Origin of the sequence: Nostoc sp. (genome assembly GCF_036916735.1) — a bacterium.
In the GTDB taxonomy this organism is placed as follows: domain Bacteria; phylum Cyanobacteriota; class Cyanobacteriia; order Cyanobacteriales; family Nostocaceae; genus Nostoc.
Genome location: NZ_JBALFV010000024.1, coordinates 1 through 44,131 on the forward strand (window position 1 = coordinate 1; position 44,131 = coordinate 44,131).

General features: G+C 42.0%; 37 protein-coding genes. 13 read left to right on the forward strand and 24 right to left on the reverse strand.

The annotated features are described in order from the left end of the window. Positions 1–280: hypothetical protein (locus V7L20_RS05750; RefSeq protein ID WP_334743131.1), on the forward strand; the 280-nt coding region annotated here is incomplete at its 5' end. Positions 281–752: 472 nt separating this feature from the next. On the opposite strand, the gene V7L20_RS05755 is transcribed toward V7L20_RS05750, so the two are convergent. After that, complete coding sequence (locus V7L20_RS05755) at positions 753–1,589, reverse strand: Rpn family recombination-promoting nuclease/putative transposase (protein WP_334743132.1); 837 nt, start codon at positions 1,587–1,589, stop codon at positions 753–755. 205 nt (positions 1,590–1,794) lie between these two features. Here V7L20_RS05755 and V7L20_RS05760 point away from each other — a divergent pair, with 205 nt between their 5' ends. The 4 genes from V7L20_RS05760 (at position 1,795) to V7L20_RS05775 (ending at position 3,332) form a co-directional block, all read left to right on the forward strand. Further along, positions 1,795–2,043: a type II toxin-antitoxin system Phd/YefM family antitoxin gene (locus V7L20_RS05760; protein ID WP_334743133.1), complete on the forward strand. Its 249-nt coding sequence runs from the start codon at positions 1,795–1,797 to the stop codon at positions 2,041–2,043. A gap of 2 nt (positions 2,044–2,045) precedes the next feature. Then, positions 2,046–2,432, forward strand: coding sequence for a type II toxin-antitoxin system VapC family toxin (locus V7L20_RS05765; RefSeq protein ID WP_334743134.1), 387 nt, complete (start codon positions 2,046–2,048; stop codon positions 2,430–2,432). Between the two features lie 139 nt (positions 2,433–2,571). Next, positions 2,572–2,844 carry a hypothetical protein gene (locus tag V7L20_RS05770; protein ID WP_334743135.1) on the forward strand — a complete coding sequence of 91 codons (273 nt, stop codon included), beginning with the start codon at positions 2,572–2,574 and terminating at the stop codon, positions 2,842–2,844. Positions 2,845–2,936: 92 nt separating this feature from the next. Continuing rightward, positions 2,937–3,332: a hypothetical protein gene (locus V7L20_RS05775; RefSeq protein WP_334743136.1), complete on the forward strand. Its 396-nt coding sequence runs from the start codon at positions 2,937–2,939 to the stop codon at positions 3,330–3,332. On the opposite strand, the gene V7L20_RS05780 is transcribed toward V7L20_RS05775, so the two are convergent. From V7L20_RS05780 to V7L20_RS05815, 8 genes are all read right to left on the reverse strand, one after another. Then, positions 3,245–3,541: a type II toxin-antitoxin system RelE family toxin gene (locus V7L20_RS05780; protein WP_334743137.1), complete on the reverse strand. Its 297-nt coding sequence runs from the start codon at positions 3,539–3,541 to the stop codon at positions 3,245–3,247. The two genes, V7L20_RS05775 and V7L20_RS05780, sit on opposite strands and share 88 nt — an antisense overlap. Next, on the reverse strand, positions 3,541–3,786 hold the full coding sequence (locus V7L20_RS05785; protein ID WP_334743138.1) for a hypothetical protein: 246 nt from the start codon (positions 3,784–3,786) through the stop codon (positions 3,541–3,543). The genes V7L20_RS05780 and V7L20_RS05785 overlap by 1 nt, the downstream gene beginning before the upstream one ends. 951 nt (positions 3,787–4,737) lie before the next feature. Next, positions 4,738–5,826, reverse strand: coding sequence for a sensor histidine kinase (locus tag V7L20_RS05790; RefSeq protein ID WP_334743139.1), 1,089 nt, complete (start codon positions 5,824–5,826; stop codon positions 4,738–4,740). Positions 5,827–5,831: 5 nt separating this feature from the next. After that, the gene (locus tag V7L20_RS05795) at positions 5,832–6,542 is read right to left on the reverse strand and encodes a response regulator transcription factor (RefSeq protein ID WP_334743140.1); all 711 of its coding nucleotides are present in this window, start codon (positions 6,540–6,542) and stop codon (positions 5,832–5,834) included. Between the two features lie 204 nt (positions 6,543–6,746). Continuing rightward, a complete protein-coding gene (locus V7L20_RS05800) occupies positions 6,747–7,442 on the reverse strand; it encodes a LabA-like NYN domain-containing protein (protein ID WP_334743141.1) in 696 nt (231 codons plus the stop codon). 534 nt (positions 7,443–7,976) lie between these two features. Next, the gene (locus V7L20_RS05805) at positions 7,977–9,056 is read right to left on the reverse strand and encodes a fatty acid desaturase (RefSeq protein ID WP_334743142.1); all 1,080 of its coding nucleotides are present in this window, start codon (positions 9,054–9,056) and stop codon (positions 7,977–7,979) included. Between the two features lie 218 nt (positions 9,057–9,274). Further along, positions 9,275–10,327 carry a fatty acid desaturase gene (locus V7L20_RS05810; RefSeq protein ID WP_334743143.1) on the reverse strand — a complete coding sequence of 351 codons (1,053 nt, stop codon included), beginning with the start codon at positions 10,325–10,327 and terminating at the stop codon, positions 9,275–9,277. A 211-nt stretch (positions 10,328–10,538) separates the two neighbouring features. Next, positions 10,539–11,366: an acyl-CoA desaturase gene (locus V7L20_RS05815; RefSeq protein ID WP_334743144.1), complete on the reverse strand. Its 828-nt coding sequence runs from the start codon at positions 11,364–11,366 to the stop codon at positions 10,539–10,541. Between the two features lie 89 nt (positions 11,367–11,455). Here V7L20_RS05815 and V7L20_RS05820 point away from each other — a divergent pair, with 89 nt between their 5' ends. Then, positions 11,456–12,697, forward strand: a complete 1,242-nt coding sequence (locus V7L20_RS05820; RefSeq protein WP_334743145.1) for a methionine gamma-lyase family protein — start codon at positions 11,456–11,458, stop codon at positions 12,695–12,697. Between the two features lie 134 nt (positions 12,698–12,831). Here V7L20_RS05820 and V7L20_RS05825 read toward each other — a convergent pair whose 3' ends face one another. The 9 genes from V7L20_RS05825 to V7L20_RS05865 all read right to left on the reverse strand — a co-directional run bounded on the left by V7L20_RS05825 (position 12,832) and on the right by V7L20_RS05865 (position 21,764). After that, the gene (locus V7L20_RS05825; RefSeq protein ID WP_334743146.1) at positions 12,832–13,998 is read right to left on the reverse strand and encodes a tetratricopeptide repeat protein; all 1,167 of its coding nucleotides are present in this window, start codon (positions 13,996–13,998) and stop codon (positions 12,832–12,834) included. A gap of 48 nt (positions 13,999–14,046) precedes the next feature. Beyond that, the gene (locus tag V7L20_RS05830) at positions 14,047–15,171 is read right to left on the reverse strand and encodes a TIR domain-containing protein (protein ID WP_334743147.1); all 1,125 of its coding nucleotides are present in this window, start codon (positions 15,169–15,171) and stop codon (positions 14,047–14,049) included. A 550-nt stretch (positions 15,172–15,721) separates the two neighbouring features. Further along, positions 15,722–16,072, reverse strand: a complete 351-nt coding sequence (locus V7L20_RS05835) for a cupin domain-containing protein (RefSeq protein ID WP_334743148.1) — start codon at positions 16,070–16,072, stop codon at positions 15,722–15,724. Between the two features lie 204 nt (positions 16,073–16,276). Further along, positions 16,277–17,446, reverse strand: coding sequence for a zinc-dependent alcohol dehydrogenase (locus V7L20_RS05840; protein ID WP_334743149.1), 1,170 nt, complete (start codon positions 17,444–17,446; stop codon positions 16,277–16,279). 178 nt (positions 17,447–17,624) lie between these two features. After that, entirely contained in the window at positions 17,625–18,008 is a 384-nt protein-coding gene (locus V7L20_RS05845; RefSeq protein WP_334743150.1) for a hypothetical protein, read from the reverse strand. Between the two features lie 62 nt (positions 18,009–18,070). Next, on the reverse strand, positions 18,071–19,240 hold the full coding sequence (locus V7L20_RS05850; RefSeq protein WP_334743151.1) for a zinc-dependent alcohol dehydrogenase: 1,170 nt from the start codon (positions 19,238–19,240) through the stop codon (positions 18,071–18,073). Positions 19,241–19,350: 110 nt separating this feature from the next. Continuing rightward, complete coding sequence (locus V7L20_RS05855) at positions 19,351–20,049, reverse strand: SRPBCC family protein (RefSeq protein WP_334743152.1); 699 nt, start codon at positions 20,047–20,049, stop codon at positions 19,351–19,353. A gap of 107 nt (positions 20,050–20,156) precedes the next feature. Further along, positions 20,157–21,254 (reverse strand): DJ-1/PfpI/YhbO family deglycase/protease, encoded by a 1,098-nt coding sequence (locus V7L20_RS05860; RefSeq protein ID WP_334743153.1) that lies wholly within the window; start codon positions 21,252–21,254, stop codon positions 20,157–20,159. A gap of 132 nt (positions 21,255–21,386) precedes the next feature. Further along, the gene (locus tag V7L20_RS05865; RefSeq protein WP_334743154.1) at positions 21,387–21,764 is read right to left on the reverse strand and encodes a DUF2267 domain-containing protein; all 378 of its coding nucleotides are present in this window, start codon (positions 21,762–21,764) and stop codon (positions 21,387–21,389) included. Positions 21,765–22,102: 338 nt separating this feature from the next. Here V7L20_RS05865 and V7L20_RS05870 point away from each other — a divergent pair, with 338 nt between their 5' ends. From V7L20_RS05870 to V7L20_RS05880, 3 genes are all read left to right on the forward strand, one after another. After that, positions 22,103–22,501, forward strand: a complete 399-nt coding sequence (locus V7L20_RS05870) for a DUF6335 family protein (protein WP_334743155.1) — start codon at positions 22,103–22,105, stop codon at positions 22,499–22,501. 376 nt (positions 22,502–22,877) lie between these two features. Beyond that, positions 22,878–23,369, forward strand: coding sequence for an orange carotenoid protein N-terminal domain-containing protein (locus V7L20_RS05875; RefSeq protein WP_334743156.1), 492 nt, complete (start codon positions 22,878–22,880; stop codon positions 23,367–23,369). 708 nt (positions 23,370–24,077) lie between these two features. Beyond that, the gene (locus V7L20_RS05880) at positions 24,078–24,527 is read left to right on the forward strand and encodes an orange carotenoid protein N-terminal domain-containing protein (protein WP_334743157.1); all 450 of its coding nucleotides are present in this window, start codon (positions 24,078–24,080) and stop codon (positions 24,525–24,527) included. 120 nt (positions 24,528–24,647) lie between these two features. Here V7L20_RS05880 and V7L20_RS05885 read toward each other — a convergent pair whose 3' ends face one another. Both V7L20_RS05885 and shc read right to left on the reverse strand, forming a co-directional pair. Beyond that, positions 24,648–27,119, reverse strand: a complete 2,472-nt coding sequence (locus V7L20_RS05885) for a beta strand repeat-containing protein (protein WP_334743158.1) — start codon at positions 27,117–27,119, stop codon at positions 24,648–24,650. A 513-nt stretch (positions 27,120–27,632) separates the two neighbouring features. Continuing rightward, positions 27,633–29,549, reverse strand: coding sequence for a squalene--hopene cyclase (gene shc / locus V7L20_RS05890; RefSeq protein WP_334743159.1), 1,917 nt, complete (start codon positions 29,547–29,549; stop codon positions 27,633–27,635). A gap of 117 nt (positions 29,550–29,666) precedes the next feature. Between shc and V7L20_RS05895 the strand changes: the two genes are divergently transcribed. Beyond that, positions 29,667–31,217, forward strand: a complete 1,551-nt coding sequence (locus tag V7L20_RS05895; protein WP_334743160.1) for a glycosyltransferase — start codon at positions 29,667–29,669, stop codon at positions 31,215–31,217. A gap of 198 nt (positions 31,218–31,415) precedes the next feature. Here V7L20_RS05895 and V7L20_RS05900 read toward each other — a convergent pair whose 3' ends face one another. Both V7L20_RS05900 and V7L20_RS05905 read right to left on the reverse strand, forming a co-directional pair. Next, positions 31,416–32,015 (reverse strand): LysR family substrate-binding domain-containing protein, encoded by a 600-nt coding sequence (locus tag V7L20_RS05900; RefSeq protein ID WP_334743161.1) that lies wholly within the window; start codon positions 32,013–32,015, stop codon positions 31,416–31,418. A 35-nt stretch (positions 32,016–32,050) separates the two neighbouring features. Beyond that, positions 32,051–32,338, reverse strand: a complete 288-nt coding sequence (locus V7L20_RS05905) for a LysR family transcriptional regulator (protein ID WP_334743162.1) — start codon at positions 32,336–32,338, stop codon at positions 32,051–32,053. 182 nt (positions 32,339–32,520) lie between these two features. On the opposite strand from V7L20_RS05905, the gene V7L20_RS05910 reads away from it, so the two are divergent. Both V7L20_RS05910 and V7L20_RS05915 read left to right on the forward strand, forming a co-directional pair. Beyond that, positions 32,521–33,396, forward strand: coding sequence for an aspartoacylase (locus V7L20_RS05910; protein ID WP_334743167.1), 876 nt, complete (start codon positions 32,521–32,523; stop codon positions 33,394–33,396). 189 nt (positions 33,397–33,585) lie between these two features. Next, positions 33,586–34,470: a M48 family metallopeptidase gene (locus tag V7L20_RS05915; protein WP_334743163.1), complete on the forward strand. Its 885-nt coding sequence runs from the start codon at positions 33,586–33,588 to the stop codon at positions 34,468–34,470. Positions 34,471–35,173: 703 nt separating this feature from the next. Here V7L20_RS05915 and V7L20_RS05920 read toward each other — a convergent pair. Next, positions 35,174–41,788 (reverse strand): HAMP domain-containing protein, encoded by a 6,615-nt coding sequence (locus V7L20_RS05920; protein WP_334743164.1) that lies wholly within the window; start codon positions 41,786–41,788, stop codon positions 35,174–35,176. Between the two features lie 312 nt (positions 41,789–42,100). After that, positions 42,101–43,021 (reverse strand): NADP-dependent oxidoreductase, encoded by a 921-nt coding sequence (locus tag V7L20_RS05925; RefSeq protein WP_334743165.1) that lies wholly within the window; start codon positions 43,019–43,021, stop codon positions 42,101–42,103. A 266-nt stretch (positions 43,022–43,287) separates the two neighbouring features. Here V7L20_RS05925 and V7L20_RS05930 point away from each other — a divergent pair, with 266 nt between their 5' ends. Next, positions 43,288–43,971, forward strand: a complete 684-nt coding sequence (locus tag V7L20_RS05930; RefSeq protein ID WP_334743166.1) for a Uma2 family endonuclease — start codon at positions 43,288–43,290, stop codon at positions 43,969–43,971. Positions 43,972–44,131: the final 160 nt, after the last annotated feature.

Genomic DNA, 44,131 nt, shown 5'->3' on the forward strand with positions numbered 1-44,131 from the left:
AGAAGTTTTGCCAGAAGCCCTTGCTGCTGCCAGGGCAATACAGTCTGAGGATTATCGTGCCGATGCCTTGAGTGCCTTAGCTGAGAAACTGCCACAAATGCCATCTACGGAACTTTTCCCCCTTTGGCGAGATACACTTCATGAGCTATCCCTTCGCACTCGCCCTAATTTGCTGCAAGATATAATGGCATTGTTTCCAGTTATCTTTGCATTAGGGGGTCAAGCAGCAACAGCAGAAATTGCCCGTGCGATTGTGGATGTGGGGCAATGGTGGAAATAATTCGTAATTCATAATTTAAGAGACTTAGATTTAACTTGCATCTGTAGCCTGATTTTGATCAATTGGTATAAGGGGATGCAGGATCTATAGTTTTAAGCGAAGTGCGATCGCCTTTTACAGCTACTCAACCATCAAGCAGGTATCGCATTTACAAACTCTCTCTGGTGTCCATGAGTGGGCGATCGCAATTAGTCATGAAATCATCACAGAAATTGTCTAGACTGTCGATGAGCGATCGCTAGGGGTTATCTTTGGCAATGAGAACAAAAGTGAGACGCAAAGATGGAAAAACACTCTAATGTGGAGATTAATATTTATGTTATGGGCAAAAAGCGATCGCCCTGGCTTTGACAAACTGCAAGCCTAATAATCCATTTCAATGCAATACTTCTCGGATAAAAATGGTAGCGACTATCTAAAAATCAAGCAATGCGATCGCTTCTATCTCAGCAGCACCTACAAAAGAGGGAGCTTATCGCTCTGCTAACCACGACTGTAAATCAGCCACACTGGTAAAATCTAACAGTGCTTCACTCAAGTCTTCCAGAACAGATAAAGGTAAACCAGTGATGGCCGAACGCATTTCTGGAGTCAGTTCACCAAATCGTTTTTTTAGCTGTCGCATAACTAGATTAACTGTTGCTTCCTCGCGCCCTTCTTCTTTAATTTCCCGATAAACTCGCGTTTCCTTAAGTGTGATTCCCAGCATCGACTCTACCTCCCTTCTACTTAATTGCTCAAACTTGTACACCATAATCGTCGTAATCATCTCTATTATGGCGCGACTTGTGGGTGATGATACTTCTTGCCGAGTTCTAGTTAATAAATACCTGGCTTGTTCTGGTGCTTGTTCTTCTGTGACTGTCGTTAATACCATCAGCGCTACCCATAAAGGTAAGGTACGAATATCCCCCAATTCATCTAAATATATTCGATGCACTTGTCCGCCATTGAGCAATGAGCGATGGGGATAAATCTGGCTTTGTTCCAGACTGCGAGATGGGTAAATTATGACTGCTTGCCAATCGCTAAATCTCTCACGGTTGCGGTAAAAATATAGTGAAGACTCAGCAAATACTCTTTCGTAAAGCTGTTCATCTTTCTGGAATTGCACTTCACAAAAATATACTACTCCTGGACCTGCATTTTCTGGTGGAAGGAATACGCCGTCAATTTCAAATTTGGGTTCTTTGACTGCTACTGAGTCAAATCGATAGGCGTTAGCATTTGTTGGCGGATTGGTCAATAATTCAAATAATAATGTGGGAGATTGTTGAAATAGTTTATAAAATATCGAGTCTCGCCGCATGAAGTATTCTTATTTTGCTAAATCGAGTCCACACTACCATATAAATCTTGAGTGATTTTGAAAGTTCTAACTTTGTATGGTAATGGCGATCGCCTTTCTACAAACTGCGATCGCCCTTCTATAAACTGCGTAGTTTACCGCCGTAGGCATCGCCCATGCATTCGGTGTTATTGTAAAGAATATTAGGAATTAATTACTAAGGCAGATGACTATTACTGTCAACGTTGCCCAAGCAACTGCCAAATTTAGCGAACTTCTGAGTCAGGTATTGCTTGGTGAAGAAGTTGTGATTGCTGAACAGGGGATTCCAGTTGCACGTCTAGTCGCCTTTGCGAATATCAGTTCTCCTCGCATTCCAGGTTTAGATAAAGGTAAAGTGTTTATTGCACCAGATTTCAACCAGCCTTTACCAGAAGAAATCTTGAGTGATTTTGAGAATTCTAACCTCCTTTAGTAATGAGAGCTTTGCTGGATACCCATGCATTCATTTGGTGGGTAACAAATGACCCTCAGTTATCTGCTAATGCTCGTAATGTAATTGCTGATTCAGGTAACATCCTATTTTTGAGCGTGGTAAGTGCATGGGAAATTGTCATCAAAAATAAATTAGGGAAACTAACTTTACCTGAACCTGTAGAACAATATATTCCAACTCGTCTGGCAATCAATCGCTTTGAAAGTTTACCTATTCAAATGAGCCATGTTTTACAAGTTGCTAGTTTACCAAATATCCACCGAGATCCATTTGATCGCATTTTGATTGCTCAAAGCCAAGTAGAAAATTTGCCAACTGTGACAATTGATCAGAAAATTACACAATATCTTGTTCAAACGATATGGTAATTGCGATCGCTCCTCCATAAACTGCGTAGTTTACCGCCGTAGGCATCGCCAACAAAAGCTTTGCTTACACACCAATATCCATCAGCAAGCCGCTTTACATTTACGCACTCCCCAACTTACGGGAGCAGCTACATAACTTATGGGAGCAGCTACAGAACTTATGGGAGCAGCTACAGAACTTACGGGAGCAGCTACAGAACTTATGGGAGCAGCTACAGAACTTATGGGAGCAGCTACAGAACTTATGGGAGCAGCTACAGAACTTATGGAAGCAGCTACAGAACTTATGGGAGTAGCTACAGAACTTATGGGAGTAGCTACAGGACTTATGGGACCAGCTACAAGACTTATGGGAGCTTATAAATACCAAAATCTAGTAATTAAGTTACGAAAAATTACTGCTATCAATTAAAAATTTTAGTAAAAAAATTGCGAGTATTACTGAACCGGAACGCAGTTTAATTGAGGCAAGCTAGCTTTAGAAGCATCTTGAAGGAGAATTTTATGTCTCGTAAAAAACGCACATCCCGTATTTTAGAAAAAGCTCAGTTAAGATCGGCTGGACTAAAATCAATTGTTCCAAACATCAAATTTGATCAAGATTATAGTCTAGAAAAATTAGTTGAGTCAATCGACCAGTTACGCAACAAAATTGATGTTTATAATACTGCTCTGTCTGTAGTTGACTCTTCTAAAACTGAAATTGAAGAGATGGAAAAAAATTTGAGTCAGCTTTCAGAGAAGATGTTGATGGTGGTTGGTATCAAATACGGCAAAGACAGCCGCGAATATGAGATGGCGGGTGGTGTTCGCTATAGCGATCGCATCCGCAAAATCAGGTCAAGCCGCTTAAAAAATGTTGCAGAGCAAGCATTAGATGAGAATAGTAAAACTGAATAATAGCACTCATCATCAATCTCATAACGAACTCTATAATCACCAATACGAATACGATACTCGTTATCAGAACCTTTTAACTTGACAATTCCATCGGGACGCGGTTCCGAAACAAGATTTTGGATTTTTTCAATAACACGCTCAGTAACATCATTTGGTAAGTTGTCGATCTGCTTTTGTACTGACTTTGAAATAATGATCGCATAACTCATTATCTCTGCTCTGAGCGGTTAGCAAGATATTCATCTATAGTCACGGACGCACCATCGCTATACTCAGTGCGAACTGCTTGAATTTCTGCCAGTGTTTCTGCATCGTCTTCATATAACGCTTCTTCGGCTTCAAAAATTTGTTGCTCAATTAGTTCTTGAAGTTGACGTTTTTCTGTTAAATCAAGGGAAGATATTGCTTGTGCTAAAGTTTCTAAGGAGAGTTGTAATTTAACAATAGCTGGCATTTTTCTGCTTTTGGGTGTGTTTTTTTCGCATTTTGACACCGTTATGCTGATTTTAACAGTTATATTTTTGTCAAGCCAAAAGTCTTTTGGTTGTGTTTCAGGATAAATGCATCTAAACTTCACACTTGTGGGGTACAACGCAGCAATTGGATTTGCCTAACTTGCGATTGCGATCGCCCTTCCATAACACGCTACTAACTATTCGTCTCATAAACTGCGTAGTTTACTGCCGTAGGCATCGCCTACAAAAGTTTTGCCTACGCAGCCATATCCATAAGCAAACTGGTTTGTTGTTATCAAGCAGGTATCGTATTTACAAACTCTCTCTGGTGTCCATGAGTGGGCGAATTTAGCTTAGATTTTGAGCGTTTTAGACACTGTACAAGTTACAACAGTATATGAATGGGGTATTTTATCTCAGTCTAAGTGGCATGGATTATAGGACTTACGCACTGTACAAAATAACTATCTTGTGCATTAACGTAAATACGTTGTTTCAGGTTTTTATCAATTACCGTTGATTGGGTGTGTAGGCGTAGCCCGCACTTCTCTACGAGACGCTGCGCGAACGGCTGCGCTCAGTGACCACCGCAGGCATCGCCAAAATCTCATTGAAAAACCTAGTTATAAGCCTTGAAAAGTATACGTGTTATTTTGGCTTTTCTGTCAATGCGTAAGTCCTAGATTATCCTCTCGCAGAAGTGATAAAAGAGGATTAAGCTTGAATAGCAAGATATTGTTATTTGCTCAGTCTTGGGAACGATTTTGAGGGAACAGGTAGGCGATCGCAGCATAACCCGAAGCACTAAGTAAACTAACCAAAAAAGCAGCCAAAATAAAAGTAGACATAAAACGAAGACTTTGGATACTTTTAAATTAGCAATTGCGTATGACACAGCAATGACTACCTTATGTCAATCTCTTGTATCTCCAGCCTCCTGCTTCCTGAACTTAAGCCAAAGGCAGAAAAAACCGAAACGTACTGCCAACTCCCAACTCGCTTTCTACCTGAATCTGACCGCCTTGTAGTTCAACCAAACGACGAGAAATAGTTAAGCCAATACCAGTACCTCCTGAATGGCGATCGCGCGACTGATCCGCTCGCCAGAAGCGCTCAAACACATGGGGCAAATTTTCTGGAGCAATACCAATACCTGTATCAATAACCGCAATCCAGAGAAGAGAAGCTTCAGTCCCAACACGAATGGTAATTGAACCTTCATTTGTGTAACGCACTGCATTACCTAGCAAATTAACCAACACCTGTTCTGTGCGGTCAATATCCGCCAATACAGGAGGCAGCACAGATGGACATTGCAATACCAAAACTGGCCCATCTTCCAACAGCTGCTCAGTAAATTTCTCCACTAATGATTCTAACAACGGACGCAGATTTACCCGTTGCATATTAATTGGTAGATAACCAGCCTCTGCCTTAGACAGTTCTTGTAAATCGTTCACCAACCGCTCTAACCGCCTAGTTTCTTTAGCTAAACGCCGATAAATCTCAGGAGACGCTTCAATTTCCCCATCAGCCAGTTCTTCTAAATAACCACGCACCACTGTTAACGGCGTCCGTAATTCATGGGTCATGTCTCCAATCACTTCTCGCCGCCGCGCTTCTACCCCTTCTAAACTGGCTGCCATCCGGTTGAAACTAGCACCCAATCCATTAAGTTCTGGAATGTCAGACATCGGTAGTCGTGCATCCATCTGACCAGCAGCAAATTTTTGGGTGATTTGTTCCATCTCGGTCAACCTCTGCATAATCCGTCTGGACACCCAGTAACTTAATCCTCCGGCCGCAGTAGTGCCAACTAACACTGACCAAATAGTGCTTCGCCGCCAAGCAAGTTCAAATCCTGCAACCAATTCAGTACGGACATCGATTAAGTCAAACCCCTGATTTTCTAATCGTTCCAAATGCAGTACAAACAAGCGAGGGGAAGAGATTTTACTGATGCTCACCAGACTAGCTACCCCCACGATCATTACTACTAAGTGGGAAAGAAATAGGCGCCCTCTCAGCCCTATTTTCATAAAATTTACCCTAACAGAGGATCTTCAAATTTATAGCCCACCCCAACAACAGTTTTAATAAAAGTAGGATTTGCCGAATCCGGCTCAATTTTTTTTCGCAACCGAGCTACATGAGTATCCACCACTCGTTCATCGCCAAAAAAGTTATCTCCCCAAAGTTTATCAATTAGTTGAGTACGGTTCCAAACTCGACCAGGATTGCTAACAAAGGTAGTTAGCAAGTTAAATTCTAGGGTAGTTAAATCCAAAATTTCAACCTCCTGAGAATTCATCTGACGACTAGCAGTGCGCTGGTCTACATCGACAATAAAGTGTTGGGTACGATTGACTTGATGCTGTCCCCCTTGGCGGAGGCTACGCCGCAATAGTGCCCGCACCCTAGCTACCAACTCTCTAGGGCTAAAGGGTTTGACCATGTAATCGTCAGCACCAGTAGACAGACCAATGACGCGATCAATTTCTTCACCCTTAGCAGTGAGCATTAAAATGTAAGGATCTTTTGCACCTGGTTTCTGGCGAATTCTGGCACAAACTTCCAACCCATCTAAACCAGGAATCATTAAATCTAGAATAATTAAATCAGGTGGTTGCTCTTGAAACATCCGCAAAGCATTCATGCCATCGCGGCTAGTGCGACAAAAAAATCCTTCTTTTTCTAAAGAGATTTCGATTAAACGAGCAATTTCTAGTTCATCTTCAACTATTAAAATATCCATTTTAATTAAGACCAAGCAAAATGAGACTAAAGAAGACAAAAGAGAGTTCTTTGAGTGCGTCTGCTACTCTTTGCGTATTTTTGTTTGTATGATGTAAATTTTTCAACCTCACCCCCAACCTTGGTAAGTAGAGGGGAGTGTTTGCTGTCTTCAAATACAGGGTGAGGTGACTACTGTATTGCACCCAAGTGAGAACCGCTATAGTTAAAAGTTTGAATTTGACGCCGTGCGATAACTATACCCAACATTAGAATCTTTTTGAATGTGTGTTTTAATACTATCAAGGTCAATAAAGCAATCAGCAACATCAATCAAGCTTTCACTAGTGGTATTTTGTAAACTCACCACTTCCACCCGAACCCCCATTCTACTGACAGCATTCACAGCATAAGCTAGATCCCCATCGCCACTGACTAAAATCGCAGTATCATAATAAGGAGCTAAAGTTATCATGTCTACAGCAATTTCTACGTTCAAATTTGATTTTTTGAAATTTTCTGCTGGTTGGGTGATATCTTTAGCTACTACACGGTAGCCATTACGACGCATCCACAATAGAAAACCCTGTTGCTTTTCATTTGTGATATCAACCCCAGTATAAAAGAAAGCACGCAACAGTCTAGAACCATTGGTTAAATGACAAAGCAATTTAACGTAGTCAATTTCTATACCGAGTTGTAAAGCTGTATGAAATAGGCTTAGGCCATCAATAAAAATAGCAACTCGACCACGATTCAAGCTATTTAAAATCGAACTATCAGATGCTGTATCTTCCGTCTTGGTATCTTTACTTTTGATAGGAGTATCGCTTAAATTTTGCCCTTGCCAATGTGGTTTAGCTTTGAGTATTTTAGGTTCCTTAAATTCATTTCTTTGTTTGCTAAAATTAGTTATAATCATTGATACCTCTGATTTTAAGGCTGGAAAGAGTTTTCGATAAATTGTCTATACTATATATAGTCTAGTCTGTGCTGATTTATAACCCTAGCAGGTAATGGTCTTAAGTCACTACATCTAGATAAACTTAACTGGTGTCTTCTACACAACCAAGAAAGAGCGTCTAGCACAAAGGTTTAATCTGCCTTAGAATCTGGGGAACGTCATCTATCTATATTTTATTTTACAGCTAGGAAGTTGAAATTTCCGGCAGGCTAAGGATGCTCAAATACTGCCAGAGTTAGAATAACTAATAATGTAATATGCGATGCCTACGATGGTCACTGAGCGCAGCCGTTCGCGCAGCGTCTCGTAGAGAAGTGCGGGCTACGCCAACGCCCCTTAGAAGGTAAGTTTTGGTAAAGTATTTAAGTAATCTTTAATACAACTTTTCTAAAAGTTTATCTAAATCAGGTAGTGCTTAATGGTCAATAATCAAAAAACATTGATAAAAATACAAGATTCCCGACTTCTTTAAAGAAACCGGGAATCTAAATTTTAGTCTTTAGCTAACTTATTGTTGGATGTGTAGTAAATCTTACTACCAGTATCAGGGACAAAATGGCAATTGATACATGAATTCCATAATGATTTCCAAATTGGTTCTTCCGATTTGTGGAAATACTCACCCATCACTGGTTTTATTGCCTCAGTTGCCTTCAGCAAATTGTAATGAGGGATGTTAAGGAATATATGGTGAGCAACATGAGTACCGATATCGTGATGGATATGATTAACCAAACCATAATCACGGTCAATACTAGAAATTGCACCTTTTAAGAAAGTCCAATCTTCTCCACGATACCAGGGAAGCTCTGGCTCAGTGTGGTGCAAAAATGTCACCAAATCTAGCCAAACTATGAACACAAGGTAAGGCACAGCGTAATATTTTAGCAACCATATCCAACCCCATTGATAGGTGAGGAAACCCAGCAAACCTACCATGCTAATCAAAAGTACAGTACTAGTGATGACATCCCATTTTTCCGATGGTTTGAAAAGCGAACTACTGGGCAAAAAGTGGGAGCCTTCTTTATTAGGAGAACGCTTAAATAAATACACAGGATAAGCCAATAGAAAAATATAATATCGGACTATCTTTTCGGCTAAAGGCATCTCTTTGTATTCTGATTCTGTCACAGGATACCAGCTTTCATCGTTATCGAGATTGCCAGTATTTTTATGATGAGTTCTGTGACTAATCCGCCAACCATGATAAGGAACAAGTATTGGTATATGAGAAAGATGTCCAATCAAATCATTAAGCCATTTCTGCTTAGAAAAAGATTGGTGTCCGCAGTCATGCCCGACTACAAACAAAGCCCAAAACATCGTTCCTTGCATTAGCCAGAAAATCGGGAAAAAAAGCCAAGAATCTAGGTAATGAGCAACTGCATAAAGCAGACCAATAATCAGGATGTCACGAAAGAAGTAAAAAAGTGATTTTGTCACATTGGGCTGAAAGCATTGAGCAGGAATTGCAGCTTTTAAATCCTGAAGAGTGAAGGGTAATTTAGTCGTATCCTCAAACGTTTCACTGCTAAGAGGATTGTTGAAACTGATGATATTTGATGGCACTGGATTTTTTTGTTGGATATAAATCGGAACTTTATTTGAGACAAAATTATCTCTCCTCTAGAATGCCCACGAAACGAGCGATCGCTAACACAACAGAGAATAATTTCTGGCAATTTACTTAACAATTTTAGTCATTAAAAAACTGCCAGATTTTATTTAGACACAGCATAATAAACGCTCTTGTCGGTTCAAGAGCGTGAGTCTAGTCACAGCGCTATTTATCGCTCTGTATAATATTCGTTGAAAGTTTTATAGCCAACATCAGTTGTATACAATTGACATTGGTCTGTAATCTGCTTCATTAAAGCCCAAGAAAACTGACACTCATCATGAAGATAAGGCTCCCAATTTTCTTTGATGCTGCTGTAAGCTAGTCGCAAATTATAAGAAGGAATCGCAGTGGAAATATGATGAGGGACATGAACATTGATATCATGGCACAAGATTTCTACCCAGCGCGGATAATCGCAATGAATAGTGCCAGATAACTGTGCTAAAGCTTCGTTCCACTTGTTCGCTGTCGCAAAAGGAACATCTGCGGCAGTGTGGTGAACAATAGTAAAAGTACTCATCCAAAAATGGTAGATCATCCAAGGCACTAGCCAAAACTTGACAAATCCCCAGATACCAGTTGTGGCAATCAGAAGTGGGAAAGCGATCGCTGCAAACACTACTACTACAGCCACAGAAAGCTTGATACTCGATTGGTCTTTAGTTTTGAAGTTCCGCCAATCAAAATGCACTACAGCCCAATGTCCAATGGAACCTACCCACCAGAAGCGTTTACGCATGAACAACTCAAAAGCAGACTGTCGGGTTTTATCCCAATTTTCAAATACTTCCGGTCTGATTGGATGCCAAGCGTTGTCCTCATCCAGCTTGTTGGTATGAGTATGGTGATAATTATGCTTAATGCGCCAACTGTGAAAAGGATAAATTAACGGCATCATGAAGAAATGCCCCACCAAATCATTTACCCAACGACGTTTGGCAAAAGACCTATGACCACAATCATGGCCTATTACAAAAAAACCTGTTAAAGCAGTGCCCGTAAAAATCCAAGCTAGGGGCAAAAGAAACCAAGGAGTGATAATCAGGCTGTAATAGCCCAAGGCGACTGCCAAAACACTCAGCAGTATTTGCGTCCAAGCTTTGCGACCGTTTTGCTGAAAACATTCCCGTGGCAGGGTTTTGACAATATCTTTGAGCCGGAAGTCGGAATTACCAGGCTCGTCACTTCGTTTTTGGCTGTCAATTATTGATGTAGTCATGGACACCTGAAAAACAACAAACTCCTCAACCAAGTCACTAAAAAGCAACTTGCCGTAAAAATCCTTCACATTAGCGTTTCGGATTATAGCAACCTAACCGACACAAGCGCACCCGTAAATAGCTTTTTGAAAAGTAGGAGTTAGAAGTGTTCAGTTAAAAACGTTACACATCCTAACTACTGTACAGATACGATTAATCGTATCTGTACTCCTAACTCTTAACTAACTTTTGTTGGGCCAACTTCACATTAGTTGCCAGACCAACTGCTTGCAGCAATTGAACTGTCATCCAGGTTAAATCAATTTCCCACCATTCCAGCCCATGACGAGCTGAGTATTGAAAAGCGTGATGGTTATTGTGCCAGCCTTCACCGAAAACTAGTACGGCTACCCACCAGCAATTAGTCGATTGATCGCCAGAATCATAGCTTTGATAGCCAAATTTGTGAGTGGCACTGTTCACCAACCAAGTGCAGTGGTAAACCCAGACAATGCGAACAAAAATTCCCCAAATAACAAACGGCCAGCCACCTAGAAGCAAAAGCAATACACCTAGAGCAACCTGGATCAAAATGAAATATTTTTCTAAAAACTGATAAACTGGGTCTTCGGCAATGTCTTTGGTGAAACGAGGAACATCAGCGTGAGCGGGACAGTGGTGAATTAGCCAATCCATGTGGCTCCACCAAAAGCCTTTATTAGAATCATGAGGATCGGCATCGGTATCAGAGTTTAAATGATGAATACGATGTGTCCCGATCCACTCGATTGGGCCTCCTTGACACGAAAGTGTCCCAAAGAAAACCAGGAGATACTCCAGCCACTTGGGAGTTTGAAAACTGCGGTGGGTGACAAGGCGGTGAAATCCCAGAGTAACTCCTAAACCACCTGTTACCCAGTACAGCAAGAAACCCACACCAACTGCCGTCCAGCTAAAGTTACCAGGAACAAAGGCAAATAAAGCGCCGATATGCAGTCCAATGAAAAAAAGGGTATTGACCCAGTTAATTTGAGGTTTTGTTGAGGTAGCAATTGTCATGCAGTAACCTGTATTTGATTTTTCCAGCCTAGTCTGTGCGATCTGAAAATCCGCATATCTATAATTAATTTTTTGTGAACGAGGAACTGATGAACAGCTTGGAACAGCTGCGGCAAGCAGAACAGGCACTATTAGAAATTTTTTCTGGAATTGACGCTCAGGTCAAGCATAATCTTAAACGAGTGCTGGATGCTTTTCGTAATCACCGTGTAGGGGCACACCACTTTGCTGGTGTAAGTGGTTATGGTCATGATGATTTAGGACGAGAAACTTTAGATAAAGTTTTTGCCGAAGTTATGGGTACCGAAGCGGCAACGGTGCGAGTGCAGTTCGTTTCGGGAACTCATGCGATCGCCTGTGCTTTGTTTGGTGTACTCCGTCCTGGAGATGAAATGTTAGCAGTGGTTGGTTCTCCTTACGATACGCTTGAAGAAGTCATTGGTTTACGGGGTCAAGGTCAAGGCTCCCTTATTGAGTTTGGCATAAATTACCGCCAACTGGAGCTAACGCCCAAAAATACGATAGATTGGCAAGCTTTAAGTACTAATGTGGTTGAAAACACCCGTTTAGTCTTAATTCAGCGCTCTTGTGGCTATTCTTGGCGTCCTAGTTTATCAATTGCCGATATTGAAAAAATCGTCCACTTAGTCAAACAGCAAAACCCGAACACCGTTTGCTTTGTGGATAACTGCTACGGCGAATTTATTGAAACTAGGGAACCTACAGCCGTAGGTGCTGATTTAATTGCAGGGTCATTAATTAAAAATCCTGGTGGCACTATTGTCAGTGCTGGCGGTTATGTCGCTGGTCGCGCCGACTTAGTGGAAGCAGCCGCCTGTCGCCTCACTGCTCCTGGTATTGGTAGTTATGGGGGTGCTACTTTTGACCAAAATCGCCTGCTGTTCCAAGGCTTATTTCTGGCGCCGCAGATGGTAGGAGAAGCGATGAAAGGAACTTATCTTACTGGTTATGTATTTGACAAACTCGGTTATCCAGTAAATCCCACTCCTCTGGCTCCCCGTGGAGATGTAATTCAGGCAATTAAATTAGGTTCTGCCAAAAAGCTAATTGCCTTCTGTAAAGCCATACAACAGCATTCTCCTATAGGTTCTTACTTAGACCCTGTTCCAGATGAAATGCCGGGGTACGAGAGCCAGGTAGTCATGGCTGGGGGAACATTTATTGAAGGGAGTACTTTGGAATTATCGGCAGATGGGCCTTTGCGTGAGCCGTATGTAGTTTATTGTCAGGGAGGAACTCATTGGACTCATGTGGCGATCGCATTGCAGGCTGCGATCAATGCAGTAGGAAATGCTGGTGCGATATTATAGCACATATTCTCCAGGGCATGAGGTTTATTGAGAAATTAGTGAAAGGCGATCATATTACTTATCATGTGACCAGTCCAAAGTTATTCTTATTTCTCCTCTTTATCCGACCTGGCAAAGGTTAGGATAAATTTAATTTAATTGGAAGATTGGGGCTTTCTCTGCTGAAGCTTCTGGATTTTGTAAATAGTTTTTTTGTATTTATCTGTTGCTCCTTGTTTTTTGTAAAGAGTAGCTGCTTTTTGATAATTTTTAATTGCTTCTTGTTTATTGTGTAAATTCTTCTCATAAACAAAACCACGACTTTTGTAGGCTCCAGCTGAGTCAGGAGAGAGGTGAATAGCTTTAGTATAGTCGTCGATTGCAGCCTGGTATTTTTTTAGAGAATATTGAGCATCACCACGTTTGATGTACGCAGTAACATTTGTAGGCGCAATTTTAATAGCTTGTGTATAGTCTTTAATTGCTGCCTGATAATCTTTGAGAAAATGGCGGGCATGACCACGTTTTATGTAAGCATTAATATTTGTAGGAGCAATTTTAATAGCTTGGGTGTAGTCTTCAGATGCTCCTTGGTAATCTCGTTTATCAAGTTTATCTTGTCCCTGACTTAATAAGTTCTTGACCTGCATATCTGATAAAGAACTACAAAATCCTAATAATACTGTAATTCCAATAACACTAGTAGCGATACCAACTGAGAAAATCAGTACATTTCTACCTCGAATAATTCGGTTTAAAGAGTGGTTAGAAAGAAAACGGTTGATAGATGCAAAAAACTCAGCTTTTTGTTGATCTTGAATTAGTTGTAGTTGTCGCTGATCTTCTTGTCTTCTCTCGACTTCTTCCCTAATATTTCCAACAATGTCTACAAATGCATCATCCTGCTTTGCCCAAAACCTACTAGTTATAGGTTCACCATTGTAAGGTAAACACTGTAGATGCCCGAATGGTCTAGCTTGCCAATTATCAATTGGGCGGAGTTTAACAGGAATTACAGAGGCTTTTCCAGCGTTGTGCTGTTCCATCGCGCGCCTCGTAATGTTCCTACAATCATCTGCTGCCAAAAAGTCTGGACTAACCAGCAGTACAATCATTTGAGATGTATTTAGGTGTTGGTAACTTTCCTGCTTCCAGTCTCTTCCGGCCAACTTTTGATTTTTCTGCCAGTTTATACTTACTTTTAGTGGTTGCAAACTACTAAGGTGTGATTCTAAGTTTTTCCGTAGTTTTTCATCATAAGGGGAGTTTGAGTGGGCAAAAAAAAGTTTGATAGTTCTGGTAGATGTCAGCAATAAAGACATAAATTACAATTAACGCAACTTTTCTTAGAAAAATTTCAAGTTCTGTATTTAATGTGATTCAGCAGCTATTTGCTGCACTGCTTCTGCAAATTCTTCAGCAATCTGAACGAATGCTTCATTTTGATTTTTCCAAAACCTACTGTCAGTTATAAATTTGCCATTTCTAGGTAAATACTGGAGATCACCAAGCTGAAAATCACCAACCGTTATACTCTGCCAACCAGCAACTGGACTGATAAGTATAGGAATAACGTAAGCTTGTCCGGCTTTTTGTCTTTCCATTGCTTGCTTAACCTCACAGTTGAGGTGGTACTCCGAGTTAAGAAAATGCCGACTAATAAGTAAGAGAATTATACGGGCTGAGTTCAGATTTTTATTAATTTCAATATTTCTATTGTTGCCAACTCTTATTTTGCCATCATGCCAAATACTAATAATACCTTGTTTCTCCAAAGTCCTGAGAGACTCTTCTAGGTCTACTCGCAGTGTTTTATTCTTAGGAGAGTAAGATAAAAAAACTGTAAACTCCCGTGTTGGAAGTTCAACATTAACAGTAGACAATGGAGTAGTTGTAATTACACCTTCTTCTGTCCCTAACTGATTTTTTGTAAGCAATTTAGGAGTTAGATGCTCTGGAATACCTGCTGTACGTATGACTCTACAGCCAAGTTTGTGTGCAAATTCAATAGATTTACCTGCAACTAAAGCATCATAAAAAGCGACAGCAAATTCAATTGCTGCCTGATCTCCAATTGCCTTACTCATGCCAATGACGTAATCTATATGTTGCGCGATCGCTTTAGCTTGGATCTCGGAATAACAAGCGTTGAGTAATACACACTTTACATAATCTGCGAATAACTCAAACAATCCCGCAAGTGCTTCTCCATTTACTAGCTTGACTCCTCCTGTTAAATCCTCAAATACTAAGCCATCCTCTCCTGCTCCATGTCCAGAAAAATGGAGAATCTGCGGCTCGAAGTCCAGAATTTGGCGGTGAATATCTCTATGGCGTACTGCCAATGCTGACTTGATTAAAAATTGCTCCCGTTTCTTTCCCCTTAGCAAACCTTCCTCAATGTCACGCAACTCTTCATCTAAACGCAGTTTACTCATGCCTTGCGGGTTCGCTGCCAAAATCAGGATTTTATTTACTGGAGTTTCACTGTTCATTAAATGATTTTGATGTAGATAGCACTTGCTAAGACAAAGATTTAGTTGAGTTTTGTACTGGCTTGGTAAATACTTTGCCGCGCACATCCACTCAACAGGAGAAATACTGTATTTAATAATTACATATAGTAAATGCGTTCCGTAGAAACGAAACGCACTTAAGACAAAATTTACAGTTGATAAAGAAATCATGAAGCGATCGCAAGCTTATTTACCCTATCGTGTAAGTGCGATCGCGAAAAAATTCGCTTATATCCATGTCTAGAAAAGGATTTCAGAACATCTGGCTTATTTTGATAAAGGTATAACCAAAAGACAGTAGTTTACTATATCGCTTTACTAGGCTAGATAGCGAGTCAAAGCAAGCCTCACGATGGCGCAAGCGCCCGCCGTAGGCGATCGCCTGATATTTTGTGCAATTGTTTCTCAACTGCAAAGCACAGCAAAAAGGGGAACAAAAATGTTGTTCCCCTAGTAAGGGTTCTATATTCCATGCAATTGAAAGCGGCTATAAGTTTTTAGCGATCGCAAAATTCCAGATACCTGCAAATTAGTTTTCGTCTCGCCCGTGAACTTGAGCAGGTGGACTGGTTGCCTCAACAGCAGTAAATGCTTCTAAAATTTTATAGGTGTGGCTAGCTCCTTTTGGTACTACCCAAGAACTTCCAGACTCTAGTAAAATCGTTTGTCCTTCAATATGCAATTCTGCACGACCAGTAATTACATAACCAACAGTTTCGTATTCTCGCGCTGTTGGCTCTTTAGGTTCGTTCGGTTGCTCATTCTCCCACAGGCGCATGGAAATAGTTTTACCAGATGCAAGATATTTCTGACCAAGTTCACCTTTCGGGGAATGGTTAGAGTCTACTTTGATAACGGTTGTATCAGATGTATCAGACATATTTTTTGCCTCTTATATTTTTAAACTTTGATTATTTTGTCAGTGCGAGCTGCTTGGTAAATTAGTTGCATCAACCTGACATCTTGCAAGCTTTCCTCACCTGGGTTTCGGGTTGTTTATTCCCCATGATGGACTCAGATAAATGATCTATCTCTAAGGCAAACTGGTTTTTTCCCCTGCTTCTTCGCCATTCCCCATTGCCCACTACGGTTTGAGTACAACTTTGATGCAGTTATTTTTCTTGTGCTTAAAAATTTCGTAACCGTGGGGCGCTTGTTCTAGAGGTAAAGTATGGGTGATGATAAACGTTGGATCGATTTCACCGTTTTGAATCCGCTCTAGCAAGGGTCGTAAATACTTATGGACGTTCGTTTGTCCCATTTTGAAGGTTAATCCCTTGTTCATGGCAGCACCCATCGGGATTTTATCTAAAAAGCCACCGTACACACCTGCAAGTGATACGTGACCACCTTTAGCAGCAGATACTATTACTTGGCGTAATGCCGTCGGACGGTCTGTTTCGAGACGCACTGTTTGCTTTACCTGGTCGTAAAATGCCATAAAGTCTGTGCCGTGTGCTTCCATTCCCACTGCATCTATGCAAGCATCGGGACCACGACCGCCAGTCATTTCTTTGAGTGCTTCACCTATATTCACTTCTTCGTAGTTGAGAACTTCTGCTTTGCCGTATTCTTTAGCCATTTGCAGACGTTCGGGAATGCGGTCAAAGGCGATTACCCGTTCTGCACCTAGCATATATGCACTTTTGATGGCGAATTGTCCAACTGGGCCACAACCCCAAACGGCGACAATATCACCAGGTTTGATGTTGCAGTTCTCGGCTGCCATGTAGCCAGTAGGGAAGATGTCTGTTAAAAATAGCACTTGTTCATCCGTTAAACTATCGGGAATTTTGAACAAGCCGACATCGGCAAATGGTACTCTTGCATACTCTGCTTGACCACCAGCGTAACCGCCGAATAAATGAGAGTAGCCAAATAGACCTGATGGCGAATGTCCCATTTGCTTTTCTACTAACCAAGCATTGGGGTTAGAGTTGTCGCACAGTGACCATAAATCCCGATTGCAGAAAAAGCAGCTACCGCAAGAGATGGTGAAAGGAACAACGACGCGATCGCCTATGTTCACATTTTTAACCGCACTTCCAAGTTCTACAACTTCCCCCATGAATTCATGACCAAGGATATCGCCCTTTTGCATGGTGGGAATGTAGCCATTATAAATATGCAAATCAGAACCACAAATTGCCGTAGAAGTAATTTTAACAATGGCATCGCGTGGATTGAGAATTTTGGGGTCGGGAACTGTTTCTACTCGCACATCGTTTGCTCCATGCCAGCAAACTGCTTTCATAATATTTAGTCCTTACTTATCATTTCTAGCTCGTTAATATCAAGATAAACACTGGAACTATCCTGATTTTGAGACGCGATAATTATTATCGCGTCTCAGTAACTGCTCAAAACTTATTCAACAATGCATGAGTCAAAAATTTAGACTCAAAATTTGCTAAAAGTTTAGCTTCTATCTCTTAGTTGCTCTTAACAGGAGGATTTTGGTAATAATCCTGTTTATCTTCATCATAGGATGTAACTCCATCTCCGGCTGTGTTTTTTCCTTCAAAAAAGTCTTTTGTAGCTTTAGGAGTTTTTTCATCCAAGTTTAACTTTTCGCGGATATTATCAACAGCACTTTTTATTGAATTTTGGCTATTTGTGGTTTGGGTATCATTTCTGATTTCACCTTCCCCGTCTGGTACTCCTTTATAATAAGTGCCCTCTGGAGTTGTAACATCAGCTTGTGCTACATTAACGTAGGTAAAAGCCTGACCCAGTAAAAAAATAAATCCTGCCAGGAAAACTACAAGGATTTGGGATATCCGAATATTCCGTAGCCATGAAATTACTCGATTCATAAAAAACCTCAATTGCATGATGTTGGGTGTACAATTTAAAACCCTAAATCATTATTCACTATTCAGGGTTTAAGAACAACTTTAATACAGTTGTCCTGTTTTTGTTGAAAAATGTGGTAGCCGTGGGGTGCTTGCTCTAGAGGTAATTGATGGGTGACAACAAAAGATGGATCTAGTTTTCCATCCAAAATCATCTGCAATAACAAATGCATATATTTTTGTCCATGCATTTGTCCCATCCTAAAAGTTAGACCTTTATTGAAGGCTGCACCAAATGGCATTTTATCAACAAAACCACCATAAACACCCATAATTGAAAGAGTCCCACCTTTACGACAGGCGACCATCATTTCCCGCAGAACGTGGGGACGGTCGGTTTCCAATCTGAGCTTTTGTTTTGTCTGATCGTAGAAATCTTCTAAACCAACACCGTGTGCTTCTAAACCAACAGCATCGATGCAAGCATCGGGGCCACGACCACCAGTCATCTCTTTCAACGCTTCGCCAGCATTAACTTCTTCGTAGTTAATTACTTCTGCTTTGGCAAACTTTTTCGCCATTTCCAAACGTTCGGGAAAGCGATCTATAGCGATCACTTTTTCGGCTCCCATCATGTAGGCGCTAATCATGGCAAATTGTCCAACAGCACCGCAACCCCAAACGGCTACGGTATCACCTGGTTGAATATCGCATAATTCTGCACCCATATAACCGGTAGGAATAGCATCGGAGATGAATAACAACATCTCATCTGATAAGTCTGGTGGAACTTTGACGACACCCACATCAGCAAAGGGTACACGGATATATTCTGCTTGTGCGCCTGCATAACCACCTAACATGTGGGAGTAGCCATAAATGGCTGAGGTGATATTGCCAAATAATTTTTCTTGAATCCAACCGTTGGGATTGGAATTATCGCACAATGACCACATATCACGTTGGCAATAATGGCAATTACCACAGCCAATTGTGGAAGGAACAACAACGCGATCGCCGATTTTTAAATTGTTGACTCCTTTACCAACTTCGACGACTTCCCCCATGAATTCGTGACCAATAATGTCACCCTGTTGGACTGTGGGAATATAGCCGCCATAAATATGTAGATCGGAACCACAAATCGCCGTAGAAGTAATTTTAATAATCGCATCACGCGGGTTGATAATTGTCGGGTCTGGTACCGTCTCTACCCTTACATCATTAGCACCGTTCCAGCAGACTGCTTTCATAGTTATTAGTCCTTAGTCATTAGTCATTAGTCATTAGTCACTTGTACTGAGCGAAGCCGAAGTATTAGTCATTCGCTTTAGGCAAAAAACAAAGGACAAAGAACAAATAACTACTTACGTCCAGAAGGTTGACCTTCGGTTGTGGCAATTTCGCCTGCTTCCATTAGCATCTTAAAGCGGCGCAATTCATCACCAATTTGCTGTTCTGGTTCTTCACCAAAAAGTTTTGCTACGGTAGCTGCCAATGCTCCACCGGGAGGATTATACTCCAAAACAACCTTAACTTCAGTGCCGCGATCGCCTGGTGCTTTTTTGAAGCGAACAAAACCAGAATTATCAACGTCTGCACCTTCTACAGAAGCCCAAGAAATAAATTCATTTTCCCGGTCTTCGAGAATATCTGCATCCCATTCTACGCTGTTACCCAAGGGTGCATTAGCAACCCAGTGAGAACGTTTTTCGTTATGCACCTTGACAGATTTAAGATGCTTCATAAATGTCGGCAAATTCTCAAAGTCGTGCCAAAAGCAATACAGGTCTTCTGCCGATTTATTAATTGTTACCGTCTTTTCAACTTTAATCGGTTGGTTTATCCCTATTGCTTCCTGCGCTTGCTGGATTGTACTTTGCTTGGTTGCACCTTGATAAATCAAACCACCACCTGCTAAAGCCGTCAGCGCTCCCCGCAATGAGCCTTGCCTTAAACCCATCAGCACCATCGCACCGCCACCAATAAGGGATGCCCAACGCTCTACTTCACTAGCTTCAGCCTGACTGGTATTTTCTTTATCTCCTGAAGTTGAAGTCACTTTTTATATCTCCATTGCAGTAAATTCACTTTAAGGGCGCAAATACCCTTTTTTTCTATCTGTGTGTTATCTGCGCCTCTGCGGTAGCCGTCTACGTTCAAAAAACCTTACATTGACACAGCAGCCCCTGTAGTCGGCTTAGGAGGCTGAATCTGAGCACCTATACGCGCCCGATACAGTTCTACTAATCGCTGTTCGGATTTCAATAAATCGTGGTAAATTTCTTTGAAAATAGCAGTTACTACTGGGTCAGTGAACATTGCAGACAAATTACCTACATCGCCGATACCAGTTTGCACATCACCTAAAGCAGAACGTAACTGATATATGTCATCACTTCCCGTTAAGGCAGTTTTCACCTTGGCATACTGATTAGCAATATTTGCGCCTAAAGAGGGTTTTTCACCCAATTGCTGAAGATAGATTTCTAGTTTTTCAATGTGGCGCTGTTTATTAGCAATTATTTCTTGAAAGACTGAGTTAACTTCACTATCTGATTCTTTTTCTAAATACTTCTCAAATGCTTCTAACGAATAACGTTCACCAGCAAGGGCATTATTTAAACCTCTGGTGATATCACCTTTAGTTGAGCCACCCCAAGCATCAGCCAGCTTCCACCATTGAGCACTTGTGTCTTTCTCATTTGGTAATGCAGCATCTTTGCCACTATAACCCAAACGGCTTAATATCGCTGTGGTAAAAATTGCTAAATCTCCGGGTTCACGAGATGTAATCAAATTTCCATCAATTACCACCGGCTCATCTAAATAATTTACGCCAGCGTTAATCATATCCTTGGCAATAGCGATAAAACCAGTGGCTTGTTTACCTTTGAGCAAGTCGCCTTCAATCAAAACTTGTGGACCATGACAAACCGCAGCAACTAATTTTCCTTGTTGTATAGCTTCTTGGACAAAATGTACTGTGTTAGTGTTGCGCCGCATTTTATCGGGAGCCATGCCACCGGGAATTATCACTGCGTCGAATTCGCCTGCGATCGCTTCTGTAGTAGTACCATCAGCTTGGATGCTAAGTTTGCCGCGTTTACCTTTATATTTTTCATTCATTCGGGAACCGAGGACTACTACTTCCATTCCCGCTTGTTTTAGTCCATTATAAGGAACTGTAAATTCTGCATCCTCTACTCCATGTTCAATAAGGATGGCAACTTTTTTATTATCGGAGTTATTGGTATGGTCAGTCATTGATTGTATTACCTGTTTATTTCTAGTATTTAACTAGTTAAAATATTTATCGATTAGGAAAGTTAAGCAGCCAGGATTTTTCTTGATGAATTTTGTTTGAATTTATTACTATGCAGAAACTTCACTTTTTGGTTAAGTTCCAAACATTTCTTCGTAATCGTGAGAAAAATGGGAGTGCAAAGCAGCAAATAATTCTGGACTAATCGCATTTTGCAATACAGCAAATACAGCCCGAACATGAATTGCCACAGTGGTTGGGTCTATATCTTCTTTTTGACTTGCACGGGCAATAAACTCTTGTAAGTTGAAAGAGCCACCACTATCTCCTTCTTTTCCTCGCAAATAATCCCCTAGTTGTTGGGGCAGGTTTGCAGCTAGTTCTTGTGCTCTATCACCTGCTATCCGTTCTTTAAGGGTTTCTAGTGTGGCACGGGTAGCACGTTCTGCCTCTTCACGAGAATCTGATTGGGTAAGGCTTTGTACATGTGTAATGAACTCATCGTATTCCACTATCTACCTCCGCTTCTCAAAATTCTTTAGTCAAAAGCATGAATATAAAGTTAAATAGCTAAACTTAAATTTTTTATTTTTGCTTAAGAATAAAAAATAGTTATGAGTGAGAACTTGACTACTAAAGAATTTCGCTTTTATAGCTCTTAACTCATAACTAAAAACTTTAACTACAAGTTGCTTGACCATGAATTCATATTTACATAGTATGGCGCGATCGCTAGTTGAGCTTCGTACCAAGGGGATAGATTCTTTTATTACTAAAGCTATACATCTCTAGTTAGACAAGTTAGAGACAGAAAAACGTTATTGTGAGAAAGCACAAAAGGGCTAGTATAATGGCAGAAAAAAATCATAATGACGAAAATCAAACCAATGATTTGCCACAGGAAATTACCGAATCCTACGGTACTGGAGTGAAAGACTTACCAGGATACAATATTGGTGGGCGCTCGATGAGAGCAGAAAAACAAGAGTACACAGAAACTAGTCCTGAACTTACTGGTGGCGATGTTGACGCTTATTGGCAAGATGCAGATGCAGTTGGGGATGAAGCTGTTGGTGGTACTGCTCCTACACCCGATCAAAATGTAACTGAGGAGCTAGAAGCAGCAGTGGGGTTAGAAATGGATGATTTTGCGTTTCTGCGTACCAATGAAATTTTGGAGGAGCGTGACGATTCTCGCTGGGAGTTAGATCCAAAGTCTTCTGAAGATTATCAAGATCGGCGAGAATAAGCGAAATAAAAGCAAAATTGGATGTTGCCATTAATTAATTAATGTAACTGAATTGGACAGTGCTTATAAAAAGCACTGCCAAAATAAAATTAACACCTATCTACCGAAATACCTTTTGAAAACATTTCAATTTGTTACCATTACCATTGCTTACTCCTTTACTTTACTAAAGTCAAGCATTATTTTGGCTTTTGATATTTGGTTTTGATTTAACTTTAATACTCCTAATGCAGGACTACAGATTGACCAATTTATGTTTTGTTAATAATTGTTCTTCTTTATGATTTTAATACATCTGTCTTCAGTAGGGTAAAATGCTTAATGTACATTTGATAACCTTGGTAATGAAACTAATTAATGGCAATTGGAGTTAATAATGACATCTACACAAACTGGCGATCCAACTATTCGTGAACATGTTCAAGCTTGGCAAAATTTGGGTGTGGATCAACAACTAGCTTTGTTTTGGTTTATTTACAAAGAAATGGGTGGTTCAATTACGCCAGCTGCTCCTGGAGCTAGCACTGTTTCCCCAGAAATTGCTGAAGGTTTGTTTAATCAAGTTAAGGAATTATCTCACGAACAACAATTACAAGTTCAGCGTGACTTGATTAATAAAGTAGATAACCAAATTTCTCGTGAATATGGTTCTTTGGGTGATACCACTAAGCTACTATTTTGGTATCGATTATCTCAGGGTATGGATGATGGTACTATTATTCCTGTACCTTCTGACTATGAACTTCCGTCAGAATGTCAACAGTTGTTTGCTAAAATTCAAGGATTAGAGTTTGAGCAGCAGATTACTCTTTTCCGTGATTATGTTTCGCCAATGGGTGCCGAAGCAAAAGCAGGTGCTGAAATTTAGCACTTTTGAAGTTTTTACGGTGCTTGAGGCTACCTTTTTATTCCCCAAATGAGGATGCCTGTTATACCAAGTTCGTTTGTTTGTAGTAGAAAGATTCAGAACTTAGAATGTCTTTACTCTCCACCAGGTTTAGGCAATTAGTGTTAGCGTAACATTCTAACTCTAGCTTGGAATATATAGCATCGTTTTCATCTGAAGGGCAAGGATGTTATATACCTTTTGTTAAAGCTTGCTATATCCGCCAGTCGCTTAATATCAAACTGAATTTGGATGACTGCCGTCTCAATACTGTTCGGTTAAGCATAAGAAATAACTCCAATGTAGGTTGGGTTAAGGAACGTAGCAAGATGATGCAGGGTAGCCCAACATTTTTAGGAGTTTGTTGGGTAACACTAAAGTTCAACCCTATCTACAAATTTTCTAAACCGAGCAGTATTAATTGCCGTCTTTATTTTTTTAATAAATAAACACAGAGTAAAAACTAAAACTCTTACTCTGTGTTCATCGTTCATTTATGTTCTTAGTCCAGTTGCACCCTACAGTCGTAAGTCCCTTTGTTTTGTATTCAATATATTAAAATTAATTATAGTTTAATTAATCTGTATTTTGGTTGGTTGAAATATGCTTGCTTTATATTAATAGTATTTTATCTAAAGTTAAATTGATATTTTTTTAGTTAATTAAGTAGTTAATTACTTTGAGGTATTTATGAATTCTACAAACGTCAATTTTTTAGAACAAAGTGTATCAAAATTTCAAAGTTTGGATACAGATGATCGCCTGAGTGTGCTAGCTTTACTTTACACTGAGATTGGTGATGAAATTCCAGCGATCGCTCTTAATGATGTGTGCAACGAAAAAAGTGGAAATTTAGTTGCACAAATTCAAAACCTCCCACAGCAAGAACAGGTTTCTGCTTTGCGTCAGTTGCTACAGCAAGGCGAAGTGGGGGAAACAGCAATTCCTATTCAAGAGTATACTTCCATGAACGCTGATGATAAATTAGCTTTTTGGTATCACCTCGCTCAAAATTTGGGAACTACAATTATCGGTATACCAAATGACTATATACCTTCTGAAAAAGCCACAGAAGTAATAGATTTACTTCACACACCCAACCTTGAGGATTTAGTAACTTTCTTCAAACGCGTGCTGTAATAGTTTTGAGTTAAAAATCAAAGGTGGCGCTATGCCTCACCTATATTTTTAAGTTAATTATTTATAAGTTAATCAGAAAAAAGCTTAACCAAGCGTATTAGTATGTGCTTGATTAAGGTATTACACCTGGATGATAAAGTCTGAACCGATCAAAGTCGGCGCACCAGTCAAAGTTGCAAATAGACCACCGCTACCAAAACCAGCTGCACTGCCATTTTGGTTGTAAAACAACTGTCCACTCACAGCGTTATACACAATTTTCGCCGTACTGGTCGCTGCTGAAGAAGTAATTTTAAAATCACTAGCATTACTAAAACCTGTTCCCGTAGCACAAGTAATAGCACTAAAAGTAGTTTTATCCAGGATAATTTTGTCACCTTCGGAGTGTTTAAAATCAGCGATCGCATCTTGACCAACAGCAGCCAGGGTGAAGGGAGCATTGGTATTATACAAAAATCTGTCAGCACCCGCATCACCAACAAGAGTATCATTGCCTGCACCACCAATGAAAGTATCATTACCAGCGCCACCCCGCAGCAGGTCATTGCCACTTTTGCCGTCGATTTTGTCATTACCCCCCTGACCGTTGACTACATCAGCAGAGTTGTCAAAACCCTTAATGTTGTTGGATAAATCATTAAGGAAAGTCACAGTGTTCTTGTTGAATAGACTAGTTTGAGTGGAATTGGCATCAAACACATTAAAGTCGGTGATGCTAGTTTGCCCATCAAACACGATATTGCTAATCGCTGGTCTTGTTCCAGAAGGTTTCAAGTTATGCAAATTTTCCAACTGAAATTTTTGCAGAGTAACTTTGGTATTAGCCACATTTTCAAAGGTAACTTCTAGATTCTTGCCTTTTTGAGTCAATAGCAGATTTCTGATATTTAAGCCACTCCCTGTAAATTGCAAAGTGTCTACTTTAGCAATCACAGCCGCCGATGGATTTGGGCTTTTACCTACACCGCCAAAATCAGTGATGATGTCATTGCCATCGCCTCGGCGAATCACAAACTTATCTTGCCCACCATTGCCTGTTAGGATATCGTTACCAGCTAAACCATCAATGGTGTTGTTGCTAGCTGTTCCAACAAGAGTATCTGCACCAGGAGTTCCCGTCAGGTTAACAGTGCTAACTCCGATATTTGGCCCCCCAAACAACACATAGCTTTGCCCAGCGCCAGAGATGCCGTTGGGTGAGGCAAAAGGTGCGCCAATAATTAGGTCGTCAACGCCATCGTTGTTGATGTCACCCGCAGAACTAACTGAAAGACCTATGGCGCCACCTCCAGGAATGGTGAAGCCATTAGTGCAATTCAAGTCAGAGAGGTTAAGGCTGCCACTTTTGCCGACATTCCTTCCCCCAAAGACTACATAGGTTTGGTTACTATCAGGTGCGCCAATAATCAGGTCGTCAATACCATCAGCGTTAACGTCTCCTGCATTGCTGACTGAAGAGCTTGAGAAGCTATTCTCAGTAATACCGTTAATGGCAAAGCCATTAGTGCCATTCAAGTCAGACAGGTTAAAAGTGCCGCTAGTGCCGATATTCGTTCTCCCAAATAGCACATAGGTTTGCCCAGCTTGATTGACGCCGTTGGCAGGGGCACGAAATGCCCCAATAATCAGATCATCAATGCCATCGTTGTTAATGTCCCCCCCATTGCTGACTTTAAAGCCTGATTCGTTACCTGCTGCAATACCGTTAATGGCAAAGCCATTAGTACCATTTAAGTTAGAGAGGTTAAAAGTGCCGCCACCGCCGACATTTTTCCCCCCAAATATCACATAGCTTTGCCCAGCATTCTCCTTGCCGTTAGGGTCGGCTTCATACGCCCCAATAATCAGGTCGTTAATGCCATCATTGTTAACGTCCCCCGCATTGCTGACTGAGAGACTGAATTGGTTACCCACAGTATTAATGAGAAAGCCATTACTGCCATCCAAGGATGAGGGGTTGAGGCTGCCGCCACTACCGACATTTTTCCCCCCAAATACCACATAGCTTTTCCCAAATCCCCCAATAATTAAGTCGTCAATACCATCGTTATTAATGTCCCCCACATTACTGACTGAGTTGCCTATGGTGTCTATTTCAGCAATGCCGGTGATGGTAAAGCCATTAGTGCCATTCAAGTCAGAGAAATTAAGGCTGCCGCTACTGGCAACATTCGTCTTCCCAAACACCACATAGCTTTCCCCAACTTGAGCGATGCCGTTGCGAAAGGCAAAAGGTGCGCCAATAATTAAGTCATCAATACCATCGTTGTTGATGTCCCCCGCATTGCTGACTGACCTGCCTGAGTCGCCACCAAAGCCGGTGATGGTAAAGCCATTAGTGCCATTCAAGTCAGAGAGATTGAACACGCCGCTACTGCCAACATTTGCTCCCCCAAATACTACATAGCTTTGTCCAGTGCCAGAAATGCCATTGCGGTCTACAAGAGGTGCGCCAATAATCAAGTCGTCAATACCATCATTGTTGATGTCCCCCGCATTGCTGACGCTGTAGCCTGAAAGGCCACCAAAGCCGTTTATAGCAAAGCCGTTGTTGCCATTCAAGTCAGAGAGATCAAATGATGAATTAGCCATGATTTTCTCCTATAGTTAGGGACTAAGCTTCAAATTTTTAAAGATTTGTTGGGTTTCACTTCGTATCCCTACGGGGATCTTGCTACAACCTAACCTACAAATCTTCAAAACCTACGCAGGATTGAGAGATACCCCACCTGCGCTGACACACACCCTCCCTTTACTAACTACGTTTTACACATATAAGTCTCTTGACCTGCAATGGCATTGTACCGACTGACAATGGCATTGTACCGACTGACAATGGCATTGTATTGACTGACAATGGCATTGTATTGACTGACAATGGCATTGTATCGATTGACAATGGCATTGTATCGATTGACAATGCTATTTCTCTCATTCCCATACTTTATATGAGAATAAGGAAAGCTTTATCAAGCTAGGTTTTTAGAACTTGTGTGTACACTAGACCTATTGCAAAAATTTTTAAATTACCCCTCCCAAACCCTCCCCGATGTATTGGGGAGGAGGCAAAATTTCAAGTTTCCTGTTGCTTTCAATAAATTACTTTTAACCTTTTTGAATCACTGTTTGATAGCGACCTAAAGCGATTAAAGGAAAGTATTGTTGATACAGATGATACTTGAGATAAAAATGGCAAGGGAAGCCAGTACCTGTAAATTGCGCCTCAAACCAAGTACCATTGGGCTGTTGAGTTACTACCAGATAATCAATTCCCCGCTCGATCGCACCAAGAGCTAATTTACCAGTTGCTTCACCTGCTGCTATCAACCCAATTAAAGCCCAAGCAGTTTGAGATGCAGTACTATTTCCTTTTCCTTTAAGACTGGGGTCGTTGTAGCTGCGGCAAGTTTCACCCCAACCACCATCTGGGTTTTGACATCCGACTAACCAAGCTGCTCCTCGTTCTATACTGAGTTTATGCTTTTGAGGAGCAATTAACGCTAAGGCTGATAAAACGCCACTGGTGCCGTAGATATAGTTGACACCCCAACGACCAAACCAACAGCCTTCGGTTTCTTGTTCGCGCAGAAGATAAGTAAGCGATCGCTCTAAATTATCATTATCAATTGACAAATCACAAGCACCAAGCATTTCTACGACTCTAGCCGTAACATCTGCGGTGTTTGGATCGATCATCGCTTTCAAGTCACCATAAGGAATGGAGTTAAGCCAATCTTGATCGTTATCCAAATCAAAGGCAGCCCACCCACCTGGTTTACATTGCATAGATGCAATCCAGCTTAAGGCCCGAGCGATCGCAGCCTGCTTGATATTTTCATTGGGGAGTTTCGCCAAATGTAAAGCCATCACCACCACGGCCGAGTCGTCTACATCGGGATAAAAGCGATTGTCAAACTCAAATGCCCAAGCCCCTGGTTTTCCCTGACGATTTTTTACAGCCCAATCTCCGTAGTCTAAAATTTGTTTTTGCAACAACCATTCTCCAGCCTTTACCACAGCAGGATGATCTGGTGCAAAGCCAGATTCTACTAAGGCACGCATCGCCCAAGCTGTATCCCAAACAGGTGAAACACAAGGTTGAACTCGGTAGCTATCTTCTGTTTCAATGGCAAAGTTATCAATTGCTTGCAAACCTCGCTCTACAATGGGGTCACTTTGGTCATAATTCAGACACCGCAAAGCCAGCATTGAATTCAACATCGCTGGAATAATGCCGCCCCAATCGCCTGTAGCTTCTTGGCGCTCTAAAATCCACTTTTCGGCAGCTTTGATGCCTTCTTCACGAAAGGGGACTAAATTTAGGCTTTCTGCTAACTTGAAACCCCGATCAAGGGTGAGGAATAAATCAGTCCAATCGCCAGTTTGGGGTAATTCCCACCGGACTCGCTCAACACCTTCAGCATATAGCTCATCTAGGTTGATAGTTGGATCGGTGATAAAAACAGGTTTGCGATCGCACACAATCAGCAATGGTACTGTGCTGGAACGTGCCCAACTAGACATTTCGTAAATATTAACCGGGAAAGCTTTGGGCAACAGCATTATCCAAGGTGGTAGCGAGGGAATACCACGCCAGTTGTAGCAGCCAATCAAGGCTAGGTGCAACTTGGTAAAAATCCGAGTTTTGCTGATACCACCCCGTTGCAGAATAAACTTTCGCGCCCGAATCATCGCCGGATCGGTTGCTGGTACACCTAGCAACCTCAGCGCCATATAGGCTTCAACCGAGGTGCTAAGTTCGCCGCCATCACCAAAGAAAAGTTCCCAACCGCCATGCTGGCGCTGTTCTTGACGCAGGTAGGCTGCAACTTTGTGTAGAGGTCTGCTTTGATCTGTTCCCCAAATCTTATGCAAGAGAACGGTTTCAGCAGTTATGGTGACATTAGATTCTAACTCTGCCCACCAGTAGCCTGCCAGATTTTGAATCGAAAGCAAATGTTGTTGACTAGCTGCGATCGCCGTTACGACTTGATTGACTTTTACCCTGTCTTGTGTTTGCATCAAATACTATTTAACCTCAACACCAAAACTAGTTATGAACACGCAATCTGAAAAAATTTTTTCTCTATTTAGTAGACATAGTATTCTGTCTGAGTTACTGAAAATTAGCAATAGGTCATGGGTGTATTTGTATTAGGATTGATGCTCTTATCCTTGACAATTTGGTTAGGATTACTGTGTTTTTGGGGACAGTTTTGGCGGACAGACCAGCAATTAGAGGTAGAGACGTTGTATACAACGTCTCTACAATCGTTACCTGTGGTTTGTGCTGTCGTTCCAGCCCGTAACGAAGCCCAATTGCTACCAACTACACTGCGATCGCTCCTACTCCAAGATTATCCTGGTTCTTTCAACGTGTTTTTAGTAGACGACCGCAGCACAGACCAAACAGCAAATTTTGCAAAAGGAGTTGCACACGCTGTAGGTAAACCTCAGCAATTGCATATTATTTCTGGCGTTTCACTGCCTCCCGGTTGGTCAGGTAAACTTTGGGCAGTAGAGCAAGGTATAAACAATGCTAGTAAATTTGCACCTGACTATTTTTTGCTGACTGACGCAGATATCGAACATGATCCTGGTAATCTTCGCCGCCTTGTTGCTAAAGCTGTGCAGGAAGATTTAGATTTGGTTTCGGTAATGGTGCGACTCAGGTGTGAAAGCTTTTGGGAAAAACTTTTGATTCCAGCTTTCGTCTTTTTCTTCCAAAAACTCTATCCTTTTCGCTGGGTAAATAATCCCAACAATCCCACAGCAGCCGCCGCAGGGGGATCTATTCTAATCGCCCGTGAAGCTTTAGAGCGAATCGGGGGTATTCAAGTGATTCGCCAAGCTTTAATCGACGATTGCACCTTGGCTCAGGCTGTTAAGAGAGGGACTGGGAACACTTCTCTACCAAAGGCTGCGCCAATGACAAGCTCCCTTCCCTGCGGGACGCTACGCGTAGCTTGCTTAAGAGCAGGGGTACGACAAGATCAGGGCGGCCCAGTGCATCGCTGGGGACACTTCTCTACCAGAGGCTGCGCCAACGACAAGCTCCCTTCCCTGCGGGACGCTATGCGTAGCTTGCTTAAGAGCAGGGGTACGACAAGCTTAGGGCGGCCCAGTGCATCGCTGGGAACTAGGGAAGAGTTTTCCCAATCCCCACTTACCCTGAGCGAAGCCGAAGGGATGCCCAATCCCCATGCCCCTAATCCCCACTGGGCTTCGCCCCGCTTCGCTAAGGTGGGGGCCCCGAGTTCCCCAATCCGCAGCCAAGGGCGTATTTGGCTAGGATTAAGTAACTTGACTCAGAGTGTGCGTCCCTATGACTCGCTGGCGACGGTTTGGGATATGGTTGCTCGTACTGCTTATACCCAACTAAATTATTCTCCATTACTACTCTTGGGCACTTTGGTGGGAATGGCTCTGATTTATCTAATTCCACCTGTGTGTGTAATTCTGGGTGCAGTTTGGAGCAATTGGGCGATCGCATTTACGGGTTTATTAGGATGGCTGTTAATGACTTTCGCTTACTACCCGATCATCCGCTTTTATAAATGTTCTCTCTGGTTTGCTTTTAGTTTACCTGCGATCGCTTTTCTCTATACCCTGATGACTCTAGACTCAGCACTACGTCACTGGCAAGGGCGCGGCGGCGCTTGGAAAGGAAGAGTTTATCCCAACTCTTAATATCATGTCCGGTTGAACAGTTGTCATTGCGAGCGAAGCGAAGCAATCCCAAAATCTTTGCGATTACTTCGTTCCACTTCGTTGCACTCGCAATGACATATTACAAGTGATTTGCCGGACATGATATAACTGGTACTCAAAGCGAATCCGTTGGTTTAAGTTTATTTCAGCAGCAGTCCTGAAAATTGGCATTTTGTATTACTCGCTCTCACTATAGTTACGCGAAACTTCTGTAACTACTTTGAGGAAGTTAGACAAGATTTTCGATGGGTTATCTTTTCGCCAAACAATCGCTGTTTGAAACATAGGTAAATTATCTGAGATGTTTTGATAAACAACACCTGTTCGCTGAAGATTCATTACATTGGCAGGCAGCAATGCCACCCCGATTCCACCTGCAACCAAACTGATAATTGTTGTCATCCATGCAGCCTCCTGTACCACTTTCGGGTGAAATCCTGCTTGTTTACAAGCTGTATCAATCAGTTTGTGTAATCCTGGCGCTCTCTCGTGACAAGGAATTATGAAATTTTCTTGTTTTATATCTGAGAGTTGAACTTGTGGTTGATGGGCTAGGGGATGGCTTGTTGGTAGTACCATTACCAGTGGTTCTTGATTCAACATTTTGTATTTAAGAAAATGGGATTCGTCTACATCTTCCAAATTGTAAAAATTCTCAAAATTTAAATCTATTGTTTTGTCTTTAAATCTGCGCCAGCTTTCTTCAAACAAAAGCTCTTGAAATACTAAATCCACATTCGGGAAATGGGAGCGAAAAACACTGATGATATTTGGCAATAAGCCATTAGATATCGAAGTATTAATACCAACAGTTAATTTTCCAATCTCGCCTTTATGTTCTTGTTGAGGTAATGTCTCAATTTCTCGATTTTTCTAAGAAGGTCTTGTACTTCTTTGAGAACTACTTCGCCATAAGGTGTTAGTTTCCAGCTAGGAGCTCGGACAAACAGTTGTCCGTTGAATTGTTCTTCTAGTTGGTGAATTTCTCTGCTAAGAAACGGCTGACCAATATACAGTTGCTTTGCACAATGGCTGATATTAATATCTTCTTGTTCAGCCACAAAAACAAAACGTCTTAGACGTTCTATATTTATATTCATGTTAAAGTTGATTCCTTGTCAGTAAGTAGGCATGATTAAATTTACTACAATTTTTCATTTATTTCAAATTAATTATTTATCTATTTAGGTATACCTTTATGTCTAGATTTATCGATTAGGCTGTGACATCCTTATATTTGTGGCGTTAACTACTAGGAGACAATAATTTGAATACAAATAGAATACCTTTAATTCAACGAGTTATGATTGTTGGGGGAACTCATGGAAACGAGTTTACTGGTGCTTATCTCATCAAAAAATTTGAACAACATCCTCATCGGGTACATCGAGCTAGCTTTGAAACAATAACATTGTTGGCAAATCCCAAAGCATTTGCAGCAGTTCGTCGATACATCGATAAAGACCTCAACCGTTGTTTTGGACAAGTCGATCTACAAGATTTGACCCTCTCTAGCTATGAAGATATCCGAGCTAAGGAAATCAATTATTTATTCAGTGTAAATGGCAAAACTCCTGTGGATGCAATTTTAGATATCCATACTACGACTGCAAATATGGGCTTAACCGTTATTACTGACGAGCATCCTTTTAACCTGCGACTGGCTGCTTATCTGCAAAATGCGAACTCCTTTGTCAACGTTTATGTCCTGCCTTACTCAGAACAAGAATCCTCTTTACCATCAATTTGTCAATTTGGCTGCACGATTGAGGTGGGAGCAGTAGCTCAAGGAGTTTTGCAAGCAGACCACTTTAGACAAACTGAAGCTTTGATTGACACTGCTTTGAATTACTTAGAGCAATATAATCGGGTAGAAATTCCATCCTTTGACAACAAACTCACCTTTTATCAGCATCGTGGAACGATTGACTATCCCAGAAGTGAGTCGGGCGAGATTCAAGCGATGATTCATCCGCAACTTCAATTTCAAGACTATAAGCCACTTACGCCAGGCGCACCGATGTTTTTAACATTTGATGGGGAAGCGATCGCTTACGAAGGAGCATCAACAGTCTATCCGGTTTTTATTAACGAAGCGGCTTATTACGAGAAAGGCATTGCTATGTGCATAACTCAGCAGCAGCAGGCAATAGTTTAAAACGATGATTCAGGGTTTGAGTAGCATCTATGCTGAAAGTCACGCTAAGGGATCTCTTTATCTTCTACAAAACTCCCCTCTCGATATTTCCTCCAAAGACTTGCCTGCTCTACCGACTGATATTTTTTAGTTCCGCCGAAATCACGTCAGTCAAATGCATTCAAACGAAACAAATAGAGGTTTACGATTATGACATCCTCACACATTCGCAAATTTATTTTCACTACATTAGGTCTTAGCGGCAGTGTTTTACTAAACTTTAACACACCAGGAGTCACACAAGCACTAACTACATTTCCATCATTTTCAACTACTACAAATTTATCAAATTCCACACCCCGAGTACAACCGAAACAGAATAATCTGCAATGGGTTTACAGCGTAGCAGAAAGAGTAATTCGTGCTAATGGACTTGATGACTATCCCTGGCGCTTTCAAATCAGTGATGAGTATGATCCCAATGCATATGCAGATGAATTAAATAAAATTGTAATTTACAAAGGCTTGCTAGACCAAATACACGGTGATGATGCAGCTTTAGCATTTATTATCAGTCATGAATTAGCTCACCATACACAACACCATTTTGCACAGCAAGAAGAAGCAGAAGCTAATTTAAAAGAAAAATTACTCAAAGAAGCAGAGTCAGAGATTGTACAGGAATGGAGCAAATCGAAAACTCCTTTATCACCCGCTACTAAAGATGTAATCAAACAACGAATTATTATTCAGAAAAAACAAGAATTTGAGCGAACCATGCAAGCATTAAGTCGCCAGCATGAATTTCAAGCAGACGAAATCGGTTATACCTATATGTTTAAGGCTGGCTATGAGATAAATGCAGGTTTGCGAGTCTTAAATCTGTTTTTGCGTTTACCTTCTGACGAAAACAGTAGCCATCCACCGACACAACAAAGAATTAATGCACTTAACCAAGTAATGAATAAATATTTGTGGTCTTCTTTATGGATAGAAGGCAATGAGCGATTAAAAAATAATCCTCAACCGCTAAAATTAGATATATCAGAAGATGGAGTATCTTTGCGAATCAACTCCAGATTTGTCTCACGATAAATGAATCTGAAAAAAACAATACCCCCTACTTAGCACATAAGTAAGGGGTATGAAGCTTAATTTTTCAGAGAAGTACAGTTGTAATTTACGGTTTTCAACTCCTAAAAGGAAATTGATAAAAGTATCATTATGTAAAACAAAGATTACTGGAGAACTCTTGAGTTCGGCAACTGAAACGCAGCAGTGGGTTTTGGGAGTGGCTTTGTTATAATGCGATCGCTCTACTGCTTGCTATCATCCTCAGTCAACCCTGCCCTCGTCTGCACACTCTAAAGTGAGTTTCTATAGCGACAGGAGCAGCAAGTTTACTCATACCTGCCATTCTTAAAACCCCTTGCTAAGTACCTAAACAGAATTAATTACATACTCAGGGCGGCCGCATCATGTCAATAAGCAAAGTATATTCTCAATAAATTGAAAATAATGTCATTAACTTTTGCTTGTTGCAAAAGCTTTAGGTGTTGGTGTAGCTCGCCGCAGGCATCGCTTTGGGGCTTAAAAAATAATCCAACGCGAAAGGAAAGATTTTTTCGTTGATTCTTAACCTTCGTTGTGATCAAGAGTAATTTAGATGCGTTTGCCCTGACGAGATCATTGATCGGGCAATACAGTTTAGTTAACGCTAAAAACCTTAAACTTCCACTGTTCTGGTAATTCTCCCAGAGTGAAAGAGCGTTTTCTCTCACCCTGTCCCTTGCTTTTATCAACGGTATAGCCAAACACGCAATAGTGAAAGCAGTTGTTCAGTATCTACGGGTTTTGTAATGTAGTCTGATGCGCCGGCTTCAATACACTTTTCGCGATCGCCTTGCATGGCTTTAGCGGTTAGTGCAATAATCGGCAAAGATTTAAATTGCTCGTTTTGGCGGATTATGCGTGTTGTTTCGTAACCATCCATTTCTGGCATCATCACGTCCATCAAAACTACATCTATATCTGGTGTAGTTTCCAACAGGGTAATTCCTTCTCTGCCATTTTCAGCATATAAAACCTGGATTTGATAACGCTCCAGCATACTTGTCAGCGCGAAGATATTACGTACATCATCATCTACAATTAGCGCTTTTTTGTCAGTGAGTAAGTAATCTATGGAATGCAGTTGTTCAAGTATTTCTCGTTTGGGTGCTGGTAAATTTGCTTGAACTCGGTGTAAAAATAATGCTGTTTCATCGAGGAGACGTTCGGGCGATCGCACATCTTTAATGATGATTGTTTCGGCAATTCGTCTGAGTTCCGTTTCTTGAGCTTTGCTAATTTCTCTACCTGTATAGACAATAATTGGTAAAGTTTTACCATTAGGTAAAAGCTTTATCTGCTCAATTAGTTCAAACCCGGTCATGTCGGGTAGCCCTAAATCGAGAACGAGGCAATCAAAATGCTGGGTGCGAATAGCTTCTAGAGCTGCTGTACCGTCAGCCACAGCAGTGGTAGAAACATCGCTGTTACCAATCAACTCAACAATGCTATGCCGTTGAGTGTCGTCGTCTTCGACTACTAACAAATTTTTCACTTGGCGCTCAACAAAAACTTTAATTTTGGTCAAAGCCTCAGATATTGTCTGGCTAGTTAAGGGCTTTTGCAGATATGCGATCGCTCCTAGTTGCAAACCGCGCTGTCTCCCTTCCTCAACGGTCATGATATGTACAGGAATGTGACGGGTATTTGGATCATGCTTCAGACGATCTAATATAGTCCAACCATCCATTTCTGGCAACCTGATATCTAGCAAAATGGCTGAAGGTAGAAATTGCTGCGCTAACATCAAACCTGTAGTACCTGTTTGAGCAGCGATCGCCTTGAATCCGTGTTGTTGCGCCATATCTAGCAAGATACGCGCAAAATTAACGTCATCTTCAACAATTAATAGCACGCGATCGCCTCTTTCAATAGTAGTGCGATCGTCATTAATCAGTGCTGAGTGGGTAACGCGATTAATCGCGTCTGTACTGAGCGGGGAGTGCGTAGAGACGCGATTAATCGCATCTGTGCTAGATTGTGTTGATGTTGACTCAGGACTCAATTGGGGGAAGTAGAATGTAAAGGTGCTACCTTGACCGGGTTGACTAATTAATTTAATTTCGCCACCAAAGAGATGGGCGATTTCGCGGCTAATTGATAAGCCTAACCCAGTACCGCCATATCTGCGACTGGTAGAGCCATCGGCTTGCTGAAATGCCTCGAAAATCACTTTTTGCTTGTCAGAGGCAATGCCAATACCTGTATCGCTGACTGAAAAGGCGATGACATTTTGGGCGCGATTTAAAGTTTCTTGGTCTTTGCTCCATCCCTGCTTTGCTACCGCAATCTGTAAGCGTACTTCTCCTTTTTCTGTAAATTTAAAAGCGTTGGAGAGGAGATTTTTCAATACTTGTTGTAAGCGTTTGACATCTGTATAGATGGTTGTGGGCAATTCGGGAGTCAATTCAATTGTAAAACCAAGTCCTTTACTCTGAGCGATTTGTCGAAAGGTGCGCTCAATGTGCTCGCCCAATTCTGTCAATGGCATTTGGGTTATGTCAATTGACATAGTTCCAGATTCAATTTTGGCGAGATCCAGAATGTCATTGATTAATGCCAACAAATCAGTACCTGCTGAGTAAATTGTTTGACTGTATTCAACTTGCTTGGCGGTGAGGTTGCGATCAATGTTATCTGACAACAACTTCGCCAAAATTAACAAGCTGTTCAACGGTGTCCGCAGTTCATGGGACATGTTGGCGAGAAATTCTGATTTATATTTTGAAGAAAGGGCGAGTTGTTCAGCTTTGTCTTCTAAAGAGATTCTTGCTTGTTCAATTTCCCGATTTTTACGCTCGACTTCTTTCTTTTGCATAGCCAACAACTCTGCCTTTTCTTCTAACTCAGCGTTGGTTTGCTGCAATTCCTCTTGTTGTCCTTTGAGTAAATCTTCAGAAGTTTTGAGTGATTGGGCTTGTTGTTCTAAGCGCTTGTTGGTTTCCCGGAGTTCATTTTGCTGGGTTTGGAGTTCTTCAGCTAAAGATTGGGACTGCTTGAGCAATTCTTCAGTTCGCATCGATGCTGCGATCGTGTTGAGGACGATCGCAATACTTTCGGTAAGTTGGTCGAAGAATGTTAGGTGAATTTCGCTAAAGCGCCGGAAAGATGCTAATTCAATCACTGCTGTCACCTGTCCTTCAAATAGTACAGGTAACACTACAGCATTCAAAGGCGTGGCTTCTCCTAAACCAGAGGAAATTCTGACATAATCGCTGGGTACTTCCGTCAGCAAAATTCGCTCTTTTTCTAAAGCGCATTGTCCCACTAAACCTTCACCCAAGTGGAAACGATTAGCTAGATGTCTGCGTTCGCGGTAAGCGTAGCTACTAATTAATTTCAAATACGGTATATTTTCTCCAGACTCCATTAGGAAGAATACACCGTGTTGCGCTCCTACCAGGGGTGCTAGTTCTGAGAGAATGAGTTTAGATACGGTTTCTAAGTCTCGCTGCCCTTGGAGCATTCGGGTAAACTTGGCTAAGTTAGTTTTCAACCAATCTTGCTCAGTATTTTTCTGCGTTGTCTCCCGCAGGTTGGCAATCATCTGGTTGATGTTGTCTTTGAGTATCGCTACTTCTCCTAATGCTTCAACAGCAATTGAACGAGTTAAATCACCTTTGGTTACAGCTGTAGCAACTTCGGCGATCGCCCGCAACTGAGTTGTCAGTGTAGCAGCGAGTTCATTTACATTATCTGTCAAATCTTTCCAAGTTCCAGCCGCCCCAGGTACTCTAGCTTGTCCGCCTAATTTCCCTTCAATTCCCACTTCCCGCGCCACTGTAGTTACTTGATTGGCAAACGTCGCTAGGGTATCAATCATCTCGTTGATTGTCTCTGCCAAGGTTTCAATTTCTCCCTTAGCATCTAGCATCAGTTTTCGTTTTAGATCACCATTAGCAACTGCGGTTACAACTCTGGCGATACCGCGCACTTGTGCCGTTAAGTTCCCCGCCATTGAGTTAACGTTGTCTGTTAAATCTTTCCAAGTACCCGCGACACCTTGGACTTGCGCTTGTCCGCCTAACTTCCCTTCAGTTCCCACTTCCCGCGCCACTCGCGTCACTTCACTTGCAAAGGAACTAAGTTGATCTACCATTGTGTTGGTAGTGTTCTTCAAGTCCAAAATTTCGCCTTTGGCATCGACAGTAATTTTCTTAGATAAGTCGCCATTCGCTACCGCTTTGGTAACTTCCGCGATGTTGCGAACTTGTCCAGTGAGGTTCCCCGCCATCAAGTTAACGTTATCTGTTAAATCTTTCCAAGTCCCAGCAACTCCTCTGACGTAAGCTTGCACGCCTAATTTACCTTCCGTTCCCACCTCACGGGCAACCCTTGTTACTTCTGATGCAAAAGAATTTAGCTGATCCACCATTGTATTAATGGTGTTTTTAAGTTCTTGAATTTCACCTTTGACATCGACGGTAATTTTTTTAGATAAGTCGCCGTTTGCTACCGCCGTGGTAACTTCAGCAATGTTTCGCACTTGTGCTGTTAAACTTCCCGCCATGAAGTTTACGCTGTCAGTTAAATCTTTCCAAGTTCCGGCTACACCTTTAACTTCTGCTTGTACACCCAGCTTACCTTCAGTTCCCACCTCACGCGCAACTCTTGTAACTTCACTTACAAAGGAATTGAGTTGATCCACCATTGTGTTGACGGTGTTTTTCAACTCTAAAATTTCCCCTTTGACATCAACGGAAATTTTCTTAGATAAGTCGCCATTAGCTACAGCTGTGGTGACGGCGGCAATGTTTCGCACCTGTGCCGTTAAGCTTCCCGCCATAAAGTTCACGCTATCAGTTAAATCTTTCCAAGTGCCAGCTACGCCGCGCACATCTGCTTGTACGCCTAATTTACCCTCGCTTCCCACCTCACGGGCAACTCTTGTGACTTCACTTGCAAAGGAGTTGAGTTGATCCACCATTATATTGATGGTATTCTTGAGTTCCAGAATTTCGCCTTTGACAGCAACAGTAATTTTCTTAGATAAATCACCATTGGCGATCGCAGTTGTCACTTCAGCAATATTCCGCACCTGTGCCGTTAAGCTTCCCGCCATGAAGTTTACGCTGTCAGTTAAATCTTTCCAAGTTCCAGCAACGTCTTTGACTTCTGCTTGTACACCCAATTTACCTTCAGTTCCCACCTCACGGGCAACTCGCGTCACTTCTGATGCAAAGGAACTAAGTTGATCCACCATTGTATTAATAGTATTTTTCAACTCCAGAATTTCACCTTTGACATCGACGGTGATTTTCTTGGATAAGTCCCCTGTTGCAACTGCCGTAGTCACTTCGGCAATATTCCGCACCTGCGCCGTTAAACTTCCCGCCATGAAATTCACGCTGTCAGTTAAATCTTTCCAAGTGCCAGCCACACCGCGCACTTCTGCTTGCACACCCAGTTTACCTTCGCTTCCCACCTCACGCGCAACCCTTGTAACTTCTGATGCAAAAGAATTTAGTTGATCCACCATTGTGTTAATGGTGTTTTTGAGTTCTAAAATTTCACCTCTGACATCAACGGTGATTTTCTTGGATAAATCACCTGTTGCTACCGCCGTAGTTACTTCGGCAATGTTCCGCACCTGTGCCGTTAAACTTCCTGCCATGAAGTTTACGCTGTCAGTTAAATCTTTCCAAGTTCCAGCTACACCCTTGACATCGGCTTGTACACCCAGTTTACCTTCACTGCCCACTTCCCGCGCAACCCTTGTGACTTCACTGGCAAAAGAACTGAGTTGATCCACCATGATATTGATGGTATTCTTGAGTTCTAAAATTTCACCTCTAACATCGACGGTAATTTTTTTGGATAAATCGCCATTTGCGATCGCGGTCGCAACTTCAGCAATATTCCGCACCTGTCCGGTAAGATTACCTGCCATTAAGTTAACGTTGTCAGTTAAATCTTTCCAAGTACCCGCCACTCCCCGGACTTCTGCTTGTACGCCTAACTTCCCTTCAGTTCCCACTTCACGCGCAACTCTTGTCACTTCTGATGCAAAGGAATTAAGCTGATCTACCATTGTGTTGATGGTATTCTTGAGTTCCAGAATTTCACCTTTAACATCGACAGTGATTTTCTTAGATAAATCGCCATTGGCCACCGCCGTTGTCACTTCGGCAATATTCCGCACCTGTGCCGTCAAGCTTCCCGCCATGAAATTCACACTATCGGTAAGGTCTTTCCAAGTACCCGCTACCCCGCGAACTTCTGCTTGACCGCCTAATTTTCCTTCTGCACCCACCTCACGGGCAACTCTTGTAACTTCCGATGCAAAGGAATTAAGCTGATCCACCATGATGTTGACGGTGTTTTTCAACTCTAAAATCTCGCCTTTGACATCAACAGTGATTTTTTTAGAAAGGTCGCCGTTTGCTACCGCCGTTGTTACTTCAGCAATATTACGGACTTGGGCAGTTAAATTTCCTGCCATCAAATTAACGTTATCAGTTAAATCCTTCCAAGTACCTGCCACTCCCCGGACTTCTGCTTGTACGCCTAACTTCCCTTCAGTTCCGACTTCACGGGCAACTCGCGTTACTTCCGATGCAAAAGAATTAAGTTGATCCACCATCGTATTGACGGTGTTTTTGAGTTCGAGAATTTCGCCTTTGACATTAACAGTGATTTTTTTCGATAAGTCACCATTGGCGATCGCAGTCGCAACTTCGGCAATATTGCGAACTTGTCCAGTAAGATTACCCGCCATCAAGTTAACGTTATCAGTCAAATCCTTCCAAGTGCCAGCCACACCCTGCACTTGGGCTTGGACACCCAACTTACCCTCGGTTCCTACTTCACGGGCAACCCGCGTTACTTCCGATGCAAAAGAACCAAGTCGATCTACCATCGTGTTGACAATATTCGCAGTTTGGAGAAACTCACCTTGCAGAGGTCTGCCATCAATTTCTGTAGCGATGGTTTGCGATAAGTCACCATTGGCGACTGACCGAATTACCCGCGTAGTTTCAGCTGTTGGTTGAACTAAATCTGTAATTAAAGTATTGACAGAAGTAACACAATCTGACCAAGAACCACGAACATCTCCGAGAAAGGCGCGATCGGCAATTTTGCCTTCTTTGCCGACAACGTTACCAATCCGTTGTAGTTCGGCCGCCATCCGCTCATTTTGATCAATAATACCATTGAGCGTATCAGCGATTTTCCCTGCTACACCAGTATGGTCTATGGGCATCCGAGCCGAGAAGTCACCCTGTTTAACAGCATTCAGCGTTCTTAACAGCTGATTTAAATCGAGATTGTCGCTGTCTCTAGTTAACTGTTCGGTTGCCATAACCTTATCCTTAATCTTGATTCTTGAGAAATTTTTTGTATTTTTTGCACCCGATACCTATTTAGAGTACTTTTAGCTAATGCGTATCACAATAGATAACGGGAATAAAAAGTGGATTGAACTAATTTTTATCAAAAAAGATAGGTTCAAAACCGGACTTCGTCCCGCTACGCTAACACCCGCAAGTGGCGCGAAAGAATCCTTGTCTCACAAGGCTCTTAGAAACCCCACCTGCAAGTGGCGTAGCTGTATTTAATTTTGAATTTTGAATTGATTCATGGATTGGGCTGTTATTTTCGCTACGTTTCAAAGCTATGCCTCGACTTGCAACACAATTTTGCCCCGCGTGCGACCGCCTTCGGAAAGTTGAAGTGCCTTTTTCACTTCTGCAAGCGGCAAGACAGTTGAAACGTGAGCTTTTAATCGTCCTTCGTCAATCAATTTGCTAATCGCGGTTAATTCTTCCGCGTTCGGCTTGCAAAAAACCCGCGCGGCTTTGATGCCAAATTCCTGCGCTTTTTCTTCAGAGGGAAATTCCACCGACGTCACCAGAAAGCCGCCTTTTTTCAAAGTTTGAAACGCTCTTTTAAAAGTGTCGCCGCCGACCGTATCGAAGACGACATCAACATCTTTGACAACATCCTCGAAGTTTTGCTTCGTGTAATCAACAAACTCATCCACGCCCAAACCCCTGACGAAATCTTCATTGCGTCCCGAAGCCATACCGATCACGTATGTGTCTTTTGCTTTGGCGAGTTGGACAGCCAGCGAGCCGACTCCGCCCGATGCGCCAGTGATAAAAATTCTTTGTCCGCTCGTGAGATTGGCTAAATCGAAAATCGCCTGCCACGCGGTCAACGCGCCGAGTGGAATCGCTGCTGCGTTCTGGAAATCGAGGCTTTGCGGTTTGGGCACGATGTCGCCCTTTTTGGCGATCGCATATTCGGCGAAACCTCCAGAAGTGATGATGCCGTAGACTGCATCACCTTCTTTGAAATCTTTGACATCACCACTAATCTTTTCAACTGTTCCAGCAATCTCGCCGCCAAGCATAATGGGTAATTTCAGCCCAAGCCTTTCGCCCGCGCCGTTGCGGATTTTCCAGTCAACCGGATTGACCCCTGCGACGTGAACTTTCACCAGAACTTCGTTTGCCGTCGGCTCTGGGCGCTCAATATCGGTGTAATTCACAACGTCTTCATTGCCGTATTCATTAATTACTGTTGCTTTCATTTTTTCTCCTATTTTTAAATGATATTTTAACCAAGCGGTATCCAAACTCACGATGACAATTACAGCTATTTTCAGATAAATAGACCACGCGTTAGGGGCGCAAGGCCTTGCGCCCCTAGACAGGTGTGGTTCAAATACTTGAATTCTGCTGTAAGATTACGTTTTATGATTTTTGGAATTTGAGGAAAGCAGCAAATCAAGAAATCTTAACTTATAACTGAGGTTTGCTAAAGTCAAAAGTATCCGGCAACTCTAAAGATTGGCAAATGGTTAGAGAGTACCCACACCAAAGATATCTGCCTCCGCTTGAAAGTGGCGATCGCCTAACTCGCCCTGAATTTGAACGGCGTTATGCGGCTGCAACCCATATCAAGAAAGCAGAACTGATTGAAGGAATCGTTTACGTGGCATCTCCCTTAAGACACGAGCAACATGGCAAACCTCACAGTCGGGTGATAACTTGGTTAGGTGTTTATCAATCACTGACTCCTGGCGTTGATTTGAGTGGTGCCGCAACAGTCAGACTAGATTTAGACAATGAACCCCAGCCAGATGCAGCGTTGTTTATTGAACCAGACGCAGGCGGACAAACCCGTTTAAGCAGCGACGGTTACATTGAAGGATCTCCCGAATTGATTGTTGAAATTGCAGCGAGTAGTGCCGCTATTGATACAGGCAGTAAAAAGCAGGTTTATCGCCGTAATGGGGTGTTGGAGTACGTAATCTGGCAATCTTACGAGAATAAAATTGAATGGTTTTGCCTAATTGATGGCGACTATCGATTGCTATCTCCGGGTGCAGATGGAATTATTCGCTCTGGGGTGTTTCCGGGTTTGTGGTTAGCGGTGGAGGCGCTGTTAAACAATCAGATGGTGCGAGTGTTGGAGGTGGTGCAAGCGGGGTTGAAGTCACTGGAACATGATGCGTTTGTGCAGCAGTTGCAGAAATAGGAATAAGGGACTTGTGGTCAAATAGTGTACCAAAAGATCGGGCTTCGACTTCGCTCAGCCCTCCAACTTCGCTCAGCCCTCCAACTTCGCTCAGCCCTCCAACTTCGCTCAGCCCTCCAACTTCGCTCAGCCCTCCAACTTCGCTCAGCCCTCCAACTTC

Coding starts and splice junctions, on each gene's coding strand:
- V7L20_RS05755 (WP_334743132.1), bottom strand. CDS start 1,589: ATGCGGCGAGACTCGATATTTTATAAACTATTTCAACAATCTCCCACA.
- V7L20_RS05760 (WP_334743133.1), top strand. CDS start 1,795: ATGACTATTACTGTCAACGTTGCCCAAGCAACTGCCAAATTTAGCGAA.
- V7L20_RS05765 (WP_334743134.1), top strand. CDS start 2,046: ATGAGAGCTTTGCTGGATACCCATGCATTCATTTGGTGGGTAACAAAT.
- V7L20_RS05770 (WP_334743135.1), top strand. CDS start 2,572: ATGGGAGCAGCTACAGAACTTATGGGAGCAGCTACAGAACTTACGGGA.
- V7L20_RS05775 (WP_334743136.1), top strand. CDS start 2,937: ATGTCTCGTAAAAAACGCACATCCCGTATTTTAGAAAAAGCTCAGTTA.
- V7L20_RS05780 (WP_334743137.1), bottom strand. CDS start 3,541: ATGAGTTATGCGATCATTATTTCAAAGTCAGTACAAAAGCAGATCGAC.
- V7L20_RS05785 (WP_334743138.1), bottom strand. CDS start 3,786: ATGCCAGCTATTGTTAAATTACAACTCTCCTTAGAAACTTTAGCACAA.
- V7L20_RS05790 (WP_334743139.1), bottom strand. CDS start 5,826: ATGAAAATAGGGCTGAGAGGGCGCCTATTTCTTTCCCACTTAGTAGTA.
- V7L20_RS05795 (WP_334743140.1), bottom strand. CDS start 6,542: ATGGATATTTTAATAGTTGAAGATGAACTAGAAATTGCTCGTTTAATC.
- V7L20_RS05800 (WP_334743141.1), bottom strand. CDS start 7,442: ATGATTATAACTAATTTTAGCAAACAAAGAAATGAATTTAAGGAACCT.
- V7L20_RS05810 (WP_334743143.1), bottom strand. CDS start 10,327: ATGACTACATCAATAATTGACAGCCAAAAACGAAGTGACGAGCCTGGT.
- V7L20_RS05815 (WP_334743144.1), bottom strand. CDS start 11,366: ATGACAATTGCTACCTCAACAAAACCTCAAATTAACTGGGTCAATACC.
- V7L20_RS05820 (WP_334743145.1), top strand. CDS start 11,456: ATGAACAGCTTGGAACAGCTGCGGCAAGCAGAACAGGCACTATTAGAA.
- V7L20_RS05825 (WP_334743146.1), bottom strand. CDS start 13,998: ATGTCTTTATTGCTGACATCTACCAGAACTATCAAACTTTTTTTTGCC.
- V7L20_RS05830 (WP_334743147.1), bottom strand. CDS start 15,171: ATGAACAGTGAAACTCCAGTAAATAAAATCCTGATTTTGGCAGCGAAC.
- V7L20_RS05835 (WP_334743148.1), bottom strand. CDS start 16,072: ATGTCTGATACATCTGATACAACCGTTATCAAAGTAGACTCTAACCAT.
- V7L20_RS05840 (WP_334743149.1), bottom strand. CDS start 17,446: ATGAAAGCAGTTTGCTGGCATGGAGCAAACGATGTGCGAGTAGAAACA.
- V7L20_RS05845 (WP_334743150.1), bottom strand. CDS start 18,008: ATGAATCGAGTAATTTCATGGCTACGGAATATTCGGATATCCCAAATC.
- V7L20_RS05850 (WP_334743151.1), bottom strand. CDS start 19,240: ATGAAAGCAGTCTGCTGGAACGGTGCTAATGATGTAAGGGTAGAGACG.
- V7L20_RS05860 (WP_334743153.1), bottom strand. CDS start 21,254: ATGACTGACCATACCAATAACTCCGATAATAAAAAAGTTGCCATCCTT.
- V7L20_RS05870 (WP_334743155.1), top strand. CDS start 22,103: ATGGCAGAAAAAAATCATAATGACGAAAATCAAACCAATGATTTGCCA.
- V7L20_RS05875 (WP_334743156.1), top strand. CDS start 22,878: ATGACATCTACACAAACTGGCGATCCAACTATTCGTGAACATGTTCAA.
- V7L20_RS05880 (WP_334743157.1), top strand. CDS start 24,078: ATGAATTCTACAAACGTCAATTTTTTAGAACAAAGTGTATCAAAATTT.
- V7L20_RS05885 (WP_334743158.1), bottom strand. CDS start 27,119: ATGGCTAATTCATCATTTGATCTCTCTGACTTGAATGGCAACAACGGC.
- shc (WP_334743159.1), bottom strand. CDS start 29,549: ATGCAAACACAAGACAGGGTAAAAGTCAATCAAGTCGTAACGGCGATC.
- V7L20_RS05895 (WP_334743160.1), top strand. CDS start 29,667: ATGGGTGTATTTGTATTAGGATTGATGCTCTTATCCTTGACAATTTGG.
- V7L20_RS05905 (WP_334743162.1), bottom strand. CDS start 32,338: ATGAATATAAATATAGAACGTCTAAGACGTTTTGTTTTTGTGGCTGAA.
- V7L20_RS05915 (WP_334743163.1), top strand. CDS start 33,586: ATGACATCCTCACACATTCGCAAATTTATTTTCACTACATTAGGTCTT.
- V7L20_RS05920 (WP_334743164.1), bottom strand. CDS start 41,788: ATGGCAACCGAACAGTTAACTAGAGACAGCGACAATCTCGATTTAAAT.
- V7L20_RS05925 (WP_334743165.1), bottom strand. CDS start 43,021: ATGAAAGCAACAGTAATTAATGAATACGGCAATGAAGACGTTGTGAAT.
- V7L20_RS05930 (WP_334743166.1), top strand. CDS start 43,288: ATGGTTAGAGAGTACCCACACCAAAGATATCTGCCTCCGCTTGAAAGT.